General features: G+C 65.6%; 48 protein-coding genes and 5 pseudogenes (1 of these 53 running past the window's edge). 24 read left to right on the top strand and 29 right to left on the bottom strand.

Going from position 1 to position 56,693, the window contains the following annotated elements:
* Positions 1-266: 266 nt before the first annotated feature.
* Positions 267-1,221, top strand: a pseudogene (locus ACZ5MJ_RS08495) (tyrosine-type recombinase/integrase); the annotation flags it as partial.
* A 238-nt stretch (positions 1,222-1,459) separates the two neighbouring features.
* Positions 1,460-2,401, top strand: a complete 942-nt coding sequence (locus ACZ5MJ_RS08490; protein ID WP_464223396.1) for a hypothetical protein — start codon at positions 1,460-1,462, stop codon at positions 2,399-2,401.
* 14 nt (positions 2,402-2,415) lie between these two features.
* Here ACZ5MJ_RS08490 and ACZ5MJ_RS08485 read toward each other — a convergent pair whose 3' ends face one another.
* The 4 genes from ACZ5MJ_RS08485 to ACZ5MJ_RS08470 form a co-directional block, all read right to left on the bottom strand.
* On the bottom strand, positions 2,416-3,900 hold the full coding sequence (locus ACZ5MJ_RS08485; RefSeq protein WP_464223395.1) for a hypothetical protein: 1,485 nt from the start codon (positions 3,898-3,900) through the stop codon (positions 2,416-2,418).
* Positions 3,897-4,847: a hypothetical protein gene (locus ACZ5MJ_RS08480; protein ID WP_464223394.1), complete on the bottom strand. Its 951-nt coding sequence runs from the start codon at positions 4,845-4,847 to the stop codon at positions 3,897-3,899. Before ACZ5MJ_RS08480 ends, ACZ5MJ_RS08485 begins: the two co-directional genes overlap by 4 nt.
* Positions 4,844-6,793, bottom strand: a complete 1,950-nt coding sequence (locus tag ACZ5MJ_RS08475) for a hypothetical protein (protein ID WP_464223393.1) — start codon at positions 6,791-6,793, stop codon at positions 4,844-4,846. Before ACZ5MJ_RS08475 ends, ACZ5MJ_RS08480 begins: the two co-directional genes overlap by 4 nt.
* 222 nt (positions 6,794-7,015) lie before the next feature.
* Positions 7,016-7,762 carry a hypothetical protein gene (locus tag ACZ5MJ_RS08470; protein ID WP_464223392.1) on the bottom strand — a complete coding sequence of 249 codons (747 nt, stop codon included), beginning with the start codon at positions 7,760-7,762 and terminating at the stop codon, positions 7,016-7,018.
* Between the two features lie 395 nt (positions 7,763-8,157).
* Between ACZ5MJ_RS08470 and ACZ5MJ_RS08465 the strand changes: the two are divergent.
* Positions 8,158-8,403, top strand: a pseudogene (locus ACZ5MJ_RS08465) (IS5/IS1182 family transposase); the annotation flags it as partial.
* Between the two features lie 213 nt (positions 8,404-8,616).
* On the opposite strand, the pseudogene ACZ5MJ_RS08460 reads toward ACZ5MJ_RS08465, so the two are convergent.
* Positions 8,617-9,446: pseudogene (locus tag ACZ5MJ_RS08460) on the bottom strand (transposase); the annotation flags it as partial.
* A gap of 440 nt (positions 9,447-9,886) precedes the next feature.
* Here ACZ5MJ_RS08460 and ACZ5MJ_RS08455 point away from each other — a divergent pair.
* Both ACZ5MJ_RS08455 and ACZ5MJ_RS08450 read left to right on the top strand, forming a co-directional pair.
* Positions 9,887-11,287: an ISNCY family transposase gene (locus tag ACZ5MJ_RS08455; RefSeq protein WP_464223391.1), complete on the top strand. Its 1,401-nt coding sequence runs from the start codon at positions 9,887-9,889 to the stop codon at positions 11,285-11,287.
* Between the two features lie 303 nt (positions 11,288-11,590).
* Positions 11,591-11,755, top strand: a pseudogene (locus tag ACZ5MJ_RS08450) (helix-turn-helix domain-containing protein); the annotation flags it as partial.
* A gap of 9 nt (positions 11,756-11,764) precedes the next feature.
* Here the strand turns inward: ACZ5MJ_RS08450 and ACZ5MJ_RS08445 are convergent.
* From ACZ5MJ_RS08445 to ACZ5MJ_RS08400, 10 genes are all read right to left on the bottom strand, one after another.
* Positions 11,765-11,917 (bottom strand): hypothetical protein, encoded by a 153-nt coding sequence (locus ACZ5MJ_RS08445; RefSeq protein ID WP_464223764.1) that lies wholly within the window; start codon positions 11,915-11,917, stop codon positions 11,765-11,767.
* Positions 11,918-12,146: 229 nt separating this feature from the next.
* Positions 12,147-12,281 (bottom strand): hypothetical protein, encoded by a 135-nt coding sequence (locus ACZ5MJ_RS08440; protein ID WP_464223763.1) that lies wholly within the window; start codon positions 12,279-12,281, stop codon positions 12,147-12,149.
* Between the two features lie 15 nt (positions 12,282-12,296).
* Positions 12,297-13,394, bottom strand: coding sequence for an MgtC/SapB family protein (locus ACZ5MJ_RS08435; RefSeq protein WP_464223390.1), 1,098 nt, complete (start codon positions 13,392-13,394; stop codon positions 12,297-12,299).
* Positions 13,395-13,502: 108 nt separating this feature from the next.
* On the bottom strand, positions 13,503-14,330 hold the full coding sequence (locus ACZ5MJ_RS08430; protein WP_464223389.1) for a class I SAM-dependent methyltransferase: 828 nt from the start codon (positions 14,328-14,330) through the stop codon (positions 13,503-13,505).
* 130 nt (positions 14,331-14,460) lie between these two features.
* A complete protein-coding gene (locus tag ACZ5MJ_RS08425; RefSeq protein WP_464223388.1) occupies positions 14,461-14,805 on the bottom strand; it encodes a Na+/H+ antiporter subunit G in 345 nt (114 codons plus the stop codon).
* Positions 14,806-14,816: 11 nt separating this feature from the next.
* On the bottom strand, positions 14,817-15,089 hold the full coding sequence (locus ACZ5MJ_RS08420) for a K+/H+ antiporter subunit F (protein WP_464223385.1): 273 nt from the start codon (positions 15,087-15,089) through the stop codon (positions 14,817-14,819).
* Positions 15,074-15,577, bottom strand: a complete 504-nt coding sequence (locus tag ACZ5MJ_RS08415; RefSeq protein WP_464223384.1) for a Na+/H+ antiporter subunit E — start codon at positions 15,575-15,577, stop codon at positions 15,074-15,076. The genes ACZ5MJ_RS08420 and ACZ5MJ_RS08415 overlap by 16 nt, the downstream gene beginning before the upstream one ends.
* On the bottom strand, positions 15,574-17,121 hold the full coding sequence (locus tag ACZ5MJ_RS08410) for a monovalent cation/H+ antiporter subunit D (protein ID WP_464223383.1): 1,548 nt from the start codon (positions 17,119-17,121) through the stop codon (positions 15,574-15,576). Before ACZ5MJ_RS08410 ends, ACZ5MJ_RS08415 begins: the two co-directional genes overlap by 4 nt.
* Positions 17,118-17,486 (bottom strand): Na+/H+ antiporter subunit C, encoded by a 369-nt coding sequence (locus tag ACZ5MJ_RS08405; protein WP_464223382.1) that lies wholly within the window; start codon positions 17,484-17,486, stop codon positions 17,118-17,120. Before ACZ5MJ_RS08405 ends, ACZ5MJ_RS08410 begins: the two co-directional genes overlap by 4 nt.
* Entirely contained in the window at positions 17,486-20,290 is a 2,805-nt protein-coding gene (locus tag ACZ5MJ_RS08400) for a monovalent cation/H+ antiporter subunit A (protein ID WP_464223381.1), read from the bottom strand. Before ACZ5MJ_RS08400 ends, ACZ5MJ_RS08405 begins: the two co-directional genes overlap by 1 nt.
* A 536-nt stretch (positions 20,291-20,826) precedes the next feature.
* Between ACZ5MJ_RS08400 and ACZ5MJ_RS08395 the strand changes: the two genes are divergently transcribed.
* Entirely contained in the window at positions 20,827-22,254 is a 1,428-nt protein-coding gene (locus ACZ5MJ_RS08395; RefSeq protein ID WP_464223380.1) for an amidase, read from the top strand.
* Between the two features lie 68 nt (positions 22,255-22,322).
* Positions 22,323-23,276 carry a Bug family tripartite tricarboxylate transporter substrate binding protein gene (locus ACZ5MJ_RS08390; protein ID WP_464223681.1) on the top strand — a complete coding sequence of 318 codons (954 nt, stop codon included), beginning with the start codon at positions 22,323-22,325 and terminating at the stop codon, positions 23,274-23,276.
* Positions 23,277-23,301: 25 nt separating this feature from the next.
* On the opposite strand, the pseudogene ACZ5MJ_RS08385 reads toward ACZ5MJ_RS08390, so the two are convergent.
* Positions 23,302-23,502: pseudogene (locus ACZ5MJ_RS08385) on the bottom strand (c-type cytochrome); the annotation flags it as partial.
* Between the two features lie 153 nt (positions 23,503-23,655).
* Between ACZ5MJ_RS08385 and ACZ5MJ_RS08380 the strand changes: the two are divergent.
* Entirely contained in the window at positions 23,656-24,450 is a 795-nt protein-coding gene (locus tag ACZ5MJ_RS08380) for a crotonase/enoyl-CoA hydratase family protein (RefSeq protein WP_464223379.1), read from the top strand.
* A gap of 170 nt (positions 24,451-24,620) precedes the next feature.
* Positions 24,621-25,526, top strand: a complete 906-nt coding sequence (locus ACZ5MJ_RS08375) for a LysR family transcriptional regulator (protein WP_464223378.1) — start codon at positions 24,621-24,623, stop codon at positions 25,524-25,526.
* 7 nt (positions 25,527-25,533) lie between these two features.
* Here ACZ5MJ_RS08375 and ACZ5MJ_RS08370 read toward each other — a convergent pair whose 3' ends face one another.
* From ACZ5MJ_RS08370 to ACZ5MJ_RS08360, 3 genes are all read right to left on the bottom strand, one after another.
* On the bottom strand, positions 25,534-26,250 hold the full coding sequence (locus tag ACZ5MJ_RS08370) for an SDR family oxidoreductase (RefSeq protein WP_464223376.1): 717 nt from the start codon (positions 26,248-26,250) through the stop codon (positions 25,534-25,536).
* A gap of 66 nt (positions 26,251-26,316) precedes the next feature.
* Positions 26,317-26,985 carry a peroxiredoxin-like family protein gene (locus tag ACZ5MJ_RS08365; RefSeq protein WP_464223375.1) on the bottom strand — a complete coding sequence of 223 codons (669 nt, stop codon included), beginning with the start codon at positions 26,983-26,985 and terminating at the stop codon, positions 26,317-26,319.
* Between the two features lie 228 nt (positions 26,986-27,213).
* Entirely contained in the window at positions 27,214-28,029 is an 816-nt protein-coding gene (locus ACZ5MJ_RS08360) for an IclR family transcriptional regulator (protein WP_464223374.1), read from the bottom strand.
* 217 nt (positions 28,030-28,246) lie between these two features.
* Between ACZ5MJ_RS08360 and ACZ5MJ_RS08355 the strand changes: the two genes are divergently transcribed.
* From ACZ5MJ_RS08355 to purT, 6 genes are all read left to right on the top strand, one after another.
* Positions 28,247-29,425, top strand: a complete 1,179-nt coding sequence (locus ACZ5MJ_RS08355) for a thiolase family protein (protein WP_464223372.1) — start codon at positions 28,247-28,249, stop codon at positions 29,423-29,425.
* Between the two features lie 45 nt (positions 29,426-29,470).
* The gene (locus ACZ5MJ_RS08350; protein ID WP_464223371.1) at positions 29,471-30,235 is read left to right on the top strand and encodes an SDR family NAD(P)-dependent oxidoreductase; all 765 of its coding nucleotides are present in this window, start codon (positions 29,471-29,473) and stop codon (positions 30,233-30,235) included.
* 43 nt (positions 30,236-30,278) lie between these two features.
* The gene (locus ACZ5MJ_RS08345; RefSeq protein WP_464223370.1) at positions 30,279-31,043 is read left to right on the top strand and encodes a crotonase/enoyl-CoA hydratase family protein; all 765 of its coding nucleotides are present in this window, start codon (positions 30,279-30,281) and stop codon (positions 31,041-31,043) included.
* A 124-nt stretch (positions 31,044-31,167) separates the two neighbouring features.
* On the top strand, positions 31,168-32,157 hold the full coding sequence (locus tag ACZ5MJ_RS08340; protein WP_464223369.1) for a Bug family tripartite tricarboxylate transporter substrate binding protein: 990 nt from the start codon (positions 31,168-31,170) through the stop codon (positions 32,155-32,157).
* Positions 32,158-32,346: 189 nt separating this feature from the next.
* Positions 32,347-33,591 (top strand): MFS transporter, encoded by a 1,245-nt coding sequence (locus ACZ5MJ_RS08335; RefSeq protein WP_464223368.1) that lies wholly within the window; start codon positions 32,347-32,349, stop codon positions 33,589-33,591.
* Positions 33,592-33,694: 103 nt separating this feature from the next.
* Positions 33,695-34,900, top strand: coding sequence for a formate-dependent phosphoribosylglycinamide formyltransferase (purT, locus tag ACZ5MJ_RS08330; RefSeq protein WP_464223367.1), 1,206 nt, complete (start codon positions 33,695-33,697; stop codon positions 34,898-34,900).
* A 13-nt stretch (positions 34,901-34,913) separates the two neighbouring features.
* Here purT and ACZ5MJ_RS08325 read toward each other — a convergent pair whose 3' ends face one another.
* Both ACZ5MJ_RS08325 and ACZ5MJ_RS08320 read right to left on the bottom strand, forming a co-directional pair.
* Positions 34,914-36,245, bottom strand: coding sequence for a mechanosensitive ion channel family protein (locus ACZ5MJ_RS08325; RefSeq protein WP_464223366.1), 1,332 nt, complete (start codon positions 36,243-36,245; stop codon positions 34,914-34,916).
* 256 nt (positions 36,246-36,501) lie between these two features.
* The gene (locus ACZ5MJ_RS08320; protein WP_464223365.1) at positions 36,502-37,722 is read right to left on the bottom strand and encodes an HD-GYP domain-containing protein; all 1,221 of its coding nucleotides are present in this window, start codon (positions 37,720-37,722) and stop codon (positions 36,502-36,504) included.
* A 227-nt stretch (positions 37,723-37,949) separates the two neighbouring features.
* Here ACZ5MJ_RS08320 and ACZ5MJ_RS08315 point away from each other — a divergent pair, with 227 nt between their 5' ends.
* Both ACZ5MJ_RS08315 and ACZ5MJ_RS08310 read left to right on the top strand, forming a co-directional pair.
* Positions 37,950-38,243: a putative quinol monooxygenase gene (locus ACZ5MJ_RS08315; RefSeq protein ID WP_010812104.1), complete on the top strand. Its 294-nt coding sequence runs from the start codon at positions 37,950-37,952 to the stop codon at positions 38,241-38,243.
* Between the two features lie 120 nt (positions 38,244-38,363).
* On the top strand, positions 38,364-39,365 hold the full coding sequence (locus tag ACZ5MJ_RS08310; protein WP_464223361.1) for a cysteine synthase A: 1,002 nt from the start codon (positions 38,364-38,366) through the stop codon (positions 39,363-39,365).
* Positions 39,366-39,408: 43 nt separating this feature from the next.
* Here ACZ5MJ_RS08310 and prpR read toward each other — a convergent pair whose 3' ends face one another.
* The gene (prpR, locus tag ACZ5MJ_RS08305) at positions 39,409-41,376 is read right to left on the bottom strand and encodes a propionate catabolism operon regulatory protein PrpR (RefSeq protein ID WP_464223359.1); all 1,968 of its coding nucleotides are present in this window, start codon (positions 41,374-41,376) and stop codon (positions 39,409-39,411) included.
* Positions 41,377-41,657: 281 nt separating this feature from the next.
* Between prpR and prpB the strand changes: the two genes are divergently transcribed.
* From prpB to ACZ5MJ_RS08275, 6 genes are all read left to right on the top strand, one after another.
* Positions 41,658-42,566 carry a methylisocitrate lyase gene (gene prpB, locus ACZ5MJ_RS08300; RefSeq protein ID WP_464223358.1) on the top strand — a complete coding sequence of 303 codons (909 nt, stop codon included), beginning with the start codon at positions 41,658-41,660 and terminating at the stop codon, positions 42,564-42,566.
* 98 nt (positions 42,567-42,664) lie between these two features.
* Positions 42,665-43,822, top strand: coding sequence for a bifunctional 2-methylcitrate synthase/citrate synthase (gene prpC, locus ACZ5MJ_RS08295; protein ID WP_464223357.1), 1,158 nt, complete (start codon positions 42,665-42,667; stop codon positions 43,820-43,822).
* A gap of 122 nt (positions 43,823-43,944) precedes the next feature.
* On the top strand, positions 43,945-46,557 hold the full coding sequence (gene acnD, locus ACZ5MJ_RS08290; RefSeq protein ID WP_464223356.1) for a Fe/S-dependent 2-methylisocitrate dehydratase AcnD: 2,613 nt from the start codon (positions 43,945-43,947) through the stop codon (positions 46,555-46,557).
* 60 nt (positions 46,558-46,617) lie between these two features.
* A complete protein-coding gene (gene prpF / locus ACZ5MJ_RS08285; RefSeq protein ID WP_464223355.1) occupies positions 46,618-47,808 on the top strand; it encodes a 2-methylaconitate cis-trans isomerase PrpF in 1,191 nt (396 codons plus the stop codon).
* A 26-nt stretch (positions 47,809-47,834) separates the two neighbouring features.
* Entirely contained in the window at positions 47,835-49,289 is a 1,455-nt protein-coding gene (locus tag ACZ5MJ_RS08280) for a bifunctional 2-methylcitrate dehydratase/aconitate hydratase (RefSeq protein WP_464223354.1), read from the top strand.
* A 227-nt stretch (positions 49,290-49,516) separates the two neighbouring features.
* Positions 49,517-50,641, top strand: coding sequence for an asparaginase (locus ACZ5MJ_RS08275; protein ID WP_464223353.1), 1,125 nt, complete (start codon positions 49,517-49,519; stop codon positions 50,639-50,641).
* 203 nt (positions 50,642-50,844) lie between these two features.
* On the opposite strand, the gene ACZ5MJ_RS08270 is transcribed toward ACZ5MJ_RS08275, so the two are convergent.
* From ACZ5MJ_RS08270 to ACZ5MJ_RS08250, 5 genes are all read right to left on the bottom strand, one after another.
* The gene (locus ACZ5MJ_RS08270) at positions 50,845-51,315 is read right to left on the bottom strand and encodes a PaaI family thioesterase (RefSeq protein WP_464223351.1); all 471 of its coding nucleotides are present in this window, start codon (positions 51,313-51,315) and stop codon (positions 50,845-50,847) included.
* Positions 51,316-51,428: 113 nt separating this feature from the next.
* The gene (locus tag ACZ5MJ_RS08265) at positions 51,429-51,776 is read right to left on the bottom strand and encodes a YkgJ family cysteine cluster protein (RefSeq protein ID WP_464223350.1); all 348 of its coding nucleotides are present in this window, start codon (positions 51,774-51,776) and stop codon (positions 51,429-51,431) included.
* 61 nt (positions 51,777-51,837) lie between these two features.
* On the bottom strand, positions 51,838-52,989 hold the full coding sequence (locus tag ACZ5MJ_RS08260; RefSeq protein WP_464223349.1) for a DUF1275 domain-containing transporter: 1,152 nt from the start codon (positions 52,987-52,989) through the stop codon (positions 51,838-51,840).
* Between the two features lie 42 nt (positions 52,990-53,031).
* Positions 53,032-53,862, bottom strand: coding sequence for a fused MFS/spermidine synthase (locus ACZ5MJ_RS08255; RefSeq protein ID WP_464223348.1), 831 nt, complete (start codon positions 53,860-53,862; stop codon positions 53,032-53,034).
* A complete protein-coding gene (locus ACZ5MJ_RS08250) occupies positions 53,859-54,146 on the bottom strand; it encodes an HPr family phosphocarrier protein (protein WP_464223347.1) in 288 nt (95 codons plus the stop codon). The genes ACZ5MJ_RS08255 and ACZ5MJ_RS08250 overlap by 4 nt, the downstream gene beginning before the upstream one ends.
* A 187-nt stretch (positions 54,147-54,333) precedes the next feature.
* Between ACZ5MJ_RS08250 and ACZ5MJ_RS08245 the strand changes: the two genes are divergently transcribed.
* The gene (locus ACZ5MJ_RS08245; protein ID WP_464223346.1) at positions 54,334-54,537 is read left to right on the top strand and encodes a CopG family transcriptional regulator; all 204 of its coding nucleotides are present in this window, start codon (positions 54,334-54,336) and stop codon (positions 54,535-54,537) included.
* Positions 54,538-54,611: 74 nt separating this feature from the next.
* Here the strand turns inward: ACZ5MJ_RS08245 and ACZ5MJ_RS08240 are convergent, their stop codons facing one another.
* Positions 54,612-55,145, bottom strand: a complete 534-nt coding sequence (locus ACZ5MJ_RS08240) for an NADH-quinone oxidoreductase subunit B family protein (RefSeq protein WP_464223345.1) — start codon at positions 55,143-55,145, stop codon at positions 54,612-54,614.
* Positions 55,145-56,693, bottom strand: partial view of a hydrogenase large subunit gene (locus ACZ5MJ_RS08235; protein ID WP_464223344.1) — the 3' portion only. 2 nt of this gene lie beyond the right edge of the window; only the last 1,549 of its 1,551 coding nucleotides appear in the window; the start codon is cut by the window's right edge — 1 of its three bases falls inside, at position 56,693; the stop codon is at positions 55,145-55,147. Before ACZ5MJ_RS08235 ends, ACZ5MJ_RS08240 begins: the two co-directional genes overlap by 1 nt.

The following is a 56,693-nucleotide window of genomic DNA, read 5'->3' as shown; positions in this document are numbered from 1 at the left end:
AGAGGCGCCCGCTGACTTGCGTAGCGCACGGCCCGCCCACATGCCGGGACCAACGCCAAGCGCGACCGGCCCTGCCGGTACGCGGCGAGCCGGCCGCAGGTCGCGGCGCGAGATACCAGCACGCGCCGTGGTGCCCTTTCGCCCGTCCGACGGTGACGATTGCGCCGCCCCAGCGGCACAAGTTCAGACATATTCCGGTACTGTCTAGACTTTTGCCTTCCTGCCTCCCCGCTGCGCATGGCGTCCGCTCCGTTCCCCACTCCCCGATTCTGTACGCCGGCCTGCCCGCGCCGCTCGAGCGCCTCGCCATCCCGCCGGTGCTGTCCGGGGCCGATGGCAGCAACCGCGCGCCGGCCGGCGCGCGCATCGCCGCGACGGATGACCTCGCAGCGATCACCGCCTGGCTTGCGCGCTACGCGGGCAGCCCGGCGACCCTGCAGGGCTACCGCAAGGAAGTGGAGCGCCTGCTGCTGTGGGCGGTACTGCAGCGCGGCGTGCCGGTGTCCTCGCTCGCCCACGAAGACCTGCTCGCCTACGAGCGCTTTCTCGCCGACCCGCAGCCCGTCGAGCGCTGGGTCCTGGCGGGTACCAGGAAGCTGGGCCGCACGCATCCCGGCTGGCGTCCCTTTGCCGGACCGCCGTCGCCAAACAGCGTGCGCCACGCGATGGTGATCCTGAACGACTGCTTCGCCTGGCTCACCGAGGCGCGTTACCTGGCGGCCAATCCGCTCGCGCTGGCGCGGCGCAAGCGCGGTGCGACCGCGCCCCGCATCACGCGCTACCTCCGTCACGAATTGTGGGAGGTGGTCAAGGACACTATTGCGGCGATGCCCGACGGGACGGAGCGCGAACGGCTGCATGCGGCCCGTTGCCGCTGGCTGTGCACCCTGTGCGGGCTGCGCGCGGCTGAGATGACCGGCACCACCATGGGCGCCTTCTTCTCCCGGCGCGACGGGCACGGTGTCGAGCGCTGGTGGCTCGAGGTGACCGGGACGGCAAGACGCGACTGGTGCCGGCCACCGACGAACTGATCGTCGAGCTAGCGCGCTACCGCCGCGGACACCACCTGTCGCCATCGCCGCAGTCCGGCGAAGACCGTCCCCTGCTGCTGCCCGTCACGAACAGCCGCTGTCGCGCTGCACGCTGCACGTCATTGTGAAGGACGTGTTCGGACAGACGGCCGCGCGCTTGCGGCAGCGTGGCGCCGACGGGGAAGCGCAGGTTCTGGCTGGCCTGCTGCGGCGAATCTGCTGACCGCGCCGCAAACGGAACCCACTAACCGATAGGCGGGCTAACCGATCGGCGGGGCCTGCCGGGTTTGCAGCGCCCAATGTGACAAGCGCGCTCAACTTGCAGCGCAAGGCGCAACGAAGAGGAAGTGGATACATAAACCGTAGATTCAAAATCTGTCGATTTATTAACCGTAGATAAACAGCAGCGATCCTGCCATCCTCGCGCAATGGATGCGGATCAGAAACAAATTTCAGCATGGCTGCGCGGCTATGAGACCCAACCTATCACCTACGAAGCCTATATGCGCGAAGCTGTGCGGTTTCACTTCTGGTGCCGGCAGGTCAAGGGCATCAAATTTCGTCAGGTCGACGAGACGGACATTCGCGACTATGTGAAATTTCTCGCCGCGCCACCGGCGCAATATGTCAGCCGTCGAAAGCTGCCGCTCGACCATCCCGACTGGAAGCCATTTGCGAAAGGCAGCCTATCCGAAGACAGCATCAAGTTGGCCCTGTCCGTGGTCAGCCGCCTTTTCGGACGCCTGTCAGACCTCGGCTATCGCAGGGGAAATCCCGTCAATCTGGTCCTGCAGCCGTTCCGAAAGGGACGGCAATCGCCTCCCACCTACAAGCGCATCCAGCCCGTGCAATGGAAAGCGCTACAGGCCTACCTCGCCAGTCAGGCGCCGATCGACGCAGCCGCGTACCGTCTGTTGGCACGAAACAAGTGGATGCTGGCCCTGCTCTACCATGGGCAGTTGAGCGCTGTCGAGTTGGCGCAGCCCGCCAACCTGATGCGAAACTTTCACTACCGCTCCGATAAGAGCGGGTTGATGCTTTCGGTGCTCAATCGCCAGGGCCACCCCCGGACGATCCCGGTATCGCCCGAACTGGAAGCGGCGCTGGCCGAATTTCGGCGCGCCATGGACAAGCACAAGCTGCCCTTGGCCGAGGATTTTGCGCCGCTAGTGGCCTCGGAAAGGCAAGACGAGCGACCGATGACGCGACAGGGCATATACGCCGCCGTACGCTCCGTTCTGCTCGCCGCAGCCGACTACCTCAAGACTCATTCCCGGCGCGGCAGCCGGCGCTTTCGCGAGGCCGACGCGCTGGCCGGCATGTCGCCGACCTGGTTCAGTAAACGGCAAGGGACTGACTCGGAGACCTAAGCCCCTCACTTTGGCTATCGGAACGGACACTGGCGGCATTTCGCTGTGGCTCGGCACGGGCGAGCGTTGGAGGACTTCTTCTTTGCAAACACAGCCCGCAATGTCGAACGTTGTCCCGCTGTGGCCTCCGTGTTGACGACGACGAACGGATCATGCGTCGCGCGCGGCAGCCATTCCTGGAGCGTCGCACCGTCGGACTGATTCAACGCATCCCGGACCACATACCAGACCCGCATCGCCATGGCCGCACGCAGCACTTGCAGCAAATCGGGCGCGATTTGCATCTGGGCATTGAACACGTGTGCCACGCCCGTCCGTCTGCGATAAGACGAGTCCGGGCGCCGGTCCGGGTTCACGAAGGCCGAGGCGATCAGACCTTTCGCCTCCGCTACGAGGGCGATTTCTGTGGCGCTGTATACCTCGATCCGATCGCGTCCGAGATTGCCGTGTTCAAGGAAATGGAGACGCACCCATTCGAACGCGGAGGAGAGGCGACAATCGGGACGGAACATCACTCCGATCATGCCCGCCAATCTGGGCGCCATATCCGGCGTGCGCCGCAGAATGGCAGGCAACTCACGCTTGCCATTTTGGAACCGGAATGCTCGTTCGATGAGGCGTTCGATGTAGTACGTGCTGGGATTGCTGCCATCAGGCTGCTCGCGCCACACCAGCCACGCCTCCACAAGGGCAAACAAGCCGAACTGCTCGATCAGTTGGTCGATCGCCTGCACATTTGGACCGATGACGGCCAAAGTCTTCAGGCGATACGCCTGCGCGAAGAAGCCATCGGGCAATGGCTGGTTACTGCTCCGACTCAGGGCGGCCAGTACCACGTCTCCGGGTTGCGCCCCATTTCTATCCTGGCGATAGTGCGCGACGGCTCTGCGCACTGCCGGACCAGTCCAGTGGTGCGCTTGCGCGCGGGCCCAGGCGAGGTATGCGCCGATCTGCGCCGCCGCCCCTTGCGGCGTTTGCCCGGCAATGCGAATCGTCGCCCCCCCATGCAAGGCGCCGCGGCAATGCGGGCACAGGAACTGATTGACCTGTGCACGCGCAGAGGCCTCCGACCAAGCGACGGGATTGCCGCATCCCGCGCAGCAATAGTGGAGCGGCACAGCATGCCACGGGCACTGCTCCATCCACGCCAATTGGTGAACCGGGCTGTGAAAACCCGACTGCAGACAGAGCGGACACCAAGCCAGATCCTCGCGGATGAAACGCATACGAAGTTGATCCCCCAGCGCAAAGGGCGGCAGATAACCGTTTAGCCATAGTGCTTCGCCAATCGGCATGGAAAGTCCTGTCCGCTTTTGGACGTAATCGGTGGCTGCCGCCAGTTGCGTAGGCCCGATTGCCACCGTTCCGAGCGGAGGCAGGTATTTCACGATATCAGCGCTCTCGACGGCGTTCCACAGGCCAAGCTTTTGCGTGATCGACCACGCCGACTCGTAAGGGTGTGCCAAGCGGGCGCGGGCGTTCAATTTAAACTGTCTCATGGCTTGATGCGAAGATTTCTGACCTTGGAGATAAAGGCCGGCAGCCGGGTCGCCTGCACGGCGCTGATTATGTGTTCGTCGCGAATCTTTACGGTTTTCCCCACATCCAGGATGCGTCGGATCGCGTCGCTCAGATGTTGCATGGGAATTTCCAATTTTTCGTCGAAATCAATGGTCTGCCATTCCGCTTCGAACTGGGTGAAGATCCTGCTCGCCAAGACTTCCAGGCGGCTGTCTTCGTAGAAGGCGGGAAAAGCAAGGGGTAGCAGAGGGCCTGTATCGGGATCGCCACTATCGTAGGTGTCATACGACCTCAAGGTTAACGCCAACTCCTTTTTCGTGCGGATACCCCATAGTTGGTGATCATCGGCCATGAAACGGCCGATATACGTCTGCAGATTGTTATTGAACAAGTCGAACCGCTTTGCATCCAGACAGTATCCCACCGCCAGGATCAATACGTTCACGCCTTCGAGGGACAACTGGTCAAAGAAATTCGACAGCCAGCCCCACTGATGCGGCAGAAACTCGTTCGCGGCATCGATCCAGAGAACCACCTTGTCATCGCTGGACCTGTCGCATTCTTCGGCGTAGAAGTTGATCAGCCGCCGTTTCAGCGTCACCTCGTTATCCCCCTTGCGAACCGCAAAAGCATGGCCCAAGCTGTCGAGGACGTGTTGCCAGAACACTTTCTCCTGTCCGCCCCCGTCGGAGAACTTCCTTCCCGGGATTTCGTAGAAGGGCATGTAGTCCCCGTCCTTCTTGAGCGCCATGCCGACATAACGCATGGCTTCCGTTTTGCCGACTCGCGGATTTCCCGAGATGGCCACACCGACGATCGGACTTTGCGCCCAATCGCGGATTTGCTTAAGTAGCCTGGCTATGGCAGGCGTCAGGATCAGTGGCCGGGACCGGCGATAGCGCTCATGCGCCTGATTTTCCGTCATGCTACATTCCTTCGTGCAAATGAACCCAAACCGGCCATAAGTTCGTCGTCGATGTCATCGTCTTCCGCCGTATCCACATGGACCGCTTTCCGTGCCGGCGACTCACTTTCGACTGCCGGCCGCGCTTCGGCATTGCGCTGCTCGGACTTGAGCCGTGCAAGAAACGTCGCTTCCTTGGTGGTTACCTTTTCTTTTTCCTCGATTTGTCTGCGAAAATCGTCCGCGGTGTCTTCCAGTTCCTCGTGGCCGCTCGTGCTATTCAAATACTCGAGGCGGGTTCTGAGCGAGTGTGGAAACTGGTAGCGCTTTTCCGGGATAAGTTCGCCGATAAACTCCCCGTTTTTGCGGTAGACATGCACCCAACTAATATTCGACGTGTCGGCATAAAGCGAAATAGATTCGTTGGTCAAACTGTAGTCCTGTAGTGCCTTACTCCGATAGCGGCCATGGAAGTTGACATGAAGCCCACGATTTCGGCTTGCGACAACTTTCGCATCCTCATCAACATAGTCATACCATGGCTTGTTAAGTTCTTCCTCCGACATGTAGCGTGCTAGAGTGCTTGGCAGTGCAAGGAACCTTCGCATGTGCTCTATACGTGAGCCGTCGTTACCCGATGCATGCGATCCGTTCCACGTATCCACAAGCGCCTCTGCAACTTCCTCGATCATTTCATCAGTCACTTGGTACTTTGCCGCCAGCGCCTTGGCATTTCGCTTCGGCTTGACTCGGGCATCTTTTCTGGTGCCGGAAGGTAGTTTACGAAATCCCTTTTCAGCCAGTTGAGCAAAAATTCCCTCAATGATGGGTCGTCGATTTTTATCGCCTCTCCTGCCATACTCAAATGCGCAACCGATCCGTTTCGCAACAAGACGCCGAGTGCGGGGACTAATATTAGCCAAGGCTGAATCCATCGCAAGCGTGTCGAAGCAAATACCCCTAAAGTTCTCGATCCGACCTGAAGGCAGGCCTCCGTCCGCTTTGTGGGTATATTCCAGGTGCTTGAACACACGTGGTTGCCACGGCCGATACATGCTGCGAATAGCTCGCAGAATATCCGACACATTATGATTTGTTCCGTAAACGATACTGTACCCGCATATCAGTGAAGTCGCAGAATCGACGATTGCGAGAATGAGCAACCCGGATATGGTGACGGTTCTTAGTCTACTCGGATCCTTGGGATGAATCCACGTATGATTGATTTTACAGTTGAGTTCATAGCCATCCAATTCGAATCGATCCAAAGGCTTCCGAAAAACGTGCAACGCCCCGGAACTCGAAAATTTCAGTTGATCCGCTGACGTGGAATCGATATTGGCCGGCGCAGCTTCCCGCGCGCGCTCTATCCTCAGTCTGGCACAATAAGACCGCAAGGCTTCTCTAGCATGGGTGGTATTGCCCTCATTGAACGGGTAATACCCATATTTTTTGAAGTTTCGGTCTTCACACCACTTTTTGAACTCCCGATGGATTTCGCGGTCAGAGCGCGGCTCAGGTTCGTCGCCTTTCCTAAATTTACCTTTTATGACCGCATGATGCACCATCTTCTTGAGTTCCGGGCATCGATAAAACAGTGCCTGGAGCGCATATTTTCCGCAATACCGCTTGTCTATCAAAACCGCTCGGGACAAATCAACGTCGAGCTTCGATTCTTTTGCCAGTTTCCGGCGCACCTGAAAACCTGGCAGGCACGCCCGCCAGCCTAATGGTAGACCGTCGTCATCCGGAGCGATGCATCGTTTCAGTAGACGGGCCTGCCCCTCACGATGGATTCCGGTCACTTTTGTGACCTGAGTTGGCGAGGCACCATCCAGTCGCATTTTCAGCGCATTTATTCTATGTGTCGCACTGAGCCTTTGCTCACTATCTTCGATTACCGACGGATCGACGATTGGCCAAAGTACCCATTCGATAGCGGACGAATCACGTTTCCTGCGCGTCATTTCAGTTTTTGGGCGAAATTACTCCTGCTGCGCGTATCTGGCAGCCTGAATAGGGTATGCTAATCTGTATATTTTGGAGCGGAAGCGGCCCGAAGTCTCATCCGCTGTGCCGGATGTGATAGCCTTGAGTCAATATCCTGTCGGGCGACCTAATCTAGGATACCGAGAGATCTAGGCACCTCGGGGCGAAGCTGATCGCATCGACCATCCCGTGAATAAGCATTACGCTGCCTTTTTATTGAAATAATCCAATCGTAGCGAGCTTCGTTGCAGCGATGCGTCAGCACACTTGATTACCAGCGATCGGTCAAAGGGCACCGAGTCTAGGTCTGCGATCAATTGCCCTTCGAATATCAGATGTGCGATTGCAGCCGCAGCGCGGGAGGGCGAGATCTTCGCCATTTGGAGGCAAACTGCACCCAGGGTCTTTGGACCATGATGGGCATCAACAAGACGTAGAATTTCTCCGACCTCCGCCGGACGAAGCCGTGGAGCATGCGTCTCGATGAACCGCAACATCCTAAAGGTGTTCTCTATATATAGGGCCTTATGTTCGCGGTCTATCGGTGGGACGTAGACCAGCGACATGCCACGCCGCTTCGCGTGGGAATAAGCTGCCTTCGAAAAATCAGCCGCTCTCTTAGCCAACCGGATGGCAGTGATAGAACTGTCGCGGCCCAAAATCACAATATGTGGATTAAGCACCACCTTTATATCATCGATTGTCATCGAACACTCGGGAGGTGCCTCATTGTAGGAAGCGACGTTCGGATCTGCCTCGAGCGCGAGCAACCAGGCCTTCATTTCATAGCCATAGGCATGAACCTCGCGGACCATCTTCTCAGAATGAAATATGACAGCGTCTTCAAAGTGGTTTGCTAGGGACTGTGAAAGATTTTTCGGTTCACTGTGATGCTGTGGCTTCATCCAAAGATCGATGTTGAAACTGGCACCTTCGAGTTGCTGCATTGCTTTTGTCCGTGCATTGAGAGTCACCATTGGACCGGATGACTGACCCGCCCGTCAAGCCATTTAAGGGTAAATACCTATTGTTTTCCTAGTTAAATCGTGTGGGATACCTATTAAACACGATTACTTTTGCGGACGTGTTTCTGCTCATCATGCGAACACCGCGCACCCACGAGTTAATGTTGTTAGTCAAGATTTGACGGAATGTACGGCTGTGCGTCGTTTTCGTATCTTTTGCGTTGAAAGCCGGGCAATATCTGTTTGTGATGGATCCGCCTCCGACAAAGCGAACACGCGCCCAGAGCATCGGACCGCACTTCGTGTGTGTTTTCATGGCACCGTTGGAAGAGGTAGGCGGGGATCAAACTAGTGATGGTGTGGCGGTCTTCGGAGAGCAGGATCCCGAGCCGCCAGAGGCTGGCCCCAAGGACGGTGACCAGGTGAACCTCACGGATGAAGATTCGCGCATCATGCCCGTCTCGGGCGGGGGCTTCGAGCAATGCTACAACGCGCAAGCCGGCGTCGACACCGAAACGATGATGGTGGTCACCCGGCACGTGAGCCAGGCGTGCAACGACAAGCGAGAAATCGTGCCCACGCTGGAGCAGATCGTGGCGTTGCCCGCGGTGCTGGGTGAGATGTGATGATGCCGAACACCGGCTCTACCATCTGCTTGCGCAAGCTGTAGAGGGCACGCCCGGTTTGTGTGCCAGTCGGTGCGCCATCTGCACAACCGGGTCCGTGGTCTGGGGCGGCGGCACATCGGGGGCAAAGCGCTCCTTTTGTAGACCTCGAACTGCGCCGGATTGAATCGGCGGCGAGCCAGGCGGAAAGTCCCAACACGGGGGCATGATGCGACTCAGCGCCAGCAGAGGCTCGACTCCCGCGTCGCGGCAGGCGATCACGTTGGCCTGACTGAAGAAGCCGTTGTCCGTGATCAGCGTGTGCCTTGCCGCGCGGCTTCTTGCCAGCATCCCTCTGAGACTTGCGCTTAGCCGTCTTGGCCTCGTACTCCTGCTGTTCGCGCTGATGACGCTCGGCGGCGCGCTGCTCGATCTTTGCCTTGGCCAGCGCCATCGCGCTCAAGCGATCTTCGCGTCGAGCGATCTCCGCCGGCACGTCCATGCCATCCGGGATGGCTGCTTGCGCTGTTCTCGGCCAGCGCAAGCAGCGCCTGCACTTCCTGTCGCAACTGCGCCTCGATCTTGTGGGCATGACCCCACGACAGCGCGCGGTGCTTGCTCGCGTTCGCGTCGATCTTGGTGCCGTCCAGCGCAATGTGCCCGAGCTTGAGCAGTTTCATCTCGCGCGCCAGCACGAGCACCTGCACGAACAGCAGCTCCACTTCCTTCAGGAATCGACGTCGGAACGTCGCCAGCGTGTCGTGATCCGGGTGGGTGTTGGCTGCCACGTAGCGGAAAGCCACCGAGTCGTAGGTCGCGCGTTCGATCTTGCGGCTGGAGTGCATGCCGTTGGCATAGCCGTAGATCAGCAGGCCCAGCAACACTGCTGGATGGTGCGCCGCCGAGCCCCGGCCCGCATACTGGCGCGTCAGTTCGCTCAGATCAAGCTGCTCGATGACTTCGACCACGAAGCGCGCCAGGTGATTGCTCGGTAACCATTCGTCCACTGACGGCGGCAGCAGGTACGCTGTGTCTCGGTCAACTGGAACGAAGCGGCTCATCGGGATAGTTTCTCGGTTGTGCTGCCGCGATTATCTGGGAAGGCATCATCGAGTGGAAGGCAGGAAAGCCCGACAGGCTCCTAGGACTCGGCGTTGGGGAAAGTGGGAAATGTCCCACCTGAGGGACGATGGGCAGATCAGACGTAGGTACGCAGTGCCTTCACAAATCCGACGCTTTGCCTGCGTGGTGCAGAATGTGACTCCAATTTTGCTTTCCGCTGCCGAACTGGTGTTTTGACACACCTTCTTACCTTGAACATCTTATGTGATACTTATCAAGCACTTTCAAAAAATAGCTTTTCAATTCAACCACTTCGGTTCAGATGCTAGCGTCACACGCTTACCTTGAAAGCCGTTTTAGCAAAGTTGAAATGTCCGCCTGAGGCGCCTGTTCGTGGTATTCAGCCTGCCCGGTTGAATGCATAAAAGGACGCCCGGCGATGGCTGGAACCGAGGTCATTACAGTAAGCATGCGTGAGTTAGACAGGCTCAAGACCGTCCAGGCGGTCGTGGATGGTCAATTGCGGCCCGGGGTGGCTGCCGAACGATTGGAGATCACGGACCGGCAATTCCGGCGGCTGCTGGAGCGTTACCGGCTGGAAGGCGCAACCGGGCTGGCTTCTCGCCGGCGCGGTCGACCCAGCAACAATCGCATGCCAGCGGACCGCGAATCCGTAGCCCTCAGCCTGATTCGGGAACACTACGCCGACTTCGGTCCAACGCTGGCGGCCGAGAAGCTGCGCGAGCGCCATGGACTGACGTTGTCCAAGGAAACAATCCGCCGACTGATGACGGCAGCCGGCCTGTGGGTGCCGCGCAAACAGCGGCCGCCGAAGGTCTACCAGCCTCGTAACCGGCGCGCCTGCTATGGCGAACTGATTCAGATTGATGGCTGCGATCACCGCTGGTTTGAGGAGCGTGGGCCAGCCTGCACGCTGCTGGTTTATGTCGACGACGCCACCAGCCGGATCATGGAGCTGCGCTTTACCCATTCGGAGGCCACGTTCACGTACTTCGCCGCGACCCGCGCCTATCTGGAGCGCCACGGCAAGCCGGTGGCGTTTTACAGTGACAAGGCCAGCGTTTTCCGGGTCAACAAACAAGGGGCGACCAGCGGCGACGGCCACACCCAGTTTGCCCGGGCGTTGTTTGAGCTGAACATCGAAGGCATCTGCGCCAACAGCAGCCAGGCCAAGGGCCGCGTCGAGCGGACTCACCTGACCCTGCAGGACCGGTTGGTCAAGGAGCTACGCCTGCGTGGCATCAGCACCATGGAGGCCGCCAATGCCTTCATGGCGGAGTTCATCGCCGACTACAACGCGCGCTTTGCCAAGGTGCCGCGCAATAACCACAACGCCCATCGGCCACTGCGACCGGATGAGAATCTGGATCTGATCTTCGCTTGGCGCGAGCCACGCTGCGTGTCCAAGAGCCTGACGATCCAGTACGACAAGATGCTCTACCTGCTGGCGGACACCCCGGAGCACCGCAAGCTGGCCGGCCGCTACATTGATGTCTATCACTACCCGGATGGCAGGATCGAGCCGCGGGCGAATGGCGCCGCCCTGCCCTATACCACCTATGACCGGCTGTCGGAAGTGGACCAGGGAGCGATCGTGGACAACAAGCGCCTGGGACATGTGCTGCAGATGGCCCAATACGTTCAGGAGAAGCGCGACAACACACGGTCACTATCTGTGCCTGGCACGGAGGGGGCTCCCCGCAAGCGAGGACGACCGCCCGGCAAGAAGTCGCAGCGATCGCTGGGCCAGAACGATATGTTGGAAGCTCTGAAACGGTTGCAAGAGCAGCCGTGGCCACTTAACGGAACGGAGAGCTAACCTCAGCTTGCGACTGGCAGTTCAACGCGGCCCTGGCAGGACGGCTTCACTCTGAGCTGGACTCAGTCGTGTCAGGCCAGCACCACCGCCCTACGGGAACCCCAAAAAACTGAACAAACAAGACGAAAAGTCACCGGACAACCGGACATTTCAACTTTGCTGGCGCCCGGACATTTCAACTTTGCCTAGACATTGTCTGTTGGCCGTTTTTTCTAGTGTCGTACTTGGGTTAAGTTCAAATGTCGCACCCCGTCCTGCACCGTGCCAAGCTGGCGGCCTTGCAAGCCAGCCAGGAGCACGATCATGGGCCGCCCCGACACGATCACCATGACGATGCGCCAATTGGACCGGCTCAAGGTCTTGCAGGCCCTGGCAGACGGTCACCTGAAGACAGGCATTGCAGCGGCTCGGCTGGGCTTGAGTCCACGCCAGACGCTGCGCCTGCTGCGCCGGTATCAGGATGAAGGCGCTCCAGGCTTACAGAATCGTCGCCAAGGCGCTCCTGGTCATCGCCAACCAGACGTCGTTGGTGGGACGCCCGTCCTTGCCGTAGGTAATGCCTGCATGGCAGGCAGCGCCGCCGAGATTGGAAACTTCCAGCCGGACCTTCGGGAAATCGCGGCCGATCATTCCGCTTACCACGCCCAGCGGCTTGTCGAACCTGGGTTGCTGCCAACGCGGTCAGTTAAGCACCGCATCGGGATAGATGAAACCGAACTCGCGCAGCCCCCGGCGCAAGGTGTCCGGGGTGACGGGCACATCGGTGCCGCCCGCCAGCAGCAGCGCCGTCGTTGCCAGCTTCCAGGACCAGGGAATCCGGGCAGCGCCGGGCCGATGGTAGCCGACCTGCCGCGACGCCTCAAGCCAGGCGCTGCAGCCATGCCGCTACCCAGGTTGCGCCGGTCGACAAGACCAGCCCGATCGCCACCGGCAGCGCGAAGCGCGTACCGCCCGCCGCCGATGCGACGATCTTGCTGACGGTGTTGGCGGTCAATGCCCCCAGCACCGGCTACACCGCGGCGGTCGGCTCGATCTTGCCCGCGCCTACCATGGAGCCAATCGACGTCGCCGCGGCGTGCGCATCGGCGAATCCGGCGCCGATGGCCAGCGCCAGCAATCCTTCGTTGCCAGCCCACGCCTGCGTGGCAGCGCCCAGCAGCCGCAGCACGGCAAACAGCACTGCAAAGGCCGCTGCCCCGCGCCAGTCGAAGGTCCGGCCGCCGGGCAGGCCCTCTGAGCCGCCGCGCGCCTCGTGCCAGGAACGCCAGAGCCAGATGCCGCCAGACACCGCGATTACCGCCAGCCCCGCGGCCAGCGGCAGCGCCAGCGCCGTCAGCGCGGACAGGCTGGTGGCGCCCAGCAACAGCAGCATCTGTACATAGGTGGCGACGCTGGACAGCAAGGCGGCAGCCACCGGGCCGTGAATGCGCTCCGCGCTCTTGCGTGACAGCACGGCCATCGCGGCAATGGTGGCCGTGCTGGAAACGAAGCCGCCAAACAGGCCTGAGACCGGCAGCCCCAGACGGTCGCCGAACATGCGCGCGCAGATATGCCCGACCGCGCCGGCCAGCAGCACCAGCAGTACCACCAGCCAGATGGCATGCGGGTTCCAGGCGTCGAGCGGGCCCATGTAGCGATCCGGCAGCAGCGGCCAGACGATCAGCGCTGCGGTGGCGAGGATCAGCGCCTCGCTCATTTCCTCGCGGGTGACCACGCGGCGGGCGATATGGTGCAGGATGGGCTTGCCATGGAGCAGCAGCACCACGACCGTGGCGAGCGCCGCAGCCAGTTCCGGGTGGCTCACCGCCAGCGCGCCCAGCAGCAGGGTCAAAAGCAATGCGAATTCCGTCGTGAGGCCACTGTCATGGCCGGCCGAGCGGTGGTAGCTCACCGCCGTCAGCAGGGCCGCGCCCAGCAGCATCGCCGGCAGCACCAGTCCGGACGAGAGCATGGCGCTGGCTGCGCCCGACAGGCTGACCAGGGCAAAGGTGCGCAACCCGGCCGGGGCTTCGCCGCTGCCGTCAGCGGCCTGGCTGCGCTCGCGTTCCAGCCCGATCGCCAGTCCAATGCCCAATGCCACCGATGCCGAAATGATCAGGGAGTCCATAACCGGTGCCCGAGGATCCTGTAGTCGTGATGCGCCTGGCTGCGGTATCGGTGCAGGCGGCGATTTGTGCACGCCTCGGGGCTGGCCTTCGAACGGCGCTCCGACGCTTCAGGTGGCGGGCGCCGCCACCGTCACCACGTGCGCCTGCATGGGCCCGGCCACCGGCCCGGTGCCGTAGGCCCGGACGAACGCCTGCTCGCAGTGTTCAGTCGCGCGCGACAGCGCGTCCGGCCCGCGGCTCTCCAGGTCGGCGCGCAGCGGCGTGCCCTGGCAGTACGCCGTTGCGGGGATGCGTGCGGAGCCCGCTTGACTGGTTTCGGTGACCGTTTCAAAGACCGCGCCTGCTGTGAAGCCGCCCAGCCGCAGGTCTTGCTCGATTGCCGCCTGTCTGTGATACCCGTGCGGGACGCGGACCATGAAATCGGGCGGCGCGTCGGGAAACAGCGCGGCCAGCGCGCCGGTGATATCGCGAGCAAAGGCATTGAACTCGACCCGGTCCCAGACGTTGAAGATCAGCGTGCCGCCCGGCACCAGCACGCGGCGGGCTTCGGCAAACGCCCTGCCCTTGTCCGGGAAGAACATCACGCCGAACTGGCAGGCCACCATGTCGAAGCTGGCGTCGGGGAACGGCAGCGCCATGGCGTCGGCCTCGCGCCATTGCACCGGGCGCGCAGTGCCCGCCGCCTGGGCCCGCGCCAGCATCGGCGCGTTGAGGTCGGTGGCGACAATCAGGGTGTCCGCCGGCAGCCGTCCGGCGATTTCCCGGGTCAGCACGCCGGTGCCGGCGGCCAGTTCAAGCACCCGGCGCGGCCGCAGCGCGGCGATGCGCCTGGCCATGTCGGCGGCATATGGCGCAAAGATCATCGGCACCATCAAGGTCTCATAGACCTCGGGAATCGCCCCCGCGAAGACTTTGTCCTGGTGTTGCATGTCCATGGTCATTGCCCCCTGCCCCGGCCGCAAAGTTGCCGGTGTCGCCTGACTGGGTGTAGGACACATCGCGAGGAATGTAAACCGCGCCTGATGCCCGCGACGCGGCTTTGATCGGGTTTGGTGCGTCGCGGCCCTAGTCCTTGATACGCGGCATCCAGCCGCTGCCGCGCGTGCGCGGGTCCACCGGCAGCTGGCGCTGCAGCGCGGCCTTGGCCAGCATGTGGGCACTGATCGGCGCGGTCAGGAACAGGAAGGCACTCACCAGCAGTTCATGCAGGCTGGCATCGCCCCGGAAGCTGAAATACGCCACCGAAGACAGCACCACCCCGCCCACGCCCAGCGTGGTCGACTTGGTCGGCCCGTGCAGGCGCATGAAGAAATCCGGCAAGCGGAACAGTCCGATCGCCCCGATCAGCATGAACACGCTGCCCACCAGCAGCAGCGCGCATACGATGAATTCCGCAACGGGGTGCAGCATGACGTCCGCTCCTAGTATTCGATGATGTCGCCGCGCTGCAGGTACTTGGACAGCGCCACGGTGCCGACGAAGCCCATCACCGCGATCAGCAGCGCGGCTTCGAAGAACAGTGCCGAGTCCAGGCTGATGCCGAGCACGACGATCAGCGCAATGGCGTTGATACTCAGCGTATCCAGCGCCACGATGCGGTCGGGCAGGCTGGGCCCGCGCAGCAGCCGCGCCAGGGTCAGCAGGAAGGCAAGTCCCAGGATCACCAGGCAGACCGGAATCACGATGGCAAGCATTGGAAGATCTCCTTGAGCGGGGTTTCATAGCGCGACTTGATCAGCTCGACCAGCGCGGCCTCTTCCTCCAGGTCCAGCACGTGCACGAGCAAGGCGCGGCGGTCGTCGCTCAGTTCGGCGCACAGCGTGCCCGGGCTGAGCGAGACGATGCTGATCAGCGCGGTGGTGGCGAGTTCATGTTCGACATCGAGCGGCACCACGATAAAGGCGGGACGCAGGCGCGCGGTCGGGCCCAGCACCATGACGGCCACCTCCAGGTTGGCCTTCACGATATCGATCAGCACATGGAAGCCGAGCCGCAGGATCAGGTCCGGGCGCGACAGCCGGAACGCGCCCAGCACCAGCCAGCGGTCGGCCAGCCGGCCGATGGCCCAGCCCAGCGCCGCGCCCAGCAGCCAGTGTCCCGGCGCCACGCTGTGGGTCAGCATCAGCCACATGATCATGAGGATCAGGCTCAGCCAGGGATGGGGCAGCAAGCGGCGCATCATGGCTTACCCTGCTCCCCGGGCAGCACCGCGCGCAGGTAGGCGGCGCGGTCCAGCAGTTGCGCGGCGGCGTCCGCCACATAGTCGCTGACCGGCCGCGCGCACACCGTCAGCGCGACGTTGCCCGCCAGCAGCAGCGCGCAGCAGGCCAGCTTGCGCGTGTCCGGGCGCACCCGCAGGCGCGCCGCGCCGGGATGGTCTTCGTCCGGGTATTCATCGCCTTCCGGCACGCGCCCGGCCTCATGCGGCAGGCGCCACAGCAGCCGCGTGCCGGTGCGGGATACGGCAATCAGCAACAGCAGGCTCGACACCAGCACCGCCGGCCACAGCACCGGCATCCACGGCGACGGCGTCGCGCGCAGGATCATGGCCTTGCCGAGGAAGCCCGACAGCGGCGGCAGCCCGACTGCCGCGACCACTCCCACCAGGTACAGCAGCCCGGCCAGCCGCGAGGCGCTGACCGGCGCGCCGTCCTCGCGCGCCGGTTCCGGCTCCAGCGCATCGGCCAGCAGGAACAGCGCCGCGGTGCACAGCGTGGTGCTGAGCAGGTAGTACATTGCCGCGGCCCAGCTGGCCTGGGTCTGCATCGCCAGGCAGGCCGCCAGCAGCCCGACCGACGCCAGCACCAGATAGCCGGTCATTGCGCGCAGGGCCCTGGCAGCCAGTGCGCCCAGCGCGCCGATCACCAGCGTGGCCAGCGACAGCACGAACACCCAGTCATGCAGGAACGGGCCCAGCAGGCCCTGCGGGCCGCCGAAGATCAGCGCATCGCAACGCAGCATCGCGTAGATGCCGACCTTGGTCATGATGGCAAACAGCGCCGCCACCGGGCCTGTGGCGCTGGCGTAGGCGCGCGGCAGCCAGAAGTACAGCGGGAACAGTGCCGCCTTGAGCGCGAACACCAGCATCAGCATCACGCCCGCCGCCACCGCGAGCGGCAGGTCCTGGGCTGGCAGGCCGGCAAGCCGCAGGCCGAGGTGCGCCATGTTCAGGGTGCCGGACAGTCCGTACAGCACGCCGATCGCCACCAGGAAGAACGACGACGCCACCAGGTTCAGGATCACATAGTGCAGCCCGGCGCCGATGCGCGCGCGCCCCGCCCCGTGCACCAGCAGCGCGTAGGACGCGATCAGCAGGATCTCGAAGAAGACAAAGAGGTTGAACAGGTCGCCGGCCAGGAAGGCACCGTTCAGGCCCATCAACTGGAACTGGAACAACGCGTGGAAGTGGCGCCCCTGCCGGGCGGTGCCCTCGCCTGCCGCCGCCAGCGCGGCTATGGCCAGCACGGCGGTCAGGGCCAGCATCATCGCGCCGGTGCGGTCCAGTTGCAGCACGATGCCGAACGGCGCGCTCCAGTTGCCCATCGCATAGACCGCGATGTCGCCGGCAGCCGCCTGACGCAGCAGCAGCACCGCCACCGGTATCAGCAGCAACGCGGCCACCGCGCAGACGATGCGCTGTGCGCGCAGCCGCTGGGCCGGCATTGCGGTCAGCAGCGCGCCGGCGAACATGGGGATCAGGATGGGCAGCAGCACGGCGTGGTTCATGGCCGCGACTCCACCTTGTCCGCATCGTCATGGTGTGCCTCGGGCTGGCCCGCGGCGTCCACATGGTCGCTGCCGGTGAGCCCCAGCGAGCGCAGCGCCAGCACCACCGCAAAGGCCGTCATGCCGAAGGCGATCACGATGGCCGTCAGCACCAGCGCCTGCGGCAGCGGATCGGCATAGCCGGCCCCGGGCGCGATTACCGGGGGCCTGCCGATCGACAGACGTCCCATGCCGAGCAGGAACAGGCTGACCGCATAGGACAGCAGCGTCAGCCCGAGCACCACGGTAAACACGCGCTCGCGCAGCAGCAGGTAGATGCCGCTGGCGGTCAGGATGCCGATGGCAATGGCGTAGAGCGCGGCCATCAGTCGTCCTCCGCGGCCTGGGCCGGAGGCAGGTTGCGAACGCCGAGGTGCGACACGATCACCAGCGTGGTTCCCGTCACGGTGCAGAAGACTCCCAGGTCAAAGATCATGGCCGTGGCCAGTTCCACCTCGCCGATGCCCGGGATGTGGAAATGCCCGAAGGCGGTGGTCAGGAACGGATAGCCGAAGGCCAGGCTGCCCAGGCCGGCCAGCCCCGCCAGCAGGATGCCGGCGCCGGCAATGGCGCGATAGTCCGGCGCGATGCGCGCCTCGGTCCAGCGCACGCCGTTGGCGACATACTGCAGCAGCAGCGCCACCGAGGTGATCAGCGCCGCGATAAAGCCCCCGCCCGGCTGGTTGTGCCCGCGCAGCAGGATAAAGACCGCCACCAGCAGCGTCAGCGGCAGCATCAGCCGCGCCAGGATGGCCAGCAGCAGCGGATGCGCCTGGCTGGTCCACGGCAGCCCGTCGGGCGCCGCCGACGGCGTTGGCAGCCGCATGCCCTTGAGCAATGCCTGCACCGCCAGGCCCGCGATCAGCAGCACGCAGATCTCGCCCATGGTGTCGAAGCCGCGGAAATCCACCAGCAGCACATTGACCACGTTGTGCCCGCCGCCGCCCGGCACGGACTGGTCGACATAGAAGGCAGACACCGGGTCATAGGGCCGCGTCATCACGGCATAGGCCGCCACCGCCAGCAGCATGCCGCCGCCCAGCGCCAGCACCGCATCACGCGCACGGCGGCCGTGGCCGGGGCGGTCATGGGTTTCGCGCGGCAGGTAGAACAGCGCCAGCACCAGCAGCAGGATGGTCACCACCTCGACCGAGATCTGCGTCAGCGCCAGGTCCGGCGCCGAGAACCGCATGAATGCCAGCGATACCATCAGCCCGCAGCCGCTCAGCAGCACCAGCGCCAGCAGCCGCTGCCGGTGCGCCACCACCACGGCGATGGCGCACAGCGCAAGCAGTGCCAGCGTGGCGGCGCCGATCGGTTCGATGGCGCCGGCGGGCACGCTGCCGGCCAGGGATTCCAGGTCGGTCAGGAAATACGCCGGCACGGCCAGCATCGCCAGCAGCATCCAGGCGACATAGGTCTGCAGCGAGCCGTCTTCCAGCCAGTGCGTGACGGCCCTGGCAAAGCGCTCCAGGGTAGCCATGCCGTGCTCGAACGACCGGCGCGCGCTCAGGTGTTCGATGGCCTGCCGCCAGCGCCGCAGCGCGTCGCGGCGCAGGAAGAACAAGGTCGCGCCGCCCGCCATCGACACCAGGCTCATCAACAGCGGCAGGTTCACGCCATGCCACAGGTGCAGGCTGTATTCCGGCAGCGGCGCGCGCAGCGTCGCCAGCGACGCCGCCGCGAGCAGGTCGCCGACGGTATAAGCCGGGACCAGCCCGACCACCAGGCAGATCACCACCAGGAACTCCACCGGCACCTTCATGAAGCGCGGCGGCTCGTGCGGCGGGTAGTTGGGCACGTCGGGCTGCGCCCCACCGAAGAACACGCCGTAGATAAAGCGCAGCGAATAGGCCATCGTCAGCGCCCCGGCCATGGTTGCCGCGGCCGGGATCACCCAGTTGAACTCGCCCAGCAGCCCCTGCGCCAGGGTTTCCCCAAAGAACATTTCCTTGCTGAGGAAGCCGTTGAACAGCGGCACGCCCGCCATCGACAGCGACGCCACGATGGCCAGCACCGCGGTGTGCGGCATATAGCGCGCCAGCCCGTGCAGGCGGTCCAGGTCTCGCGTGCCGGTTTCATGGTCGATGATGCCCGCGGCCATGAACAGCGACGCCTTGAACACCGCGTGGTTGATGATGTGGAAGATCGCGGCCACCGTGCTGAGCTGGGTGTCGAGCCCGAACAGCAGCGTGATCAGCCCCAGGTGGCTGATGGTGGAATAGGCCAGCAGCCCTTTCAGGTCGCGCTGCAGCAGCGCCAGGCCCGCGCCCACGATCAGCGTGGCCAGCCCCGTCATGCTGACCAGGTAGAACCAGCCGTTGGTCCCATCCAGCACCGGATAGAGCCGCGCCAGCAGAAACACCCCCGCCTTGACCATGGTGGCCGAATGCAGGTAGGCCGAGACCGGCGTCGGCGCGGCCATCGCATGCGGCAGCCAGAAGCTGAACGGGAACTGCGCGGACTTGGTGAAGACCGCCAGCAGGATCAACACCAGCATCGGCAGGTAGAGCGGGTGCTGCTGCACCTTGCCGGCCTGGGCCAGCACCACGGACAGCTCGAAGCTGCCGCAGATATGGCCCAGCAGCAACACCCCGGCCAGCAGCGCGAGCCCGCCGCCGCCCGTGACCGCCAGGGCCATGCGTGCGCCCTGGCGCGCATCGGTGCGCCAGGACCAGAAGCCGATCAGCAGGAAGGACAGGATGCTGGTCAGTTCCCAGAACACCACCAGCAACAGCAGGTTGCCGGCCAGCACCACCCCCAGCATGGCCGCCATGAACAGCAGCAGCAGGCAGAAGAAGCGCACCGCCGATTCATTGCGCGCCAGGTAGTAGCGCGCATACAGGATTACCAGCAGGCCCACGCCGAGCACCAGCAGCGCAAACAGGAATGACAGGCCATCGAGCCGCAGCGAGAGGTCCAGCCCGAGCGCCGGCAGCCATGCCACGCGCCAGCCCAGTGCATGGCCCGGCTGCGCGAAAACGTCGGCGCGCAGGCTCAGCAGCAGCGCCAGCGCGGCCAGCGGAAAGCCGATGATGACCGGTGCCTGCAGGCGCGCGGCACGCATGCCGACCATCCACGTCAGCCCCGCGGCCAGCAACGGCAGCGCGATCAGCAGCACCAGCGCCATGCGCGCCCCCTCAGCCGTTGCCCGGGGTCGCGGCCGGCCTGAGCCGGGCAAGGGCCGAGGAGGTGCGCGAGGATGCAGGCCGGGCCAGCGCTTGCGGTTTCGTCATCGGGGCGGTGGTCATGGTCTGGATTCTCTCTGCGGGCGATCGTGGTCCCTACTGTCCGGATTCTGCCGGCATTGCGCAAGCTGTGCCAGTCAATTGATTCGAATAACGAAAAAATCATCGTACCGCAAAAGAAACTGAATGCGCGTCGCAATGGTCCGTGCTGCGCAGCAGCGTCCCGCGACGTACGCCTTCGGGCCCCACGGCTACCAGGACAGCAATGAAGCGGTCTTTGTTCCTCACGATTGCAGTCGCGGTCGCGTTTGTCGCGGCATCCCCGATGCTTGCGGAACACTTCCTGGCGAACGGAACCTGGCGGAGATAGTGCCCGTGGACCCCGGCCGGTTGTAAGATGCCCGTTCCAGGTCATCGACATCACGCCTGCGCGCGCCGGAGCCGGCAGGCGCGGTCATTTTAAGGAGACGCCCGCCTCATGAGCGAAGCGCTTTGTCTTGTCAGCGCCGCTGAGCTGCAGCAACGCATCCGGCGCAAGGAAATCTCGCCGGTGGAACTGACCGGTGCCGTGCTGGCGCGCGCCGAACGGCTGCAGCCGGTGCTGAACTGTTTTATCACCCTGTGCGCGGACCAGGCCATGGCCGCGGCGCGCGCGGCGGAAGCCGAGGTCATGTCCGGCCGGCCGCTGCCGCCGCTGCACGGCATTCCGTTCACGGTGAAGGACATTGTCAACACGGGCGGCGTGCGCACCACCTTTGGCGCCGTGCCGATGCGCGACAACGTCCCGGCCGATGACGCCGTGGCGGTGGCGCGGCTGCGCGCGCAGGGCGCGATCCTGATCGGCAAGACCACCACGCCGGAATTCGGCTCCAAGTGCCTGACCGATTCGCCGCTGTTCGGGCTCACCCGCAATGCCTGGCACGCCGGACGCACCAGCGGCGGCTCCAGCGGCGGCGCGGCGGTGGCGGTGGCCAGCGGCATCGCCCCGCTGGCGGTGGCCACCGACGGTGGCGGCTCCACGCGCATTCCCGCGGCCTGCAATGGCGTGGTGGGGATCAAGCAGAGCCAGGGGGTGATTCCGCACAGCCAGGCGCAGGACCTGTTCGGCAACCAGACCTACGTGACGCCCACCACGCGCACCGTGGCCGACACCGGCCTGATGCTGCAGGCCATGGCCGGCGAACATGGGTGCGACCCGTGGTCGATCGGCGTGCCCGCGGCTGACTACGTGGCCGCCGCGCAGCCGCAGGGCGACCTGCGCGGCAAGCGCATCCTGTTTTGCCCGGCGCCGCCGGGCCGCCCGGTAGCCGCCGACGTGGCGCGCGCGTTCGAGGCCAGCCTCGACCAGCTGCGCGCGCTCGGCGCCGAGCTGGAGCCCTTCGGCGGCGAGGGGTTCGACGTGGAGCCTATCTGGCGCGCCATCAACCACACGGTATGGCGCACGCGCTTTGCGCCGGTGGTGGCGCAGCACCGCGATGCCCTAAGCCCGACCTTCGTGCGCCAGGTGGAATCCGCCGCCGCCTTCACCGCCGTGGAATACCAGCAGGCGATGTTCGAGCGCTCGCAGCTGTTCCTGCGCGTGCAGGCGCTGCTGGCTCGTGCCGACCTGCTTGCCATGCCCACCATCACGCGCACCGCATTGCCGCTGGAACAGGATCTTTTCGGCCAGATCGAGATTGACGGCCAGGACTTTCCCAACGTGCGCGCGAACTGGTTCCCCTGGACCATGCCGTTCAATATGACAGGCCATCCCGCCATCAGCCTGCCCTGCGGCTTTGGCAGCGACGGGCTGCCGGTCGGGTTGCAGCTGGTCGGGCAATTCCGCGGTGATGCCGCGCTGCTGCGGGCGGCGGCCCTGTTCGAATCCGTGCATGACTTTACCGGCCAGTGGCCCGCCCTGCCCTGACCACCCCACAACATTGCTCCCTGACTGCCATGACTGATCAAGTCCGATTGACGCGCCGGCTGCTGGCCATGACCGCCGTTGCTGCCACTGCCTTTGCCATAACCGCGCCGGCAGGCGCGGCCGATACCGAGCCGATGCATATCATCGTCGGCTACGCTCCCGGCGGTGCCGCCGACAGCCTGGCACGCCTGTATGCCGAGCAGCTGCGCCAGGACGGCCACGGCACCGTGATCGTGGAAAACCGCCCCGGTGCCTCGGCGCGCCTGGCGCTCGACTACGTCAAGCGATCCAGGCCCGATGGCAAGACCGTGTTCATCGGTCCTTCGCCGCTGTTCACCATCTTTCCTCTGACCTACAAGAAGCTGTCGTACGACGCGGACAAGGACCTGGTGCCGGCGGCGGTGCTGACCGATGTGCCGACCGTGGTCGCAACCGGCGTGCAGCAGCCCTACCAGAACATGAAGGAGTACGTGAGCTGGGCCAAGCGCAACCCGGGCGGCGCCAGCCTGGGCCTGGCCACCATCGGCAGCGCCGGCCACCTGGGCACCGTGGCGCTGGGCAAGATGGAAGGCATCGCGATCACGCCCGCGGCGTATCGGGGCGCGTCCCCGATGCTGGTGGATGTGATCAGCGGCAATGTGTCGATCGGCTGGGATGCCGTGGCCAGCATGATGCCGCTGTACAAGGGCGGCAAGCTGCGCTTCCTGGGCGTAAGCGGCACGCGCCGGGCCAAGGCACTGCCTGAAGTGCCCACCATGAAGGAACAGGGCTTCAGCCAGTATGACTACGCCACCAGCTGGTACGGCGTGTTCGTCCCTGCCGGCACCCAGCCGGACGTGGTGGCGCAGGTGGAAAAGATGTTCCTCGCGGCCTCGGCCAATGCCGCCACCGCGGCCAAGCTGGAAGCGCTGGGCCTGGAAGTGGCGGCGCGCCCCGGCCAGGAAGCCCGCCGCCGCATCCAGCTGGAGCGCGCCGCGTGGAAGCCGATCGTGGAGGCGACTGGCTTCCAGGCCGAGGACTGAACCCCGGCCAGGCCCTTCCTGGTTCTCAGGGTTTGGGCCGTACCGCGTCCGCGGTGCCCTGGATAAATGCCTTGATCTTCTCGACGTCGTCCGGCGTCAGCTTGCCGGTGAAGTCCGGCATGCCGCGCGCCATCGCCGGCCCCTTGAAGACGACCTTGTCCAGGTTCTCGATAAAGGCGGCATCGATATAACCCAGGTTGGGGATATTGCCGCCGCGGTCCACGCCGGCGCAGGCGGGCTGCCATTTCCGGCTTTCCTGGCAATATCCGGCAGATATCACTGACGAAGAAATGAATATTGGACGGTGCCGGCATGCGTCGCTTAGCCTTGGCGCCAAGTCAGGCAACCAGCCCGCATCCCCGTATCCGGAGACACCACCATGAGCAACTTCCTTCTCTACGAGCAGCAGGACCATATCGTCACCCTGACGATGAACGAGCCCGAGCGCCGCAACCCGCTGACCGGCAATACCGCCGTGGCGGAGTTCCTGGCCGCGATCGAGCGCATCCACGGCGACCGCAGCGTGCGCGCGGTGGTCATCACCGGCGCGGGCACGGCGTTCTCGTCCGGCGGCAATATCAAGGACATGGAGCGCCAGGCTTCCGGCGCAGTACCAGGCATGGAGATCCGGCAGGACTACCGCTGCGGCATCCAGCGGCTGCCGCTGGCGCTGTTCAACCTGGAAGTGCCGGTGATCGCCGCGGTCAACGGCGCGGCCATGGGCGCGGGGCTGGACCTGGCCTGCATGTGCGATATCCGCATTGCGTCGGAGCGCGCGCAGTTTGCCGAGTCCTTCGTCAAGCTGGGCATCATTCCCGGCGACGGCGGCGCGTGGCTGCTGCCGCGCGTGGTCGGCCTGTCGCGGGCGGCCGAGATGACCTTCACCGGCCAGCCGATCGATGCGAAGCTGGCGCTGGAATGGAACCTGGTGTCGCGCGTGGTCGCGCCCGAGGCGCTGCTGCCCACGGCCTACGAGCTGGCCGGGCGCATCGCCGCCAACCCGCCGCATGCCGTGCGCCTGGCCAAGCGCCTGATGCGCGAGGCCATGCACACCCGGCTGGATACGCTGCTGGAGCTGTCCGCCGGCTTCCAGGCGCTGTCGCACCAGACCGCCGACCACCGCGAGGCGGTGCAGGCGTTCCTGGACAAGCGCACGCCGGTGTTTACGGGGTAATGTACGGAGCAACCACATGGGTAACAAACAAGTTCACTCACATGGGTAACACTTTGAGACTTGGATAGCGCTTGCGGCCCTGACCGGCGGCGCCGGTCGAATCCGCGGCTGAACGGCCAGGCGGTCGAGTTCTGCGGAATAGCGCAGGTGCGAACGAGGAGAAGCAGCACATGGATCGGCTCGCGGCAATGGAAACGTACGTCAGCGTCGTGGAAGCCGGCTCGTTCTCGGCGGCCGCGAAGCGGATGGATCTCGGTCAGCCCGCGATTTCCAAATCGATCGCCCAGCTCGAGGAGCGCCTTGGCGTGCGCCTGCTGCTGCGCTCGACGCGCGGGCTGACCATGACCGACGCCGGCCAGCGCTTCTACGACCATGCGAAGCTGGCGATCCGCGAGGCCGACGAGGCCGAGCAGGTCGTCCGCCACGCGTCCGCGAGCCTGTCCGGCAAGCTGCGCGTGAGCGCGGCCGTGTCGTTCACCTGCCTGCACGTGCTACCGCAGCTCGATACCTTCCTGAACCGCCATCCGGATCTGGAAATCGACCTCGCGCTCGACGACCGCAACATCGATCTGCTTGAAGAGGGCACCGACGTGGCGTTGCGGATGGGCACGCTGATCGACTCGTCGATGACGGCGCGCCGCATTGCGCGCAGCCCGCGGCTGGTCGTCGGCACGCCGGAATACTTCGCGCGTGCCGGCGTGCCGAAGGCGCCGGCCGACCTGATTCGCCATCAGGCGATCGTTTATTCGCAGCGCGGCGGCGGCGAAGCGTGGTCGTTCAGCAAGAACGGCTCCGAGGTCGCGGTGGCCGTGTCGGGCCGGCTGCGCGTGAGCGCGGCCGAGGGCATGCGGACCGCCGTGCTCGGCAGCATGGGCCTGGCGGTGGCGTCGCGCTGGATGTTTTCGCCGGAACTGGAATCAGGGCGCGTGCAGGCCGTGCTGACCGACTGGCAGTTGCCGCCGATCGATCTGTGGGCCGTGTTCCCGGCCGGCCGGCTCGTGACAGCGAGGGCGCGCGCGTTCGTCGAGTTCGTCGAACAGGCGCTCGCCGACGGTGAACGCACGCCGGCCGCCTGAATACCGCTCAGAACGGCGCCTTCCCGATCGACGCGCCGCCGTCGACATAAAGCGTCTGCCCCGTGATGAAGCTCGCGTCGTCGGACAGCAGGAACGCGATCGCCGCCGCAATTTCGTCGGGCCGGCCGAAGCGGCCCATCGGCACCGCGGACAGATAGCGTCGCTCGCCTTCGCTGCCCGGCGCGTTATTGGCGCGGAACAGTTCGGTTTCGGTCGGGCCCGGCGCGACCGCGTTGACCGTGATACCCGTGCTCGCCAGTTCCAGCGCCCACGATCTCGAGAAGCTCACGAGCGCGGCCTTCGCAGCCGCATACGCGGTGCGCTGCACGATGCCAAGCACGGTCAGGCTCGAAATATTGACGACACGCCCCCAGCCGCGTTCGCGCATACCGGGCAGCAGCGCCTGCACGGTCTGGACGGCCGGATGCAGGTTCAGCGCGAGCACGTCGTCGAGATCGCCGAGCGTCACGTCGCCGACGAGCTGAGGCCGCACGAGGCCGACGTTGTTCACGACGCCGTCGATGGGATAGCGCTGCGCGAGCGCTTTCAGCGCGGCGTCGGTGGCACGACTGTCGGAGAGATCGACGCGCACCAGTTCGCCGGGAAATTCCGCGTCGTCGCGCGCAAAGCCGATGACGCGATGCCCGGTGCGCACGAGCCGCTCGGAGAGTGCGCGCCCGATGCCTTTGGTCGCGCCGGTGATCAGGAAGGTGCGGGAAGCCATGCAAGACTCCATGTAATAAAAGAAAAAAAGCCGCGCCACTTGCATTGGCGCGGCCCCGGCAACCGATCAGATCTTGGCGACCTTTTCGAGGACCGGGAACATTTCCGACGGATCCGGACGATGCGTGTAGTCGGGGTTGACTTCGGAATACAGCACGATGCCGTCCTGGCCGATCACGTAGCGCGCGGGCATCGGCAGCGTCCAGCCCGGATCGTCGTTGAACGCGGGCAGGTCGTTCCTGAGCATCTTGTACAGGTCGACCAGGTAGTCGGGCAGATTGAAGCGCAGGCCGAATGCGGCACCCGTCTCGCCCCGTGCGTCGTTCAGCACCGGAAAGCCCAGCTTGTTCGTACGCACCGACTTGCGACTGTTGACGGCCGTCTGCGGCGAGATCGCGACCACGTTCGCACCGAGCGCCTGGATCTGCGGCAGCGCCTCGTTCATCGCCTGGAGTTCGAGATTGCAATACGGGCACCAGACGCCGCGATAGAAGGTGACGACGAGCGGCCCTTGCGCGAGCAGGTCGGCCGACGACACTTCGTTGCCGTCCTGGTCCTTGAGACGGAATTGCGGTGCGCGATCGCCGGCCTTGATGGCGCGCGCGGCCTGGCCGCTGGCGACGAGTTCGGCCGTCGCGCGCTCCATGATCGGGTGGATTTCGGGAGGCGCGTTGTACGGCGGCTTGCCCGCCTTGAAGTCGGCCTTGAAAGCGTCGAGTTTGTCCTGGAGCGACATGGCGAATCTCCTTGAGATCAGTGGAAGTCGTGTTTCCTGGCAGGCGAGCGATCGGCTCGTCCTGGAACCCATCTTCCATGAACCCCTGTCGCGCCGGTAGCCGGCACGGGCGAATAACTCCCATTCCGCAGAGGCATGGCGAAGCGGCGTGCTCGCGGCGGCTTGCCGCCGTCGCTGCCGGTAAACGCGCCGGCGCCGGCCAGCGCCCTGCTTCCCGCATCGTGCCGCTCAGCCGGCCACGCCCAGCGCCCCCTCGACATTGCGCACCAGGCTTACCAGCCGCGGGCCGATGTCCTCCTCCAGCTGCTTGCTCTGCTGGCTGAATACCGGCACCGAAGCCGCGAAGATCCACGCCTCGCCGTCGCGGCGGGTGCGCATCGGCACGGCGATCGATTCCACCTCGCGGTGCAGGTCGCGGTGGCCGCGGCAGAAGCCTTGGTCCTGCAGGTCACGGGCCGCATCGGCCAGGCGCTCCTGCAGCCAGTCGGCGCGCTGCGGATCGGCGGCGCGGAGTTGGGCTAGATACGCCTCGCGCTCGGCCTCGCCCATCAGCATCAGGTAGCCGCGTCCGGAACCGGTGCGCGAGACCGACACGCGCGTGCCGACCTCCGGCCGGAACACATGGCTGCCCACGCCCTGGGCGATCTCGACGTAGGTCAGCGCATTGCCGCTGCCGACGATCAGCTCCACCTGCCCGGCGATATGGTCGGCCAGCTCCTGCATGGCCGGCCGCGCCAGCTGGCGGATCGTCATCCGCGCCAGCGCAGGCGCGGCCAGGTTGATCAGCCCGACCCCGGGCACGTAGCGCGACAGGCGCTCCGAATAGTGCAGCAGGCCCAGTTCGCAGAGGGTATCGAGCAGCCGGAACAAGGTCGGCTTGGCCAGACCGGTGCGCTCCATCAACTCGCGGCTGCTCAACTCCTGCACCGTCGGGGAAAAGCAGTTGAGGATCGAAATGCCCCGCGCCAGCGCGCTGACAAGGCGCGCCTCGCCGTCGGCATCGGTGGGCGGCGGGGGCAGGGAGGCATGTGAAGCATTCGTCATGTCATTGGCGGAATCTAAGGTTTTTTGATACCAGCGTCTCGAAAGCCGGATGGTGCCCTTCGTCTATTCCAAAGTCAAACTCGGGTTTTCGGGTTTACTTGCCATGTTTCCGAAGCCAGAATCCCAATTCATCGTATTGGACGATCACTTTTCGGTACGAAAGTCTCAATATCCCAGTCACCGACTCGCAACTGACAGCATTCTCAGGAGACACCCCATGCAACAAGCCGTCATCGTCGACGCCATTCGCAGCCCGATGGGCCGCTCCAAGCCGGGTTCGGCCTTTACCGAGCTCCATGCCACCGAGCTGCTGGCGCAGGTGCTCAAGGGCCTGGTCGAACGCAACCGGCTGGATCCGGGCCTGGTCGACGACGTCATCACCGGCTGCGTGACGCAGGCGGGCGAGCAATCCGCCGGCCCGGGCCGCGTGGCGTGGCTGGCGGCAGGCCTTCCCGAGCATGTGCCGGCCACCACCATCGACCGCAAGTGCGGCTCCAGCCAGCAGGCAGTGCACTTTGCCGCGCAGGGCATCATGGCGGGCGCCTATGACATCGTCATCGCCTGCGGCATCGAGTCGATGAGCCGCGTGCCGATGGGCTCGGCGCGCATCGGCCAGAACCCCTACGGCCCGTCGATGGAAGCGCGCTATGCACCCGGCCTGGTGTCGCAGGGCGTCGCGGCCGAACTGGTGGCGGCCAAATACGAACTCTCGCGCAACGACATGGACAGCTATTCGGCCCGCTCGCACGAGCTGGCCGCCGCCGCGCGCGAAAGCGGCGCCTTCCGCCGCGAGATCCTGGGCATCAGCACGCCCAACGGCGTGGTCGAGCACGATGAGACCATCCGCCCGGGCACGACCGTGGAGAAGCTGGGCACGCTGCAGGCCTCGTTCCGCAATGACGAACTCAGCGTGCGCTTCCCGCAGATCGGCTGGAACGTGACTGCCGGCAATGCCTCGCAGATCAGCGACGGCGCCGCCGCCATGCTGCTGATGAGCGAATCCATGGCGCAGCGCCTGGGCCTGAAGCCGCGCGCACGCTTCGTGGCGTTCGACGTCTGCGGCGACGATCCGGTCACCATGCTGACCGCCCCGATCCCCGCCAGCCAGCGCGCCATCAGGAGGAGCGGCCTGAAGCTGGAGCAGATCGACCACTACGAGATCAACGAAGCCTTTGCCTGCGTGCCGCTGGCCTGGCAGCGCGCGCTCGGCGCCGATCCCGCGCGCCTGAACCCGCGCGGCGGCGCGATTGCGCTGGGCCATCCGCTGGGCGCCTCCGGCGTGCGCCTGATGACGACCATGCTGCATGCGCTGGAAGACAGCGGCCAGCGCTATGGCCTGCAGTCGATGTGCGAAGCCGGCGGCATGGCCAACGCCACCATCATCGAGCGCCTGTAAGCGGCGCCCCCTGCCGAACAACGTATCCAATCAAGGAGACACAGCATGAAACTGACCAATATGTCCGCCGTCGTGACCGGCGGCGCTTCCGGCCTGGGCCTGGCCTGCGTGCGGCGCCTGGTGGAACGCGGCGTCGACGTGGTGATCGCCGACCTGTCGGAAGAGCGCGGCAATGCCGCCGTCGACGAGTTCGGCGGCAAGGTCCGCTTCCTCAAGGCGGACGTGACCGACACCGACCAGATGAACGCCGTCTACGACGCCGCCGAGGCCATCGCCCCGCTGCGCGCGCTGATCCATTGCGCTGGCCTGGGCGGCCCGGTGCGCGTGGTCGAGAAGGACGGCTCGCCGGGCTCGCTGGAGAAGTACGAGTCGATCGTGCGCATCAACCTGATCGGCACTTTCAACGCGCTGCGCCTGGGTGCCGCGCGCATGGCCAGGAACGAGCTGATCGACGGCGAGCGCGGCGCCTGCGTGCTGACTGCATCCGTGGCCGCCTACGAAGGCCAGATCGGCCAGATCCCTTATGCCTCGGCCAAGGCCGGCATCGTCGGCATGACGCTGGTGGCCGCGCGCGACCTGGCGCAGCGCGCGATCCGCGTCTGCACCATCGCCCCGGGGCTGTTCGACACCCCGCTGCTGGCCAAGCTGCCGGACAACGTGCGCGCCTCGCTGGGCGCCATGGTGCCGCATCCGGCGCGCCTGGGTGCGCCGGATGAATACGCCTCGACCGCGCTGCACATCCTGGAGAACCCCATGCTCAACGGCGAAACCATCCGCCTGGACGGCGCCATCCGCATGGCACCGCGCTGAGCAGCCGGCCACACCGATATCGACTTCTGACAAGGAACCTCGCATGAGCGAAACGCTGCAACTGGAAACCCGCGGCAATACGCTGCTGATCACCATGAACCGGCCCCAGGCGAAGAACGCCATGGACTTCGAGACCGCGACCGCCCTGGCGGCCGCCATCGACCAGCTGGAAAGCCGCGACGACCTGAGCGTGGCCATCCTGACCGGCGCGGGCGGCACCTTCTGCTCGGGTATGGACCTGAAGGGCTTCCTTGAAGGCAAGCGCCCCAGCCTGCCCGGCCGCGGCTTCGGCGGGCTGACCGAGAAGCCGCCGCGCAAGGTGCTGATCGCCGCGGTGGAAGGCTACGCGCTGGCTGGCGGTTTCGAGCTGGCACTGGCGTGTGACCTGATCGTCTCGTCGAAAGCGGCCAGGTTCGGCCTGCCTGAAGTCAAGCGCGGCCTGGTGGCGGGTGCCGGCGGCCTGATGCGCCTGCCGCGCCGGGTGCCGTACCACATCGCCATGGAATACGCGCTGACCGGCAATATGCTGGGCGCCGAACAGGCCCACGCCTATGGCCTGATCAACCGCCTGACCGAACCGGGCCAGGCACTGGAAGGCGCGCTGGCGCTGGCCGACGAGATTGGCGCCAACGGCCCGCTGGCGGTCGCGGTCAGCAAGCAGATCGTGGCCGAGTCCGCCGACTGGAGCGCCGAGGAGATGTTCGAGCGCCAGCGCCCGCTGCTGGCGCCGGTGTTCACCTCCGCCGACGCCCGCGAGGGTGCCGCCGCGTTCGCCGAAAAGCGCAAGCCGGTGTGGACGGGCAAGTAATCGTCCACGCCAGGCGGAGGGCATCGATGTCATCCGCAGCGCATCAGAGAACGGCCGGCCGCAAGCCGGCCGTTCTTGCATTGCCAAGCAGCACACAGACCAGAACGGAACATGGAGGAGACCCATGAAACCCAAGCTGCCCGAATCGCTGTTCCACACGTCCGCGGCCCTGCTGCTGGCGACGGCCGCCACGCTGCCACTGGCGGCCAACGCCGCGGCCTGGCCTGAGCGGCCCATCACCATCATCGTGCCCGGCGCCCCGGGCGGCACCACCGATATCCCCACCCGGCTGGTGGCCCAGAAACTGTCGGCCATCCTCGGCCAGCCGGTGGTGGTCGACAACAAGCCCGGCAGCGGCGGCATCATCGGCACGCAGGCCTTCATGCGCGCGGCGCCGGACGGCTATACGCTGCTGGTCGGCAATACCGGCTCGCACGCGATCAACTACAGCGCATACAAGCACTTGTCCTACCAGCCGCAGGACTTCATGCCGCTGACGGACCTGATCTCGTTCGCCAACGTGCTGGTGGTGGGCGCGCAGTCGCCGGTGCGCAGCGTGGCCGATCTGATGGCCCAGCTCAGGCAGTCCCCGGGCAAGTATTCCTATGCCTCGGCCGGCATCGGGCAGACCACGCACCTGACGGCGGAACTGTTCCGGCTGCGCACGGGCACCGAAGTGATTCACGTGCCGTACAAGGGGTCGACGCCGGCCACCACGTCGGTGCTGTCGGGTGAGACCACCTTTATGTTCGACAACCTGACGCAGGCGCTGCCGCAAATCCGCGCCGGCAAGCTGCGCGCGCTGGCCGTGACCAGCGCCGAGCGCATGCCTGCCCTGCCGGACGTGCCGACCATGGCACAGGCCGGCTTGAAGGATTTCGTGGTGATGGGCTGGCTGGGCTTCTTTGCACCGGCGAAGACGCCGCCGGCGATTGCCGCCGCGCTGCAGGAAGCGCTGGGCAAAGCCATGCGCGATCCCGAGGTGGTGGCCAGGTTCCTAGACATGGGCGGCATCCCCGGCGGCGAGCCGCAGCCCAAGTTCGCCGCGCTGGTCGGCGGCGAGATCAAGCGCTGGGGCGAGACCATCCGGGCGTCCAGGGTCAGCCTCGATTAGCGAGATGCCGGGCCGCCTTTGCCAAAGCGGAAGGCTGCCCGGCCCAAAGCCAAATTGACACGGTCGGGCCCGCGGCATACGCTCGCCCTACCCTGCGGTATATTCAGCGCCCGCTTAAATACAAAGACATTCAATACATAGACGGCGCCCCGGGGCTCACAACAATAACGACATCGACGAGACGAAACCGTGACTACCCCCACCGCGCCTTCCCGCTACGCAGGCCTGCGCCCGGCCTTGCCGATCCTGATCGGCGCTTCCGTGATGCTTAGCCTGGCCATGGGCCTGCGCCAGAGCCTTGGCATCTTCATGCCGCCGCTGACGCGCGACATCGGCATCTCGGTATCGGATTTCACCATCGCCATTGCCGTGCAGAACCTGGCCTGGGGCCTGCTGCAGCCACTGGCCGGCGCCTGGGCCACCCGGATCGGCTTCCGGCCGCTGATGCTGGCCGGATCGCTGCTGTACGTGACCGGGCTGGTGCTGCTGGCAACCGCGCACAGCCTGGTAGGCGTCACGCTGGGCGCGGGTGTGGCCATCGGTGCGTCGATGGCGTGCACCGGCAGCGCCCTGGCCATGGCGGTGGCGGCGCGGCCGGTGTCGGCGGCGCTGCGCAGCACAGTGCTTGGGCTGGTGTCCGGCGCCGGATCACTGGGGGCGCTGCTGGCGGCGCCGATCGGGCAGATGGTGACGCAGGCCTACGGCTGGCGTACCGGGCTGGCCGCATTCGTGGTGCTGGCGCTGGCAATGCTGCCCGCGGCGTGGTTTGCCGGGCGCGTGGACCGGATACCGCTGGCGTTGCCCGCAGGGCGCGGCCAGGACAGCGCGCGCGAAGCGTTGGGCACTGCGCTGCGGCATGCACCGTTCGTGGTGATGGCACTGGCTTATTTCGTCTGCGGCATGCAGCTGGTGTTCCTGACCACGCACCTGCCGTCGTATCTCGACGTATGCGGCATGGACCCGATGCTCAGCGCCCAGGCGCTGGGCGTGATCGGCGGCTTCAACGTGCTGGGCAGCATCTTCTTCGGCTGGGCCGGCGGCCGCTTCAACAAGCTGATGCTGCTCGGCTGCATCTATACGATTCGCTCGCTGGCGCTGACCTGGTACTTCTCGTCGGCGCCTACGCCGCAGAGCACGCTGGTGTTCGCGGCGGTGATGGGCTTCCTGTGGCTGGGCGTGGCGCCGCTGGTATCGGGCTGGATCGCCGAGACCTTCGGCCTGCGCTGGCAGGCGATGCTGGGCGGCGTGGCGTTCTTCAGCCACCAGATCGGCAGCTTTGTCGGTGCCTTCGGCGGTGGGGTGGTTTATGACGCCCTCGGTTCCTATACCGTGGCCTGGCAGGTCGGCGTGGCGCTGGGGCTGACTGCGGGGGTGGCGCAGATTGCCTTTGCGGTGGCGACGCGGCGGCGGCCGCCGTTGATGGCTGCGTCCTGAAAAAGTGGCGCCATCCCGCCCCGGACCGGGATGCGGATGGCGCCACGGGCGGCGGGCAGCACGTACAATCTCGATTTTCCTTCCCGCCCCACCTCCCGCTGCCATGACCACCCTCGGAACGCCCCTCTCCCCTTCTGCCACCAAAGTGATGCTGCTCGGCTCCGGCGAGCTGGGCAAGGAAGTGCTGATCGCATTGCAGCGCCTGGGCGTGGAAACCATCGCCGTCGACCGCTATGACAACGCGCCCGGCCAGCAGGTGGCCCACCACGCGCGCACCATCGCCATGAGCGACCCGGAGCAGCTCAAGGCCCTGATCGAAGCGGAAAAGCCGCAGCTGGTCGTGCCGGAGATCGAGGCCATCGCCACGCCCATGCTGGAAACGCTGGAAGCCGCCGGCACCGTGCGCGTGATCCCCACCGCCCGCGCCGCGCGCCTGACCATGGACCGCGAAGGCATCCGCCGCCTGGCCGCCGAATCGCTTGGCCTGCCGACCAGCCCGTACAAGTTCTGCGATTCGCTGGAAGCGCTGCAGGCCGCCATCGACGGCGGCATCGGCTACCCGTGCGTGGTCAAGCCCGTGATGAGCAGCTCCGGCAAGGGCCAGAGCAAGATCGACGGCCCCGAGGGCGTCCAGGCGGCCTGGGACTACGCCATGGCCGGCGGCCGCGTCAGCCACGGCCGCGTGATCGTGGAAGGCTTTATCGATTTCGACTACGAGATCACGCTGCTGACCGTGCGGGCCATGGCTGCCAGCGGCCAGGTGGAGACGCAGTTCTGCGCGCCGATCGGCCACGTGCAGGTCAGCGGCGACTACGTCGAGAGCTGGCAGCCGCAGCCGATGCATCCGGCCGCGCTCCAGTCCGCCCAGCGCATCGCGCAGGCGGTCACCGCCGACCTGGGCGGCCTGGGCCTGTTCGGCGTGGAGCTGTTCGTCAAGGGTGAGCAGGTCTGGTTCAGCGAAGTCAGCCCGCGCCCGCACGATACCGGCATGGTCACCATGGCCACGCAATGGCAGAACGAGTTCGAACTGCATGCCCGCGCCATCCTGGGCCTGCCGGTCGACACCAGCCTGCGCAGCCCCGGCGCCAGCGCCGTGATCTACGGCGGCGTGGATGCCCAGGGCGTGGTCTTCGATGGCGTGGAGCAGGCACTGAGCGTGCCGCAGACCGAGGTGCGCCTGTTCGGCAAGCCGGAGAGCTTCGTCAAGCGCCGCATGGGCGTGGCGCTGGCCTATGCCGACGATGTCGACACCGCCCGCACCCGCGCCAAGGAAGCCGCCAGCCGCGTGCGTCCGCGCGCGGTCGGCTGAGCGCCGGCGCCGGTTACATCGGATGACTGCCCGCGGCGGCGCCGGGGGCGGGTGCATGCTGGACGGCGGCCTGCGCCGCCACCACCTGCGCCGCGGCCAGCACCGGCGCGACGCGCACGCCGCTCAGGTCCGCCCCTGACGGCGCCTGGTACAGCCGCAGGCCCATCTCGGGCAGGATCGCCAGCAGGTGGTCGAACACGTCGCCCTGGATGCGCTCATAGTCCATCCACGCGGTCAGCGCGGTAAAGCAATAGATCTCCACCGGGATGCCCTGCGAATCGGGCTCCATCATGCGCACGTTGAGCAGCAGATCGTGGTGGATTTCGGGATGCGCCTTCAGGTAGGCAATGCCGTAGGCGCGGAAGGTGCCGATATTGGTCAGCCGGCGCCGGTTGACCGGGTCATTGCCCGCGGCGATCAGCAGGCGGTTGGCCTCGTCGACCTCGGCCTGCTTTTCCTCCAGGTAGTCGTGCAGCAGCCGGAAGCGCATCAGCGATTGCACCTCCCGGTCCTCCAGGAAGCGCACGCTGCCCGCATCCAGCCGGAGCGTGCGCTTGATGCGCCGCGCGCCGGACTCGAACATCTGCCGGTAGTTGCGGTAGCTCTCCGAGAACAGCTTGTAGGTCGGCACCGTGGTCACGGTGTTGTCCCAGTTCTGCACCTTGACGGTATGCAGGGCGATGTCCTTGACGTAGCCGTCGGCATTGCACTGGGGCATCTCGATCCAGTCGCCGATGCGCAGCATGTCGTTGGAGGTGAGCTGCGTGCTCGCCACCAGCGACAGCAGCGTGTCCTTGAACACCAGCAGCAGCACCGCCGACAGCGCGCCCAGGCCTGACAGCATCCACAGCGGCGACCGGTCGATCAGGATCGACAGCACCAGCACCGCGCACACCAGCCCCAGCACGAGCCGCCCCACCTGGATATAGCCCTTGATCGAGCGCGTCTGCGCCCGGCGGCTGCTGCCATACACGTCCTGCCAGGCGCCCAGCACGCCGCCCAGCATCAGGAAGAAGCAGATCCACAGGCTGGCATGGGCCATGCGCTCGATGGCCAGCGCATAGCGGCCCATGTGCGGCACCTCGCCAATGCCGACGGTGATCACCGCGAAGCCCACCGCATAGCCAAAGCGCCGGTAGGCGCGATGGCGCGTCAGCGCCGTGCTCCACGGCGCCTTGCCCCACACCGTCAGCAGGCGATGGGCGATGCGCGACATCACATGCCCGAACAGCCACTGCGCCAGCGCGGCGATCAGCACCAGCGCCAGCACGTACAAGGCAATCTGCGCCCACGGATGGGCGGGAATACGTTGCTGGAACAACTCCAGCAGGGCATCGAAACTCATGGGGGGCGACTCTAGCCTATGACTTGGCCAGATAGTGTACAGAACGTGTCCGCCACCCGGCATGTCGCCGTGCCTGCTGGCCGGAGACGACCCGGACCTGGTTCGGCTGGCGCCCGTCGGTCAGGCCATGGACACCGATCTATGGCTACTGAGGCATCCGGATCTCCGGCTCAGCGTGCGGGTGTCGGGCGATTTCCTGCGCGAGCGGCTGAAACGGGGGAAATGGCTGGGAGGCTGAAGGTATGCCCGCACCGGGTCAGGCCGCCGTGGCATACATCTCCATCAGCTGCTCGTCCGTATACCCCCAGTCAGCGGCATTCTCGAACGCCACTACCGTTTCATCGCTGTGGCGCAGGTCGATCAGTTCGGTAGGTACCGTCCTGGACTGCGAGACTGAGTAGAACGCCATCACCCTGGGCCGCAGCGGGTCGGCGTCGTTCTGTGCGCAGACCACGGCCAGCCGGTTGGAGCGCAGCCGCAGCACCGTGCCGAGCGGGTAGATGCCCACGGTGCGGCTGAAGGCCTTGAACACGCGCCGGTCAAACAGCGTATCGACGCGCACGGCCATGTATTCCATGGCGCGCGCCGGCGACCACGCCTCGTGCCCCGGGCGGCTGGAGGTCAGCGAGTCATAGGCATCGCAGATCGCGGCAATCCTGGCATGCACGCTCAGTTCGCGCCCCACCAGCCCATAGGGGAAGCCGCGCCCGTCCACGCGTTCATGGTGGTGGACGCAGACATCGAGCGGAATATTGGAATAGAGCCGGGCCTCATTCAGGATGCGATAGCCGGCCGACGGGTGCCGGCGGTAGAGTTCCTCTTCCTCGGGCGTGCGGTCGCTGGCCCTGCGCACGATGGCATCCGGCAGCGTCAGCTTGCCGATGTCGTGGACCAGGCCGGCCAGGCCGAGCTCGCGCACCTCGTCGTCGGGCAGGTTCAGCGTGCGGCCGACGGCGATCATCAGCGCGCAGACGGCGAAAGCGTGCAGGTAGTTGTCGTCGCCGCGCGCCTTGAGCCGCGCCAGCGCCAGCAGCGCCTGCCCATGGCGCGACAGCGAACGGGACGCGGAATCGACCAGCAGCAGCGCGCCGCTCACCTTCAGCGCGTGGCCCATGCGGATATCGGTGAACATCGAACCGATCACGGCCTTGCCGGACTGCAGCAGCTCGCGGGCACGGACGATCTCGGCTTCAAGCGTGGCGGCGGGCGGCGGCGCTGTGTCGGCCTCGACGGGCGGAAGCATTGGGATGGCGTCGGCTGCTTCCGGCCCTTCCGGTGTACCGGGCGCCTGCACATTGCGGCCCTTCAGGATGTCGATCCAGACCTCCTGCACCCCCGCCGACTGTATCTGGCGGACCTGGTCCTCGCTGGCGAGCAGGAACCGGGCGCGCCAGAACGGATGGTTGATCCACGGGCCGCCCAGCCTGGCGATAAACATCCCGACCTGCAGTTGCTCCGACCGAATGCGTCTCAGCATGGGTTAACCCCTCGGATGATGGTTTTCTTGTTGTCGCACTGGGTATCGGCAGCCGCCGGGATAACTTGAGGCCCCCATGCAGGGGAAGGAACCGGGCCGCCCGCCCTTGTCAAGCACCGCCCGAATGCCCGGACGGCACCGTCGGGCATTGCCGGCGGGCGGATTGCGGGCGCTACAATGGCCTGCCCAGTGCTCACCAGACGCCAGCCAGTCGCCCCCGTTCACCCATGTCCGGAACGTACACGCTAGTCGGCATCGCCCGTGCCAAGACCCACCGCCGCGAGGCGCTGGTATCCCAGCTCACCACGCTGCGCTCGCGCGGGCTGACCGAGCCCGGCTGCCTGGACTACCACGTCGGGCAGGACGCCGAGGACGCGCGGGTCTTTGTGATCTACATGGTCTGGGACTCCAAGCGCGCGCTCGAATCCCACCTGAACCGGCCCTATATGCGCGATTTCCACGCCTCGCGCGCGGACTTCGTCGAAGGCGACTTCAGCTTCCGCTGGCTCAACGCAGCCTGATCCCCGGGCGCCATCCCGGTCACTTCGGCCCCTCTCCAGCCGCTCCCACGGCTTGTCATTCCCGTCCCTCCCATCTATCACTCAATGTGACGCCCGCTGCGGGCGCGGCAGGAGTGCATCATGGACGTCAGGGATGGATTTGCCGGCACCATCGGCCACACGCCGCTGATCCGGCTGGCTGGCCTGAGCGCCGAAACCGGCTGCGACATCTACGGCAAGGCGGAATTCCTCAATCCGGGCGGCTCGGTCAAGGACCGCGCTGCGCTCTATATCATCCGCGACGCCGAGCGGCGCGGGCTGCTGAAGCCAGGCGGCACGGTGATCGAGGGCACCGCCGGCAACACCGGCATCGGCCTGGCCCACCTGTGCGCGGCGCGCGGCTACCGCTGCATCGTGGTGATCCCCGACACGCAGTCGCCGGAAAAGATGGAACGGCTGCGCATGCTTGGCGCCGAGGTGCGCGCGGTGCCCGCCAAGCCCTACGCCGACCCCGACAACTACCAGAAGATTGCCGGCCGCCTGGCCGACCAGACCGATAACGCAATCTGGGCCAACCAGTTCGACAACCTGGCCAACCGCCAGGCCCACTATGAGACCACCGGCCCCGAGATCTGGCACGCCACCGCCGGGCATATCGATGCCTTCACCTGCTCCACCGGCACGGGTGGCTCGCTGGCGGGCATCGCCCGCTTCCTGAAGGAACACAAGCCGGCCGTGCGCATCGTGCTGGCCGACCCGCACGGCAGCGGCCTGCACCACTTCGTCAAGCACCGCGAGGTCAAGGTGGAAGGCAGCTCGATCACCGAAGGCATCGGCTCCAGCCGGGTTACCGCCAACCTGCAGGACACGCCCATCGACGACGCCGTGCGCGTCGACGACCAGACCTGCGTGGACATGGTCTACCGGCTGCTGCGCGAGGAAGGGTTGTTCGTGGGCGGGTCGTCCGGCATCAATGTCGGCGCCGCGGTGGCGCTGGCACGCGAGATGGGGCCGGGGCACACCATCGTCACGCTGCTGTGCGACCGCGGCGACCTGTATATGGGGCGGCTGTTCAATGAAGCCTGGCTGGAAAGCAAGGGGCTGCAGCCGATTCCCTTCCGTCGCGCGGGCCCCGCCGGGTAGATGCTTGCGCGGCTCACGCTACCTTAAGCAACCTTAAGCCGCCTTAAGCCGCCTTAAGCCGCCGCCACAGCGTGGTCGGGCTGATGCCGAGGATATGGCAGGCGGCGGTCCGGTCGCCGCCGCACTCCTCCAGTACGCGCCGGATATGGTCGACTTCGCTGGATTGCTTCACGCGCGCCAGCGAGCGCCGTGCGCGTGCGGCAGGCGCGCCAGGTTCGGCGGCGTCCCGCTCGACCGCGGGCTGCGCGCCATCGCCAAACAGTTCGGGCGCCGCGGCCAGCAGTTCCCGCTGCAGGGCATCGCTTTCCAGCCGGCGCCCCGCTACCAGCACAGCAATCCGTTCGGTCACGTTTTCCAGTTCGCGGATATTGCCGGGCCAGCGGTAGCGCCCCAGCCGCGCGCGGGCGGCGGCGGGCAGGCGCTGCGGGCGCTCCAGGCCTAGGCGCTCCTGCGCGCGCCGGTACAGCAGCTCGGCCAGCTCCGGCAGGTCTTCGGCACGCTCGCGCAACGGCGGCATCTCGATGCGCAGGATGTTGAGGCGGTAGTACAGGTCCTGCCGGAACGTGCCGTCGCGCACCATTGCCGTCAGGTCGCGATGGGTGGCGGCGATCACGCGCACGTTGACCGGCACGGCATCGAGCCCGCCGATCGGCAGCACCTGCTTTTCCTGCAGCACGCGCAGCAGGCGCGTCTGCAGCGCGGGCGGCATGTCGCCCACTTCATCGAGAAACAGCGTGCCGTTGTGGGCCGACTCGAACAGGCCGGCCTTGCCGCCACGGCGCGCACCGGTAAAGGCGCCCTCTTCATAGCCGAACAGCTCGCTTTCCAGCAATGCCTCGGGAAACGCCGCGCAATTGACCGCCACGAACGGGAAGGCGCGGCGCGGGCTGGCGTCGTGCATGCCCTGCGCCAGCACCTCCTTGCCGGTACCGCTCTCGCCCCCGATCAGCACGGTGGAGTCGACCACCGCGTAGCGCCGCGCCAGTTCGCGCAGCTCGGTCATGGCCGCGGAGGTGCCGGCCAGGTCGTCCAGGCTGTAGCGCACGCCCGCCGGCCGTGTGCGGGCACGCGAGCGCAGGTTGCGGTCCACGCGCTGGATTGCGCTGGCGTCCTGGATGGTCAGCACCGCGCCGGCGGTGCCGGCCTCGCCGATGATGGGGATGCGGTTGACCACCACCATCTTGTCGCCGAGCTTGTGGATGGCTTCCAGTTCCTTGTCGCCGCTCTGCATCACGCCTTCGAGCGCCAGGTTGGGGGCCAGCGTCTGCAGCTTGCGCCCGACCGCGGCGGTGGCCGAGGTGCCAAGGAAGCGCTCCATCGCCGGGTTGAACGACTGGATGCGCCCTTCCGCGTCCACCGCCGCGACGCCTTCGTTCAGGTGCGCCAGGATGGTATTGACGTAGTCGCGCCGGGTGGCTTCGATGCGGCGCAGGCGCGCGGCCTCGATCGCGTCTTCCAGCGCCATGCGCACCGAGTTGCCGGAGTACAGGAACACGCCGGTCAGGCCATAGCGGTCGGCCAGGTCGGTCACCAGGCCGGGGCCGACCACGACCTGGATGCCCTCCTGCTTGAGCGCCTTCACGCGCGCGACGGCATCGTCCTCGGTCAGGTAGGTATAGGCCGGGACCGACAGCGAAAACGCGCGCACGAATTCATCCACCTCTGCATAGGTCGACGCGTGCGTGACCAGCGCCACCCGCGGCGAGATGCGCCGCGCGGTGGCCAGCGCACCCATCACGTCGAAGCCGGTGACCTTGACCAGCACCACCGGCACGTCAACGTGCTGGCGCAGGTAGGCACCATTGGAGCCGCCCGCCACCACCACGTCGAGCCGGCCCTCACGCGCCTCGCGCGACACAGCGCTGGCGGCGGCCTCGAAACCCTTGCCGACAATGCGGAATTCAGCCCGGTCGGCATAGGCCGGGATCAGGTCGGCAAAGGCGCGCGCCAGGCGGCTGATGCCGATGGCCCAGATGCGCGGGCGGCCTTGCGTGGTGACGGGAGGAGCCATGGTGCAATGCAGGAAGAAAGCGTGGTGAAACCCGGGACGAACAGGCGTACAGTGCTGGCACATTGTCCGCCACGCAGCGCCGGATTTCAACTTTGAAATCCAAATTTGTGATTTTGAAATTCAATTGTGCTGAAAGCAGTACATGAAATGGGTAGCGAGGCCAGCCACCCTACCCGCCAACCCTTTGCTGACAAGGGTTGGCGGGTTTGCCGGGCACCCGCCCGGGAGCTTGGCACACCCCTTGCAGTATTAGTCCCGTCCTGTTCACCAACGCATACGCCATGACCTACTCCGCTTCCGACCTCGCGCGCTCCGCTGGCGCCCGTTTCCGCCAGGCGCTTGCCGACGAGCATCCGCTGCAGGTGGTCGGCACCATCAACGCCAACCATGCCCTGCTGGCCAAGCGCGCCGGCTACCGGGCCATCTACCTGTCGGGCGGCGGCGTTGCGGCCGGCTCGCTGGGCCTGCCGGACCTGGGCATCTCGAACCTGGACGACGTGCTGACCGATATCCGCCGCATCACCGACGTGTGCGACACGCCGCTGCTGGTGGACGTCGACACCGGCTTCGGCGCCTCGGCCTTCAACGTGGCCCGCACCACCAAGTCGCTGATCAAGTTCGGCGCGGCGGCCATGCATATCGAGGACCAGGTCGGCGCCAAGCGCTGCGGCCACCGTCCCAACAAGGAAATCGTCTCCCAGGGTGAAATGGTCGACCGCATCAAGGCCGCCGTCGACGCCCGTACGGACGAGAACTTCGTCATCATGGCCCGCACCGACGCGCTTGCCGTCGAAGGCCTGGACCAGGCCATCGAGCGCGCCGTGGCGTGCGTGGAAGCCGGCGCCGACGCCATCTTCCCGGAAGCCATGACCGACCTGGCCATGTACCGCAAGTTCGTGGACGCGGTGAAGGTGCCGGTGCTGGCCAACATTACCGAATTCGGCGCTACCCCGCTGTTCACCACCGAGGAACTCGGCGGCGCCGGCGTGTCGATGGTGCTGTACCCGCTGTCGGCCTTCCGCGCCATGAACAAGGCGGCGGAAAATGTCTACGCGGCCATCCGCCGCGACGGCACGCAAAAGAACGTGGTCGATACCATGCAGACCCGCGTCGAGCTCTACGAGAGCATCGGCTACTATGACTTCGAGCAGAAGCTTGACGCGCTCTTCGCACAAGGCAAGGGCAAGTAAGCAAGACTCACGCGCGGCCGGGCTATGTCCCGGCCGTTTGGTCGACAAGAGACCAACAATAGACAGGCAATACCAGGCATCACATCAAGGAGACCCAGATGTCCGAAGCGCAACCGCTCGTCACGCCCAAGCCCAAGAAATCCGTCGCCCTGTCGGGCGTGACCGCCGGCAATACCGCGCTGTGCACCGTCGGCCGCACCGGCAACGACCTGCACTACCGCGGCTACGACATCCTCGACATCGCCGAGACCTGCGAGTTCGAGGAAATCGCCCACCTGCTGGTGCACGGCAAGCTGCCGACCAAATCCGAACTGACCGCCTACAAGGCCAAGCTCAAGTCGCTGCGCGGCCTGCCCGCCAACGTCAAGGCCGCACTGGAATGGGTGCCCGCCAGCGCCCACCCGATGGACGTGATGCGCACCGGCGTGTCGGTGCTGGGCACCGTGCTGCCGGAGAAGGAAGACCACAACACCCCGGGCGCGCGCGATATCGCCGACCGCCTGATGGCCAGCCTCGGCTCGATGCTGCTGTACTGGTACCACTACAGCCACAACGGCCGCCGCATCGAGGTGGAAACCGACGATGACTCCATCGGCGGCCACTTCCTGCACCTGCTGCACGGCGAGAAGCCGTCGGCACTGTGGGAGCGCGCCATGAACACGTCGCTCAACCTGTACGCCGAGCACGAATTCAACGCCTCGACCTTCGCCGCCCGCGTGATCGCCGGCACGGGCTCGGACATGTACTCGTCGATCGCTGGCGCCATTGGCGCGCTGCGCGGCCCCAAGCACGGCGGCGCCAATGAGGTCGCGTTCGAGATCCAGAAGCGCTACGACAACCCGGATGAAGCGCAGGCCGACATCACCCGCCGCGTCGAGAACAAGGAAGTCGTGATCGGCTTCGGCCACCCGGTGTACACCATCAGCGACCCGCGCAACCAGGTGATCAAGGAAGTGGCGAAGAAGCTGTCGAAGGACGCCGGCTCGATGAAGATGTTCGACATCGCCGAGCGCCTGGAAACGGTGATGTGGGACATCAAGAAGATGTTCCCGAACCTGGACTGGTTCAGCGCGGTGAGCTACCACATGATGGGCGTGCCGACGGCGATGTTCACGCCGCTGTTCGTGATCTCGCGCACCTCGGGCTGGGCCGCGCACATCATCGAGCAGCGCATCGACAACAAGATCATCCGCCCGAGCGCCAACTACACCGGTCCGGAGAACCTGAAGTTCGTGCCGCTGAAGGATCGCAAGTAATACCGGCTGCCGGTTTGCTCCGCGTCGGGTTGCATTGATCCGGGCCTGCGGGCAAGGGGGTAGTTGGTCGCTGACATGGGACCACTACCCCTTTTTCATACCTATATTGATTTCCCTACACCATGAATTCTGCAAACCGCAAACCGCTACCGGGCACCAAGCTGGATTACTTTGACGCGCGCGCCGCGGTCGAGGCAATCCAGCCGGGTGCCTACGACAAGCTGCCGTACACGTCGCGCGTGCTGGCAGAAAACCTGGTGCGCCGCTGCGACCCCGCCACGCTGGCGGACTCGCTCAAGCAGCTGATCGGGCGCAAGCGCGAGCTGGACTTCCCGTGGTTCCCGGCGCGCGTGGTGTGCCATGACATCCTGGGCCAGACCGCGCTGGTGGACCTGGCCGGCCTGCGCGACGCCATTGCCGACCAGGGCGGCGACCCCGCCAAGGTCAACCCGGTGGTGCCGGTGCAGCTGATCGTCGATCACTCGCTGGCGGTGGAGTGCGGCGGCTTCGATCCCGATGCCTTCGCCAAGAACCGCGCCATCGAAGACCGCCGCAACGAAGACCGTTTCCATTTCATCGACTGGACCAAGCTGGCGTTCAAGAACGTCGACGTGATCCCGCCGGGCAACGGCATCATGCACCAGATCAACCTGGAGAAGATGTCGCCGGTGATCCACGCTGACAATGGCGTGGCCTACCCCGATACCTGCGTCGGCACCGACAGCCACACCCCGCACGTGGATGCGCTGGGCGTGATCGCCATCGGCGTGGGCGGCCTGGAAGCCGAGAACGTGATGCTCGGCCGCGCCTCGTGGATGCGCCTGCCCGATATCGTCGGCGTCGAGCTGACCGGCAAGCGCCAGCCCGGCATCACCGCCACCGACATCGTGCTGGCCCTGACCGAATTCCTGCGCAAGGAAAAAGTGGTCGGCGCCTACCTGGAATTCCGCGGCGAAGGCGCCTCGAGCCTGACGCTCGGCGACCGCGCCACCATCTCCAACATGGCCCCCGAATACGGCGCCACGGCGGCGATGTTCTTTATCGACGAGCAAACCATCGACTATCTGCGCCTGACCGGCCGCACCGACGAGCAGCTCAAGCTGGTCGAGACGTATGCCAAGACCGCAGGCCTGTGGGCCGATTCGCTGACGCACGCCGAGTACGAGCGCGTGCTGACGTTCGACCTGTCCAGCGTGGTCCGCAACATGGCCGGCCCGTCCAACCCGCACAAGCGCCTGCCGACCTCGGCGCTGGCCGAGCGCGGCATCGCAGTGGACCTGGACAAGGCCCGCGCGCAGGAAGCCGAAGGCCTGATGCCGGACGGCGCGGTCATCATCGCCGCCATCACCAGCTGCACCAACACCAGCAACCCGCGCAACGTGATTGCCGCCGCACTGCTGGCGCGCAATGCCAACGCGCGTGGCCTGGCCCGCAAGCCGTGGGTCAAGTCGTCGCTGGCGCCCGGCTCCAAGGCAGTCGAGCTCTACCTGGAAGAAGCGAACCTGCTGCCGGACCTGGAGAAGCTCGGCTTCGGCATCGTCGCCTTTGCCTGCACCACCTGCAACGGCATGTCGGGTGCGCTGGACCCGAAGATCCAGCAAGAGATCATCGACCGCGACCTGTACGCGACGGCGGTGCTGTCCGGCAACCGCAACTTCGACGGCCGCATCCACCCGTACGCCAAGCAGGCCTTCCTGGCCTCGCCGCCGCTGGTGGTGGCTTATGCCATCGCCGGCACCATCCGCTTCGATATCGAGAAGGATGTGCTGGGCACCGACCAGGACGGCAAGCCGGTCTACCTGAAGGACATCTGGCCGAGCGACGAAGAGATCGACGCGATCGTGGCGAAGAGCGTCAGGCCCGAGCAGTTCCGCAAGGTCTACGAGCCGATGTTCGCCATCACCGCGTCCAGCGGCGAGTCGGTCAGCCCGCTGTACGACTGGCGCCCGCAGAGCACCTATATCCGCCGCCCGCCGTACTGGGAAGGCGCGCTGGCCGGCGAGCGCACGCTCAAGGCGCTGCGTCCGCTGGCGGTGCTGGGCGACAACATCACCACCGACCACCTGTCGCCGTCCAACGCCATCCTGCTCAACAGTGCCGCCGGTGAATACCTGGCCAGGATGGGCCTGCCGGAAGAGGACTTCAACTCGTACGCGACCCACCGCGGCGACCACCTGACCGCGCAGCGCGCCACCTTTGCCAACCCGACCCTGATCAACGAAATGGCCGTGGTCGACGGCCAGGTCAAGAAGGGTTCGCTGGCGCGCATCGAGCCAGAAGGCAAGGTCGTGCGCATGTGGGAAGCGATCGAGACCTACATGGACCGCAAGCAGCCGCTGATCATCATTGCCGGCGCGGACTATGGCCAGGGCTCGTCGCGCGACTGGGCCGCCAAGGGCGTGCGCCTGGCCGGCGTGGAAGTGATCGTCGCCGAGGGCTTCGAACGCATCCACCGCACCAACCTGATCGGCATGGGCGTGCTGCCGCTGGAGTTCAAGCCGGGTGTGAACCGCCTGACCCTGGGCCTGGACGGCACCGAGACCTACGATGTGACCGGCGAGCGCCAGCCGCGCGCCACGCTGACGCTGGTGATCAACCGCAAGAACGGCGAGCGCGTCGAGGTGCCGGTGACCTGCCGCCTCGACAGCGACGAGGAAGTGTCGATCTACGAAGCCGGCGGCGTGCTGCAGCGCTTCGCGCAGGACTTCCTTGAGTCGTCGCGGGCAACTGCATAAGCTGTGACAAAGGCCCGGGCGGCAAGCTTGCTGCCCGGGCCAACCAGGACAAAGATTTCCATGGCTCACGTACCCCAGATCAAGATTCCCGCCACATATATCCGCGGTGGCACCAGCAAAGGCGTGTTCTTCCGCCTGCAGGATTTGCCGGAAGCGGCACAAGTGCCCGGCCCGGCCCGCGACGCGCTGCTGATGCGCGTGATCGGCAGCCCCGACCCCTATGGCAAGCAGATCGACGGCATGGGCGCGGCCACGTCCAGCACCAGCAAGACCGTCATCGTGTCCAGGAGCAGCCGGCCCGACCATGATGTCGACTACCTGTTCGGCCAGGTCTCGATCGACCAGCCCTTTGTCGACTGGAGCGGCAACTGCGGCAACCTGTCCGCGGCGGTCGGTCCCTTCGCCATCAGCGCCGGCCTGGTCGATGCCGGCCGCGTCCCGCACAACGGCGTGGCCGTGGTGCGCATCTGGCAGGCCAATATCGGCAAGACCATCATCGGCCATGTGCCCATCACCAACGGTGAAGTGCAGGAAACCGGCGATTTCGAGCTGGACGGCGTGACCTTCCCGGCCGCCGAGGTACAGCTTGAGTTCATGGACCCGGCCGCCGAGGAAGAAGGCGCAGGCGGCGCGATGTTCCCCACCGGCAACGTGGTCGACGACCTCGAAGTGCCAGGCGTGGGCACGCTCAAGGCCACCATGATCAACGCCGGCATCCCGACCATCTTCGTCAACGCGGAGAGCATCGGCTACACCGGCACCGAGCTGCAGGACGCCATCAACAGCGACGCCAGGGCGCTGGCGATGTTCGAGACCATCCGCGCCTACGGCGCGCTGCGCATGGGCCTGATCAAGGACGTGGACGAGGCCGCCAGGCGCCAGCACACGCCCAAGGTGGCCTTTGTCGCCAAGCCGGTCGACTACGTTGCCTCCAGCGGCAAGCAGGTGGCCGCGGCCGACGTGGACCTGCTGGTGCGCGCGCTGTCGATGGGCAAGCTGCACCACGCCATGATGGGCACGGCAGCGGTGGCGATCGGCACGGCCGCGGCCATCCCCGGCACGCTGGTCAACCTGGCTGCCGGCGGCGGCGAGCGCAACGCGGTGCGTTTCGGGCATCCGTCCGGCACGCTGCGCGTGGGCGCCGAGGCACAGCAAGTCGATGGCGAATGGGTGGTCCGGAAGGCCATCATGAGCCGCAGCGCGCGTGTGCTGATGGAAGGCTGGGTGCGCGTGCCCGGCGACGCGTTCTGACCTGAGCCGCACCCGCGAGGCCGTTCATGTCCACCGACACGCCGTCCGCGCAACGCCCCGATCCGGACCAGGTGCTGGTCGACATCGTCGACTATGTCACCCGGTATGAGATCAAGAGCGGCCTCGCCTACGACACTGCCCGCAACTGCCTGATCGACACGCTCGGTTGCGGGCTCGAAGCCCTCTCCTACCCGGCCTGCACCAAGCTGCTCGGCCCCATCGTCCCCGGAACGATCGTGCCCAATGGCGCGCGCGTGCCGGGCACCCAGTTCCAGCTCGATCCAGTCCAGGCCGCGTTCAATATCGGCGCGATGATCCGCTGGCTGGATTTCAACGACACCTGGCTTGCCGCCGAATGGGGCCACCCGTCGGACAACCTCGGTGGCATCCTGGCCACCGCCGACTGGATCTCGCGCAACAACGTCGCCGCCGGACGCAAGCCGCTGACCATGAAGGCCGTGCTGGCGGCCATGATCAAGGCGCACGAGATCCAGGGCTGCATCGCGCTGGAGAATTCATTCAACCAGGTCGGCCTGGACCACGTAGTGCTGGTCAAGGTGGCCTCCACCGCCGTGGTCGCGCAGATGCTGGGCCTCACGCGCGACGAGATCCTCAATGCGGTGTCGCTGGCCTGGGTCGATGGCCAGAGCCTGCGCACCTATCGCCACGCCCCCAACACCGGCAGCCGCAAGAGCTGGGCCGCGGGCGACGCCACCAGCCGCGCGGTGCGGCTGGCGCTGATCGCGCGCACCGGCGAGATGGGCTATCCGTCGGTGCTGACAGCGAAGACCTGGGGCTTCTACGACGTGCTGTTCAAGGGGCAGCCGTTCCGCTTCCAGCGGCCGTACGGGTCCTACGTGATGGAGAACATCCTGTTCAAGATCTCGTACCCGGCCGAGTTCCACGCACAGACCGCGGTGGAGGCTGCGATGCAGCTGCACGGCACGCTGGCGCTCGCGGGACGCAGCGCGGCCGATATCGCCGCCATCACCATCCGCACCCACGAAGCCTGCCTGCGCATCATCGACAAGAAGGGTCCGCTCAACAACCCCGCGGACCGTGACCACTGCATCCAGTACATGGTGGCCGTGCCGCTGCTGCTCGGCCGCCTGACCGCCGCCGACTACGAAGACAATGTTGCCGCCGACCCGCGCATCGACGTGCTGCGCGGCAAGATCACCTGCGTGGAAGACCCCGCGCTGACGCACGACTACCATGACCCCGACAAGCGCTCGATCGCCAATGCGCTGACCGTGACGCTGGCCGACGGCACCGTGCTGGACGAGGTGCTGGTCGAATACCCGCTCGGCCACCAGCGCCGCCGCGCCGAGGGCATCCCGCTGCTGGTCGAGAAATTCCGCACCAACCTCGCGCGCCGCTTTGCGCCAAGGCAGCAGGCAGCCATCCTTGCCGTGTCGCTGGACCAGGCCCGGCTGGAGGCGGTACCGGTCAACGAGTACCTCGATATGTATGCGATTTGAGTTATTGCCCCGGCACTCTCATGCCGAATCGGCATAACCCTGGCAGCGCCCCTCCCGCGCCAATTTCTCCTCACGTATAGTCTCAGCCGCTGCCTGAACGGGATCTGCAACACAGGCCCCGTTGCCGGCAGCCACCGACTGAACACGGTCGGCACCATTCCACCCATAAGGTATGTGATGCCGATTCCAGTACGGGCCACACGTTCGTATAAATACCGAGGAGAATCATGAAACAGATCGCCCGCGTCACCACGCTGGCCGCCGCCCTGCTGTCGGCGAGCCTGATCACCGGCACCGCCCACGCGCAGCTCGCGCCCGCCGCACCGGCTTCCACCGCACCCGCCACGGCCCCGGCCGAAGCCCGCAAGGCCAATATCGTCATCATCGGCACCGGCGGCACCATTGCCGGCGCCGGCGCATCGGCGACCAACACCGCGGCCTACCAGTCCGCCGTGGTGCCGGTCGACAAGATCATCGCCTCGGTACCCGAGATCGCCAAAGTCGCCAACGTCAAGGGCGAGCAGATCTTCCAGATCGGCTCGGAGAGCTTCAACAACGAGCGCCTGCTGAAGCTGGGCAAGCGCGTGTCGGAACTGCTCAAGCAGCCGGACGTCGACGGCATCGTCATTACGCACGGCACCGACACCATCGAGGAAACCGCCTACTTCCTGAACCTGACGCTCAAGAGCGACAAGCCGGTGGTGGTGGTGGGCTCGATGCGCCCGGGCACCGCGCTGGGCGCCGACGGCGCGCTGAACCTGTACGACGCCGTGCTGGTCGCGTCCAACCCGGCGTCCAGGGGCAAGGGCACGCTGGCCGTGCTCAACGACGAGATCCACACCGGCCGCGACGTCACCAAGACAAACACCTTCAAGACCGAGACCTTCCGCTCGCCGTTCGGCCCGCTGGGCTACGTGGTGGAAGGCCGCACGCTGTTCTATCGCCTGCCGGCGCGCCCGCACACGCTGCAGACGCAGTGGGACATCGACAAGATCGACAAGCTGCCTGAAGTGGCCGTGGTCTATGCCTACGGCAACGTCAACCCGGCCGCGGTCGACGCCGCCGTGAAGAACGGTGCCAAGGCCATCATCTACGCCGCCACCGGCAACGGCAGCGTCGGCGACTACATGGTCGAGTCGCTCAAGGCCGCGCGCTCCAAGGGCGTGCAGATCGTGCGCGCCTCGCGCACCGGCAGCGGCGTGGTGGTCCGCAACGCCGAGCAGCCTGACGACAAGTACGACTGGATCGTCACCGACGACCAGCTGCCGCAGAAGGCCCGCATCCTGATGGCGCTGGCGCTGACGCAGACCAGCGACGCCAAGGCGCTGCAGCAGGTCTTCTGGAAGTACTGATCCTGCACTGGACCGGACCGGTGCGCGTTTGCGCCGGTCCGGTCCGGTCCACGTCCGCGCCCGCCAGCCGGACGCCGGCGGCTGCCCTCTCTCTGGAGGCAGATCGCGCCAGGGTACTGGCGCGCCCGGGTGTGAGGGAAAAGTTCTGGCGGTTAATTGCGTTTTATGCTTTTGTGAGCGGCGCACCAGGCGCCGTACTCGTATCAGAACATGGCGCTGCTCATCAGTGCCTTGGCCACCAGCACGCCCTCATCCGGCGCTTCGGCATATACCGAGACATCCGTCACCACCTGGCGGCGTCCACGTCGGACCACCGTCGCCACCGCGCGCAGCGCCGCCCCCTGCGCCGGCGCCAGGTACTGGATCGACAGGGAACTGGTCGCCCCGCCCTTCACCTCATCGCCGCTGGCACCAGACGCCGCCGCCGCTGCGCCGGCAATATCGATCAGCGTGGCGATGACGCCCCCGTGCACGATGCTGCCGTGGGTCACATTGGTGGGCAGGAACGGCATCTCCAGTTCGACATGATCGGGCGCCAGGCTTGCCAGCCGCACGCCCAGAGCGCGTGCCACGGGGGAGCCGATCAGGACGTTGTCGACCATGGCGCGCATGCGGGGGTCGACGGTGGCCTGGCGGTCGTGCTGGAGGGGCAAGGCGGTGATGGCTTGGGGCATGGGTGGGACTCCTGTCCAGAACATCTGGGTGCATGGATAGAGCCTAACGAAAGTCTCGAACCCGCTCAATTACGTTGAACGTAGTTGTCCATCCAGACACCAGCATGCTCCACTCAGACCAGCACGTGACGTGTCTCTGCAAAGAAGCGCTGAATCTCTTGCTCAATGTCCGGATCGATCATTTTGTCAGGCCGGTTACCGTTCGGGCAGGCAAGCCTTGGAGTCGTGCCAAACAAGCGACAAATCAATGGGCGCTCCGAATACACGCTGCATCCCTTGGTATCAAGATGAGGGCAACTCAGGTTTGCCAGCGCAGTTTCGTGCTCGGCATCGCTCTTGACGGGAAGCCTCGACATCTCTTCCGTTGAGGTTGTCACGGGCCCACAACAGTCATGGCATCCAGGGGTGCACGCGAAAGTGGGAATTTTTGAGCGTAGAAATCGGATCTTTTGACTATTCATTGGTGCAGGTTTCAGACAGTCGGCCAAGGGCGAGCCGAGGCTGCGGAGGTTACGCGCCCGGTTAACGCCAGGGCAGGTGCCGCACGAGCCAGGCCGCCGCCAACACCGCGGCAATGGCCCAGAGCATCGCGATCACCAGCGCCGCAACGTGGTTGACGGGGCGGTTGGCGGCTGCTGCAGCCGCCGCGCGATGCTCGCGCATCACCTCAACCGGAATCCACCGTATTGCCAGCAACAAGCCGAGCGGCACCAGCACCACGTCATCCAGATGGCCGAGCACCGGAATGAAATCGGGAATCAGGTCAATGGGCGACAAGGCATAAGCGGCGACCGGCAAGGCCAGCGCTTTCGCATACCATGGCGTGCGGGGATCATGCGCCGCCAGCCACACCGCGTGCGCATCTTCCTTGACTGCGCGAGCCCAACGCCGGGAACGTGCGGCCAAATGAGGCAGAAGGTCCCGGCGCCACAAGTGCAGGCGCACATCGTCGACCACCGGGACTGCCGCGAGGGCGAGCAGCAGCGCTGCCAGCGCAAGTGTGGCGCTGAACCCGACGTGCTTGAAGCCCATGGCGCCAATCACGCCACCGGCAAAGAACAATCCGACCAGGGTGACGAGTACCCGTAGTTTGTGCCGGTTGGCGAGCACCAGTGGCTTGCTCGAATCGGCTCTGGACAGGTTCCAATAGAACAGCTTGCCTAGTTCAATACCGATGTCGGTGACCATGCCGGTGACATGCGTGGTGCGGATCTCGGCGTTCGACAACTTGGTCACCATGGCATTTTGCAAGCCCATGATGAAACAGAGCACCATGACCGTTGCAGGCACGAACAACCATTCATGGTGCTCGAGATTGCTTCCCAGCAGGCCAAAACACACCAACAGCGCAGCTTCCAGCATGAGCGGCAATGCGTATTCGCTATGCAGGCGCTCGCGCCGACCCCAGTTGATCAGCACCGCCGAGCAGGCGGCGCCCGCCAGAAACGACAGCAAGGCCCCCAGGCCGTCCAGCATCAGCCAGAGGCTGCCAAGCGCCAGGTTGTCGGCCATGGCGGACACAATCCCCGACATATGCGAGGTGTACTGCTGCACGGCCAGGAAGCCGCCCGCGTTGGTCGCTCCGGCCACAAAGGCCAGATAGCAGGCCAGTTGCCGATTGCTGCCGGGACTGCGCTCCTTCCCAGTCAGCTTGCGCAAATACAGGATGGGCATGGTTGCGTTGCTCAGGCGGCTTGCGCGGGCGCTGGGGGCTTGTCAGTACCGGACCTGCAGCCTTGCCGGTCTGGGCCAGGAAGCGCGATCCGACGCAACGCGCTCGCCGCGTTTCAGGCGGCGGGCGGCCGCAGTCAGGTTCAGTGGATGCGCGGTTTCCAGGATGCGCGCACGCGCCACCAGTGCGTCCAGAGAGGGCAGCTTGTGTGCCCCTTTCCAGGCGAACAGCGTGTAGTTGCAACTGTCATCGGCAACGGAAATCGACATCGAGTGACCGAACACGGCGCCGACCTCCTCCAGGTAAAGCGGAATATCGGGATCGCTTTCAAGAAAGTTCGCGACCAGTACCCCGGTATCGGTCAGGCGTGCATGACAGGCGGCATAGAAGTCCGCGGTGCCAAGCTGTACCGGCATGCCGTCAGCCAGGAATCCGTCCACCAGGATCACGTCCGGTTGTCCATTCTGGTTCGCGACGTACTCGGCGCCATCCGCACAAACCACTTCGAGCCGCTCATCGTCCGACGGAATCCGGAACTGCTCGCGCAGGGCAATGACCGCCGGGTTGATTTCAATGGCCACAATCCTGGTGTTGGGCAGATGCCGGTAGCAATACTTGGCAAGTGAACCGCCACCCAGGCCGATCATCGAGATTCTGGCGGGGCTGGGGTGCAATAGCAGGAATCCCATCATCGTCCGCGTATAACCCAGCACGAGCTTGTCAGGATCCTTGCGCGACATGAAGCTTTGCGTCGCCAGCGCGTCGAAATGCAGCGACAGCGCGTGTTGGGTTTCCAATACCTGCGGCGTACCGTCGTTGTTCGCCTCGGCCAGGAATTTCAGATAAGCCTCGAACGAGGAGCGGTCGGCGTTCATCTGTCGGTTTCCATCAGAGACTTGGGGAGCGCCTCCCCCTTTAACAATGCCGCGATGGTGACGACAGCGGCGGCCTCGTCCACTCCGTCCGCCTGGATGCAAATGTTCGAACCCACCCGGGCGGACAGGCGCATGACCTCCATCACATTCTTGGCGTTTGCGATCCAGGGGCCGCTGCTGAGCCGGATCTCGCACGCAAACTGATTGGCCGTGAAAGCCAGCCGCGCGGAATTCCGCCCTTGAAATCCATCTCTGGCAGTCGCCTCTAACGTCACTTCTACCACTGCGCCCTCAAAAAATAGTGAGTTTCAAGACGCATCTGTACAGATGCCACGTGTTGTGCCACTCGGAAGCTTCTCGTCATGCCCAGGCCTGTGGCGTCACGGCGGCGCAGTGTCGGCGACAACGTAGCAAGCCTTGTAGTTGTATATAATGATAATACGATTATTATAAAATGACACTCCAGAACGCATGGAATCCAAGACTGCCCGTCTGACCGTATTGATCGACCCGGTGAAGAAGAAGGCCTTTGAGGCACTGTGTGCCGCCCAGGACCAGACGCCATCCCAGGTTGTCCGCCAGATGATTCGCGACTATTTGCAGCAGTACGAGGTGGACTACGCTACCAAGCCGCAGGTCGGCGCGCCCAGGTTGGCGGCGAACGACCGTGAGTGATACGTAGCAGGGAAGGACCAGCCAGTGCCCAGGTGGGGTTCGCGCGCGCCAACGCTCCCTGGCGAGCGACATCGTTAGCGCCGTGCGGGATTGGCCTGCCGCTGCCGCACGGCGCTCAGAATTCCGCGCAGGATCTCTAATGGCGGCGGTGGACAGCCTGGCACGGTTACGTCGACCGGGATCACATTGGCGACGCGACCGCAGCTCGCATAGCTCTCCCCGAAAATCCCGCCGGTACAGCCGCAGTCGCCTACCGCCATCACCAGTTTCGGCTCCGGGGTAGCCGCGTAGGTGCGCCGCAGGGCCTCTTCCATATGACGCGAGACGGGTCCCGTCACCAGCAGCATGTCGGCATGGCGCGGGCTGGCGACGAACTTGATGCCCAGGCCTTCGATGTTGTAATAGGGATTGCCGAGTGCGTGGATCTCCAGCTCGCAGCCATTGCACGAACCTGCATCGACCTGCCGGATCGTCAGCGCCCGGCCCAGAATGTCGAGCAGTTCCCGGTGGATACGCTGGATAGAAGAAGCGGCCTCCCCTGCCGCGCTGCGCGGCGCAGGCTCCGTAACAATGCCGGTGCGGACGATTTGCTTGAGGATTTGCCACATCAGAGGTCGTGCCCCGCATAGCTGAGGTTGAAGGATTTGTTGATCAGCGGAAAGTCCGGCACGATGTTGCCGATGATGGCGTGCTCGAGCACCGGCCAGTTCTGCCACGACGGGTCGTGGCAATGACAGCGGAGGATGCCGCCGTCATCGGCAAGTTCGAGCGCGACGACGACTTCGCCACGCCAGCCCTCCACCCATCCTGCCCCGATCCTGGGGGTGCCGGGCGATCGCGGCACGATACGTGTCGCCCCGTCCGGCAAGCCTGCACAGATGGCGCGGATCAGTCGTAGCGACTCCAGCACCTCGTTGAATCGCACCGCCACGCGGGCGGCGACATCGCCGCCGCGGTGCGTGGCCATGTTCACTGCCAGGCTGTCATAAGGCGGCCAGGCGTGGTCGCAGCGCAGGTCCACCGCCTGGCCGCTGGCGCGCCCGGCCAGCCCGGTCAGTCCAAGCTGGGCGGCAAGCTCTGGCGTGACGTGGCCCGCCCCAAGAAAGCGGTCCTGCAGGCCCGCATGTTCGTCGTACACCGCACGCAGTACGCGGACTTCCCGCTCGATGTGGTCGCACTGCTGTCGCAGGCGCTCAAGCATGGCTGGCATCAAGTCCAGCGCCACGCCGCCCGGCACCACGGCGTCCATCATCAGCCGGTGGCCGAACGCCTCTGCGGACAACCGCTGCCAGTCTTCGCGCAGGCGCGAGAATTGCGCCAGGCCGAAGGCCAGTCCCGCGTCGTTGCCCAGCGCCCCCAGGTCACCCAGGTGATTGGCCACCCGCTCACGCTCGAGCATCAGGGCACGCAGGCAGTTTGCCCTCGGAGGCGGCACACAGTCCCAGGCAGACTCCAGCGCCATGCAATAGGCCCAGGCATAGGCCACGGTGGAGTCGCCCGAGACCCGGCCGGCCAGCCGGTAGCCCTCGAGCGGCGCCAGCTCGGTGAACCGCCGCTCGATGCCCTTGTGCGTGTAGCCCAGGTGTTCTTCCAGCCGCAGCACTTTCTCGCCGACCACGGAAAAGCGGAAGTGGCCGGGTTCGATGATGCCGGCGTGCACCGGGCCGACCGCGATCTCGTGTACCCCGTCGCCCTCCACCCGCACGAAAGGATAGTCGGCAGGAAGTTTGCCGGCCGTGGCCGCCCCCCCCTGCGCGCCGCATTGCAGCGGCCGCGTCCCTGGCGACCACAGGCCGTGGTCCAGCCAGGGACGGGCATCGCGGCTGCCCTGTACGGCGATCCCCACCAGGTCGGTCATGGCGCGCTGCATCCGGCCTGCGCACGGGAATACGCCGGTCAGATCCGCCACAGCAAGCGCGGCACCGTCAAGCCGTAGTTCGAGCCATGTCAGTCCCCGCGGCGTGGCATAGGTCACGCATGCCGCCAACGTACCGCCGATGGCACGCCGGTCGACGCCCCACAGCGCAACGAGGCGCCCGCCCGCGTCCGCCATCGCACGGGCCGTAGCGAGCCAGCCGTCTTGCCCGACCTGGCCATGCCAGACTGGCAGCGGCCCGGGCAGCCGCTCCAGAGCGAGGCTGAGATCTGACGGTATC

The sequence above is a fragment of the Cupriavidus sp. LA-1 genome, assembly GCF_055385985.1.
Note: the sequence above shows the minus strand (reverse complement) of the source record. Positions and strands in the feature narration are given on the sequence as shown.

Coding starts and splice junctions, on each gene's coding strand:
- ACZ5MJ_RS08490 (WP_464223396.1), top strand. CDS start 1,460: ATGGATGCGGATCAGAAACAAATTTCAGCATGGCTGCGCGGCTATGAG.
- ACZ5MJ_RS08485 (WP_464223395.1), bottom strand. CDS start 3,900: ATGAGACAGTTTAAATTGAACGCCCGCGCCCGCTTGGCACACCCTTAC.
- ACZ5MJ_RS08480 (WP_464223394.1), bottom strand. CDS start 4,847: ATGACGGAAAATCAGGCGCATGAGCGCTATCGCCGGTCCCGGCCACTG.
- ACZ5MJ_RS08475 (WP_464223393.1), bottom strand. CDS start 6,793: ATGACGCGCAGGAAACGTGATTCGTCCGCTATCGAATGGGTACTTTGG.
- ACZ5MJ_RS08470 (WP_464223392.1), bottom strand. CDS start 7,762: ATGCAGCAACTCGAAGGTGCCAGTTTCAACATCGATCTTTGGATGAAG.
- ACZ5MJ_RS08455 (WP_464223391.1), top strand. CDS start 9,887: ATGGCTGGAACCGAGGTCATTACAGTAAGCATGCGTGAGTTAGACAGG.
- ACZ5MJ_RS08445 (WP_464223764.1), bottom strand. CDS start 11,917: ATGATCGGCCGCGATTTCCCGAAGGTCCGGCTGGAAGTTTCCAATCTC.
- ACZ5MJ_RS08435 (WP_464223390.1), bottom strand. CDS start 13,394: ATGGACTCCCTGATCATTTCGGCATCGGTGGCATTGGGCATTGGACTG.
- ACZ5MJ_RS08430 (WP_464223389.1), bottom strand. CDS start 14,330: ATGGACATGCAACACCAGGACAAAGTCTTCGCGGGGGCGATTCCCGAG.
- ACZ5MJ_RS08425 (WP_464223388.1), bottom strand. CDS start 14,805: ATGCTGCACCCCGTTGCGGAATTCATCGTATGCGCGCTGCTGCTGGTG.
- ACZ5MJ_RS08420 (WP_464223385.1), bottom strand. CDS start 15,089: ATGCTTGCCATCGTGATTCCGGTCTGCCTGGTGATCCTGGGACTTGCC.
- ACZ5MJ_RS08415 (WP_464223384.1), bottom strand. CDS start 15,577: ATGATGCGCCGCTTGCTGCCCCATCCCTGGCTGAGCCTGATCCTCATG.
- ACZ5MJ_RS08410 (WP_464223383.1), bottom strand. CDS start 17,121: ATGAACCACGCCGTGCTGCTGCCCATCCTGATCCCCATGTTCGCCGGC.
- ACZ5MJ_RS08405 (WP_464223382.1), bottom strand. CDS start 17,486: ATGGCCGCGCTCTACGCCATTGCCATCGGCATCCTGACCGCCAGCGGC.
- ACZ5MJ_RS08400 (WP_464223381.1), bottom strand. CDS start 20,290: ATGGCGCTGGTGCTGCTGATCGCGCTGCCGTTGCTGGCCGCGGGGCTG.
- ACZ5MJ_RS08395 (WP_464223380.1), top strand. CDS start 20,827: ATGAGCGAAGCGCTTTGTCTTGTCAGCGCCGCTGAGCTGCAGCAACGC.
- ACZ5MJ_RS08390 (WP_464223681.1), top strand. CDS start 22,323: ATGACCGCCGTTGCTGCCACTGCCTTTGCCATAACCGCGCCGGCAGGC.
- ACZ5MJ_RS08380 (WP_464223379.1), top strand. CDS start 23,656: ATGAGCAACTTCCTTCTCTACGAGCAGCAGGACCATATCGTCACCCTG.
- ACZ5MJ_RS08375 (WP_464223378.1), top strand. CDS start 24,621: ATGGATCGGCTCGCGGCAATGGAAACGTACGTCAGCGTCGTGGAAGCC.
- ACZ5MJ_RS08370 (WP_464223376.1), bottom strand. CDS start 26,250: ATGGCTTCCCGCACCTTCCTGATCACCGGCGCGACCAAAGGCATCGGG.
- ACZ5MJ_RS08365 (WP_464223375.1), bottom strand. CDS start 26,985: ATGTCGCTCCAGGACAAACTCGACGCTTTCAAGGCCGACTTCAAGGCG.
- ACZ5MJ_RS08360 (WP_464223374.1), bottom strand. CDS start 28,029: ATGACGAATGCTTCACATGCCTCCCTGCCCCCGCCGCCCACCGATGCC.
- ACZ5MJ_RS08355 (WP_464223372.1), top strand. CDS start 28,247: ATGCAACAAGCCGTCATCGTCGACGCCATTCGCAGCCCGATGGGCCGC.
- ACZ5MJ_RS08350 (WP_464223371.1), top strand. CDS start 29,471: ATGAAACTGACCAATATGTCCGCCGTCGTGACCGGCGGCGCTTCCGGC.
- ACZ5MJ_RS08345 (WP_464223370.1), top strand. CDS start 30,279: ATGAGCGAAACGCTGCAACTGGAAACCCGCGGCAATACGCTGCTGATC.
- ACZ5MJ_RS08340 (WP_464223369.1), top strand. CDS start 31,168: ATGAAACCCAAGCTGCCCGAATCGCTGTTCCACACGTCCGCGGCCCTG.
- purT (WP_464223367.1), top strand. CDS start 33,695: ATGACCACCCTCGGAACGCCCCTCTCCCCTTCTGCCACCAAAGTGATG.
- ACZ5MJ_RS08325 (WP_464223366.1), bottom strand. CDS start 36,245: ATGAGTTTCGATGCCCTGCTGGAGTTGTTCCAGCAACGTATTCCCGCC.
- ACZ5MJ_RS08320 (WP_464223365.1), bottom strand. CDS start 37,722: ATGCTGAGACGCATTCGGTCGGAGCAACTGCAGGTCGGGATGTTTATC.
- ACZ5MJ_RS08315 (WP_010812104.1), top strand. CDS start 37,950: ATGTCCGGAACGTACACGCTAGTCGGCATCGCCCGTGCCAAGACCCAC.
- ACZ5MJ_RS08310 (WP_464223361.1), top strand. CDS start 38,364: ATGGACGTCAGGGATGGATTTGCCGGCACCATCGGCCACACGCCGCTG.
- prpR (WP_464223359.1), bottom strand. CDS start 41,376: ATGGCTCCTCCCGTCACCACGCAAGGCCGCCCGCGCATCTGGGCCATC.
- prpB (WP_464223358.1), top strand. CDS start 41,658: ATGACCTACTCCGCTTCCGACCTCGCGCGCTCCGCTGGCGCCCGTTTC.
- prpC (WP_464223357.1), top strand. CDS start 42,665: ATGTCCGAAGCGCAACCGCTCGTCACGCCCAAGCCCAAGAAATCCGTC.
- acnD (WP_464223356.1), top strand. CDS start 43,945: ATGAATTCTGCAAACCGCAAACCGCTACCGGGCACCAAGCTGGATTAC.
- prpF (WP_464223355.1), top strand. CDS start 46,618: ATGGCTCACGTACCCCAGATCAAGATTCCCGCCACATATATCCGCGGT.
- ACZ5MJ_RS08280 (WP_464223354.1), top strand. CDS start 47,835: ATGTCCACCGACACGCCGTCCGCGCAACGCCCCGATCCGGACCAGGTG.
- ACZ5MJ_RS08275 (WP_464223353.1), top strand. CDS start 49,517: ATGAAACAGATCGCCCGCGTCACCACGCTGGCCGCCGCCCTGCTGTCG.
- ACZ5MJ_RS08270 (WP_464223351.1), bottom strand. CDS start 51,315: ATGCCCCAAGCCATCACCGCCTTGCCCCTCCAGCACGACCGCCAGGCC.
- ACZ5MJ_RS08265 (WP_464223350.1), bottom strand. CDS start 51,776: ATGAATAGTCAAAAGATCCGATTTCTACGCTCAAAAATTCCCACTTTC.
- ACZ5MJ_RS08260 (WP_464223349.1), bottom strand. CDS start 52,989: ATGCCCATCCTGTATTTGCGCAAGCTGACTGGGAAGGAGCGCAGTCCC.
- ACZ5MJ_RS08255 (WP_464223348.1), bottom strand. CDS start 53,862: ATGAACGCCGACCGCTCCTCGTTCGAGGCTTATCTGAAATTCCTGGCC.
- ACZ5MJ_RS08245 (WP_464223346.1), top strand. CDS start 54,334: ATGGAATCCAAGACTGCCCGTCTGACCGTATTGATCGACCCGGTGAAG.
- ACZ5MJ_RS08240 (WP_464223345.1), bottom strand. CDS start 55,145: ATGTGGCAAATCCTCAAGCAAATCGTCCGCACCGGCATTGTTACGGAG.